This window comes from Phocaeicola sp. HCN-6420, from assembly GCF_037890145.1.
GTDB lineage: Bacteria > Bacteroidota > Bacteroidia > Bacteroidales > Bacteroidaceae > Phocaeicola.
Genome location: NZ_JBBKBJ010000017.1, coordinates 1 through 57,671 on the forward strand (window position 1 = coordinate 1; position 57,671 = coordinate 57,671).

Annotated in this window: 51 protein-coding genes and 3 tRNA genes (1 of these 54 running past the window's edge); 45 read left to right on the forward strand and 9 right to left on the reverse strand. The window is 40.8% G+C overall.

Going from position 1 to position 57,671, the window contains the following annotated elements; all coding sequences use genetic code 11:
* Positions 1-185: 185 nt before the first annotated feature.
* Both nagA (WKT12_RS10695) and nagA (WKT12_RS10700) read right to left on the reverse strand, forming a co-directional pair.
* Positions 186-1,355, reverse strand: coding sequence for an N-acetylglucosamine-6-phosphate deacetylase (gene nagA, locus WKT12_RS10695; protein WP_340319673.1), 1,170 nt, complete (start codon positions 1,353-1,355; stop codon positions 186-188).
* Positions 1,356-1,379: 24 nt separating this feature from the next.
* Positions 1,380-2,546, reverse strand: coding sequence for an N-acetylglucosamine-6-phosphate deacetylase (gene nagA, locus WKT12_RS10700; RefSeq protein ID WP_340319674.1), 1,167 nt, complete (start codon positions 2,544-2,546; stop codon positions 1,380-1,382).
* Between the two features lie 352 nt (positions 2,547-2,898).
* Here nagA (WKT12_RS10700) and WKT12_RS10705 point away from each other — a divergent pair, with 352 nt between their 5' ends.
* From WKT12_RS10705 to WKT12_RS10730, 6 genes are all read left to right on the forward strand, one after another.
* Entirely contained in the window at positions 2,899-3,426 is a 528-nt protein-coding gene (locus WKT12_RS10705; RefSeq protein WP_021971498.1) for a YceD family protein, read from the forward strand.
* 16 nt (positions 3,427-3,442) lie between these two features.
* Entirely contained in the window at positions 3,443-3,628 is a 186-nt protein-coding gene (gene rpmF, locus WKT12_RS10710; RefSeq protein WP_007565939.1) for a 50S ribosomal protein L32, read from the forward strand.
* Between the two features lie 112 nt (positions 3,629-3,740).
* On the forward strand, positions 3,741-4,742 hold the full coding sequence (locus tag WKT12_RS10715; protein WP_340319675.1) for a beta-ketoacyl-ACP synthase III: 1,002 nt from the start codon (positions 3,741-3,743) through the stop codon (positions 4,740-4,742).
* A 79-nt stretch (positions 4,743-4,821) separates the two neighbouring features.
* Complete coding sequence (era, locus tag WKT12_RS10720; protein WP_340319676.1) at positions 4,822-5,703, forward strand: GTPase Era; 882 nt, start codon at positions 4,822-4,824, stop codon at positions 5,701-5,703.
* A gap of 38 nt (positions 5,704-5,741) precedes the next feature.
* Positions 5,742-7,055, forward strand: coding sequence for a ribosome biogenesis GTPase Der (gene der, locus WKT12_RS10725; protein ID WP_340319677.1), 1,314 nt, complete (start codon positions 5,742-5,744; stop codon positions 7,053-7,055).
* Between the two features lie 201 nt (positions 7,056-7,256).
* The gene (locus tag WKT12_RS10730; protein WP_340319678.1) at positions 7,257-7,955 is read left to right on the forward strand and encodes a TapB family protein; all 699 of its coding nucleotides are present in this window, start codon (positions 7,257-7,259) and stop codon (positions 7,953-7,955) included.
* 100 nt (positions 7,956-8,055) lie between these two features.
* On the opposite strand, the gene WKT12_RS10735 is transcribed toward WKT12_RS10730, so the two are convergent.
* Together WKT12_RS10735 and WKT12_RS10740 are read right to left on the reverse strand one after the other, a co-directional pair.
* Positions 8,056-8,823 (reverse strand): ABC transporter ATP-binding protein, encoded by a 768-nt coding sequence (locus WKT12_RS10735; RefSeq protein WP_021971955.1) that lies wholly within the window; start codon positions 8,821-8,823, stop codon positions 8,056-8,058.
* A gap of 3 nt (positions 8,824-8,826) precedes the next feature.
* Positions 8,827-9,567, reverse strand: coding sequence for an MlaE family ABC transporter permease (locus WKT12_RS10740; protein WP_021971954.1), 741 nt, complete (start codon positions 9,565-9,567; stop codon positions 8,827-8,829).
* Positions 9,568-9,733: 166 nt separating this feature from the next.
* Here WKT12_RS10740 and lptB point away from each other — a divergent pair, with 166 nt between their 5' ends.
* The 5 genes from lptB to recQ all read left to right on the forward strand — a co-directional run bounded on the left by lptB (position 9,734) and on the right by recQ (position 16,570).
* Complete coding sequence (lptB, locus tag WKT12_RS10745; protein ID WP_021971953.1) at positions 9,734-10,555, forward strand: LPS export ABC transporter ATP-binding protein; 822 nt, start codon at positions 9,734-9,736, stop codon at positions 10,553-10,555.
* Positions 10,556-10,774: 219 nt separating this feature from the next.
* A complete protein-coding gene (gene tig, locus WKT12_RS10750) occupies positions 10,775-12,121 on the forward strand; it encodes a trigger factor (protein ID WP_021971952.1) in 1,347 nt (448 codons plus the stop codon).
* A gap of 171 nt (positions 12,122-12,292) precedes the next feature.
* Entirely contained in the window at positions 12,293-12,964 is a 672-nt protein-coding gene (clpP, locus tag WKT12_RS10755; protein ID WP_340319679.1) for an ATP-dependent Clp endopeptidase proteolytic subunit ClpP, read from the forward strand.
* A 26-nt stretch (positions 12,965-12,990) separates the two neighbouring features.
* On the forward strand, positions 12,991-14,235 hold the full coding sequence (clpX, locus tag WKT12_RS10760; RefSeq protein WP_340319680.1) for an ATP-dependent Clp protease ATP-binding subunit ClpX: 1,245 nt from the start codon (positions 12,991-12,993) through the stop codon (positions 14,233-14,235).
* Positions 14,236-14,386: 151 nt separating this feature from the next.
* Positions 14,387-16,570 carry a DNA helicase RecQ gene (recQ, locus tag WKT12_RS10765; protein ID WP_340319681.1) on the forward strand — a complete coding sequence of 728 codons (2,184 nt, stop codon included), beginning with the start codon at positions 14,387-14,389 and terminating at the stop codon, positions 16,568-16,570.
* Between the two features lie 89 nt (positions 16,571-16,659).
* Here the strand turns inward: recQ and WKT12_RS10770 are convergent, their stop codons facing one another.
* Positions 16,660-17,793, reverse strand: coding sequence for an acyltransferase family protein (locus WKT12_RS10770; protein ID WP_340319682.1), 1,134 nt, complete (start codon positions 17,791-17,793; stop codon positions 16,660-16,662).
* 373 nt (positions 17,794-18,166) lie between these two features.
* On the opposite strand from WKT12_RS10770, the gene guaB reads away from it, so the two are divergent.
* From guaB to mutL, 7 genes are all read left to right on the forward strand, one after another.
* A complete protein-coding gene (gene guaB, locus WKT12_RS10775) occupies positions 18,167-19,642 on the forward strand; it encodes an IMP dehydrogenase (protein ID WP_340319683.1) in 1,476 nt (491 codons plus the stop codon).
* Positions 19,643-19,799: 157 nt separating this feature from the next.
* Positions 19,800-21,161, forward strand: a complete 1,362-nt coding sequence (locus tag WKT12_RS10780) for a peptidylprolyl isomerase (RefSeq protein ID WP_340319684.1) — start codon at positions 19,800-19,802, stop codon at positions 21,159-21,161.
* 43 nt (positions 21,162-21,204) lie between these two features.
* Positions 21,205-22,053, forward strand: a complete 849-nt coding sequence (locus WKT12_RS10785) for a peptidyl-prolyl cis-trans isomerase (RefSeq protein WP_021970838.1) — start codon at positions 21,205-21,207, stop codon at positions 22,051-22,053.
* A gap of 10 nt (positions 22,054-22,063) precedes the next feature.
* The gene (locus WKT12_RS10790; protein WP_340319685.1) at positions 22,064-23,437 is read left to right on the forward strand and encodes a peptidylprolyl isomerase; all 1,374 of its coding nucleotides are present in this window, start codon (positions 22,064-22,066) and stop codon (positions 23,435-23,437) included.
* Positions 23,438-23,452: 15 nt separating this feature from the next.
* Positions 23,453-25,168: an OstA-like protein gene (locus WKT12_RS10795; protein WP_021970836.1), complete on the forward strand. Its 1,716-nt coding sequence runs from the start codon at positions 23,453-23,455 to the stop codon at positions 25,166-25,168.
* A gap of 4 nt (positions 25,169-25,172) precedes the next feature.
* A complete protein-coding gene (locus tag WKT12_RS10800) occupies positions 25,173-25,469 on the forward strand; it encodes a hypothetical protein (protein ID WP_021970835.1) in 297 nt (98 codons plus the stop codon).
* Between the two features lie 13 nt (positions 25,470-25,482).
* Entirely contained in the window at positions 25,483-27,375 is a 1,893-nt protein-coding gene (gene mutL, locus WKT12_RS10805) for a DNA mismatch repair endonuclease MutL (RefSeq protein ID WP_340319686.1), read from the forward strand.
* 108 nt (positions 27,376-27,483) lie between these two features.
* Here mutL and WKT12_RS10810 read toward each other — a convergent pair whose 3' ends face one another.
* Positions 27,484-28,365 carry an AraC family transcriptional regulator gene (locus WKT12_RS10810; RefSeq protein WP_021970979.1) on the reverse strand — a complete coding sequence of 294 codons (882 nt, stop codon included), beginning with the start codon at positions 28,363-28,365 and terminating at the stop codon, positions 27,484-27,486.
* A gap of 169 nt (positions 28,366-28,534) precedes the next feature.
* Between WKT12_RS10810 and WKT12_RS10815 the strand changes: the two genes are divergently transcribed.
* Positions 28,535-29,926: a sugar porter family MFS transporter gene (locus WKT12_RS10815; RefSeq protein WP_340319687.1), complete on the forward strand. Its 1,392-nt coding sequence runs from the start codon at positions 28,535-28,537 to the stop codon at positions 29,924-29,926.
* A gap of 75 nt (positions 29,927-30,001) precedes the next feature.
* Positions 30,002-33,367: a DUF5107 domain-containing protein gene (locus WKT12_RS10820; RefSeq protein ID WP_340319688.1), complete on the forward strand. Its 3,366-nt coding sequence runs from the start codon at positions 30,002-30,004 to the stop codon at positions 33,365-33,367.
* Between the two features lie 203 nt (positions 33,368-33,570).
* On the opposite strand, the gene yaaA is transcribed toward WKT12_RS10820, so the two are convergent.
* Entirely contained in the window at positions 33,571-34,335 is a 765-nt protein-coding gene (yaaA, locus tag WKT12_RS10825) for a peroxide stress protein YaaA (RefSeq protein WP_340319689.1), read from the reverse strand.
* 125 nt (positions 34,336-34,460) lie between these two features.
* Between yaaA and WKT12_RS10830 the strand changes: the two genes are divergently transcribed.
* The gene (locus tag WKT12_RS10830; RefSeq protein ID WP_340319698.1) at positions 34,461-34,976 is read left to right on the forward strand and encodes a TlpA family protein disulfide reductase; all 516 of its coding nucleotides are present in this window, start codon (positions 34,461-34,463) and stop codon (positions 34,974-34,976) included.
* 22 nt (positions 34,977-34,998) lie between these two features.
* Positions 34,999-35,574 carry a sugar O-acetyltransferase gene (locus WKT12_RS10835; protein ID WP_021971723.1) on the forward strand — a complete coding sequence of 192 codons (576 nt, stop codon included), beginning with the start codon at positions 34,999-35,001 and terminating at the stop codon, positions 35,572-35,574.
* A 109-nt stretch (positions 35,575-35,683) separates the two neighbouring features.
* On the opposite strand, the gene WKT12_RS10840 is transcribed toward WKT12_RS10835, so the two are convergent.
* On the reverse strand, positions 35,684-37,231 hold the full coding sequence (locus WKT12_RS10840) for a transglutaminase domain-containing protein (RefSeq protein ID WP_340319690.1): 1,548 nt from the start codon (positions 37,229-37,231) through the stop codon (positions 35,684-35,686).
* Between the two features lie 174 nt (positions 37,232-37,405).
* On the reverse strand, positions 37,406-40,630 hold the full coding sequence (gene carB / locus WKT12_RS10845) for a carbamoyl-phosphate synthase (glutamine-hydrolyzing) large subunit (protein WP_340319691.1): 3,225 nt from the start codon (positions 40,628-40,630) through the stop codon (positions 37,406-37,408).
* Between the two features lie 130 nt (positions 40,631-40,760).
* Between carB and trpS the strand changes: the two genes are divergently transcribed.
* From trpS to WKT12_RS10960, 23 genes are all read left to right on the forward strand, one after another.
* On the forward strand, positions 40,761-41,855 hold the full coding sequence (gene trpS / locus WKT12_RS10850) for a tryptophan--tRNA ligase (protein WP_340319692.1): 1,095 nt from the start codon (positions 40,761-40,763) through the stop codon (positions 41,853-41,855).
* A gap of 165 nt (positions 41,856-42,020) precedes the next feature.
* Positions 42,021-42,431, forward strand: a complete 411-nt coding sequence (gene uraH, locus WKT12_RS10855; protein ID WP_340319693.1) for a hydroxyisourate hydrolase — start codon at positions 42,021-42,023, stop codon at positions 42,429-42,431.
* 148 nt (positions 42,432-42,579) lie between these two features.
* A tRNA-Val gene (locus tag WKT12_RS10860) sits at positions 42,580-42,657 on the forward strand.
* A gap of 33 nt (positions 42,658-42,690) precedes the next feature.
* Positions 42,691-42,765: transfer RNA gene (locus WKT12_RS10865), tRNA-Val, on the forward strand.
* A gap of 37 nt (positions 42,766-42,802) precedes the next feature.
* Positions 42,803-42,877: transfer RNA gene (locus WKT12_RS10870), tRNA-Val, on the forward strand.
* A 195-nt stretch (positions 42,878-43,072) separates the two neighbouring features.
* The gene (locus WKT12_RS10875; protein ID WP_224262919.1) at positions 43,073-44,350 is read left to right on the forward strand and encodes a phage integrase SAM-like domain-containing protein; all 1,278 of its coding nucleotides are present in this window, start codon (positions 43,073-43,075) and stop codon (positions 44,348-44,350) included.
* Positions 44,351-44,531: 181 nt separating this feature from the next.
* Positions 44,532-45,650, forward strand: a complete 1,119-nt coding sequence (dnaN, locus tag WKT12_RS10880) for a DNA polymerase III subunit beta (protein WP_224262920.1) — start codon at positions 44,532-44,534, stop codon at positions 45,648-45,650.
* Positions 45,651-45,654: 4 nt separating this feature from the next.
* On the forward strand, positions 45,655-46,047 hold the full coding sequence (locus WKT12_RS10885) for a PcfK-like family protein (RefSeq protein ID WP_224262921.1): 393 nt from the start codon (positions 45,655-45,657) through the stop codon (positions 46,045-46,047).
* Positions 46,044-47,333, forward strand: coding sequence for a PcfJ domain-containing protein (locus WKT12_RS10890; protein ID WP_309569344.1), 1,290 nt, complete (start codon positions 46,044-46,046; stop codon positions 47,331-47,333). Before WKT12_RS10885 ends, WKT12_RS10890 begins: the two co-directional genes overlap by 4 nt.
* Positions 47,334-47,348: 15 nt before the next feature.
* On the forward strand, positions 47,349-48,209 hold the full coding sequence (locus tag WKT12_RS10895; protein ID WP_007558061.1) for a hypothetical protein: 861 nt from the start codon (positions 47,349-47,351) through the stop codon (positions 48,207-48,209).
* On the forward strand, positions 48,160-48,669 hold the full coding sequence (locus tag WKT12_RS10900; RefSeq protein ID WP_224262923.1) for a DUF6633 family protein: 510 nt from the start codon (positions 48,160-48,162) through the stop codon (positions 48,667-48,669). Before WKT12_RS10895 ends, WKT12_RS10900 begins: the two co-directional genes overlap by 50 nt.
* A 102-nt stretch (positions 48,670-48,771) precedes the next feature.
* Positions 48,772-49,068: a hypothetical protein gene (locus tag WKT12_RS10905; protein WP_224262924.1), complete on the forward strand. Its 297-nt coding sequence runs from the start codon at positions 48,772-48,774 to the stop codon at positions 49,066-49,068.
* An 84-nt stretch (positions 49,069-49,152) separates the two neighbouring features.
* Positions 49,153-49,716, forward strand: a complete 564-nt coding sequence (locus WKT12_RS10910; protein ID WP_008781986.1) for a hypothetical protein — start codon at positions 49,153-49,155, stop codon at positions 49,714-49,716.
* An 18-nt stretch (positions 49,717-49,734) separates the two neighbouring features.
* On the forward strand, positions 49,735-50,223 hold the full coding sequence (locus WKT12_RS10915) for a hypothetical protein (protein ID WP_122134322.1): 489 nt from the start codon (positions 49,735-49,737) through the stop codon (positions 50,221-50,223).
* Positions 50,220-50,963 (forward strand): hypothetical protein, encoded by a 744-nt coding sequence (locus WKT12_RS10920; RefSeq protein ID WP_007558049.1) that lies wholly within the window; start codon positions 50,220-50,222, stop codon positions 50,961-50,963. The genes WKT12_RS10915 and WKT12_RS10920 overlap by 4 nt, the downstream gene beginning before the upstream one ends.
* On the forward strand, positions 50,944-51,645 hold the full coding sequence (locus WKT12_RS10925) for a 7-cyano-7-deazaguanine synthase (RefSeq protein WP_122134321.1): 702 nt from the start codon (positions 50,944-50,946) through the stop codon (positions 51,643-51,645). Before WKT12_RS10920 ends, WKT12_RS10925 begins: the two co-directional genes overlap by 20 nt.
* A 5-nt stretch (positions 51,646-51,650) precedes the next feature.
* Positions 51,651-51,986 (forward strand): 6-carboxytetrahydropterin synthase QueD, encoded by a 336-nt coding sequence (gene queD, locus WKT12_RS10930; protein ID WP_007558046.1) that lies wholly within the window; start codon positions 51,651-51,653, stop codon positions 51,984-51,986.
* A complete protein-coding gene (locus WKT12_RS10935; RefSeq protein WP_122134320.1) occupies positions 51,970-52,515 on the forward strand; it encodes a 7-carboxy-7-deazaguanine synthase QueE in 546 nt (181 codons plus the stop codon). The genes queD and WKT12_RS10935 overlap by 17 nt, the downstream gene beginning before the upstream one ends.
* Positions 52,470-53,063 (forward strand): GTP cyclohydrolase I, encoded by a 594-nt coding sequence (folE, locus tag WKT12_RS10940; protein ID WP_122134319.1) that lies wholly within the window; start codon positions 52,470-52,472, stop codon positions 53,061-53,063. The genes WKT12_RS10935 and folE overlap by 46 nt, the downstream gene beginning before the upstream one ends.
* A gap of 9 nt (positions 53,064-53,072) precedes the next feature.
* On the forward strand, positions 53,073-53,564 hold the full coding sequence (locus WKT12_RS10945) for a helix-turn-helix domain-containing protein (protein WP_007558041.1): 492 nt from the start codon (positions 53,073-53,075) through the stop codon (positions 53,562-53,564).
* Positions 53,548-54,996: a phage terminase large subunit gene (terL, locus tag WKT12_RS10950; RefSeq protein ID WP_224262926.1), complete on the forward strand. Its 1,449-nt coding sequence runs from the start codon at positions 53,548-53,550 to the stop codon at positions 54,994-54,996. Before WKT12_RS10945 ends, terL begins: the two co-directional genes overlap by 17 nt.
* A 284-nt stretch (positions 54,997-55,280) precedes the next feature.
* Positions 55,281-56,798, forward strand: coding sequence for a phage portal protein (locus tag WKT12_RS10955; protein WP_224262927.1), 1,518 nt, complete (start codon positions 55,281-55,283; stop codon positions 56,796-56,798).
* Positions 56,795-57,671, forward strand: the 5' portion of a protein-coding gene (locus WKT12_RS10960) for a hypothetical protein (protein ID WP_340319694.1). 764 nt of this gene lie beyond the right edge of the window; the window shows 877 of its 1,641 coding nt (coding positions 1-877); its start codon is at positions 56,795-56,797; its stop codon lies off the right edge, out of view. The genes WKT12_RS10955 and WKT12_RS10960 overlap by 4 nt, the downstream gene beginning before the upstream one ends.

The following is a 57,671-nucleotide window of genomic DNA, read 5'->3' on the forward strand; positions in this document are numbered from 1 at the left end:
TCCCCTCCCGCATGGGCTTTCTCCGGCTGCTCATGGTACGAAGGAAATGGAAGTGAAGATTTCCCTCTGCCCCGGCGGAGGCACGGTATAGAGAAGTTTCCTTACTATGGAAGAAATGATAATATGTAGAAACAATAAGCCCACCATTACACCGGCATTTAGGAAGTTTAATGGTGGGCTATCTTTTAATGAATTAATGTATTTATTCCTTCTACGATTTCTCCATTAGAGAATACACATCTAATGTTAATATCTTTATCCAGAATAACAATATCGGCATCTTTCCCTTTTTGGAGTGTTCCCTTGTGGGTGTCAATTCCGATGAGTTTAGCAGGGGTTTCCGAAGCCATACGAACAGCATCTGCCAAAGGTATAGCAGCCTTTTTAACCATCGTTTGTACCAATGTATCCATAGTGGCCAAACTACCGGCTAACGCTGAGTGATCGGCTAATTTACATACACCATTTTCTATAATGTATTTGGGGTCGACGATTGGTTCGCCATCGTATGCTGCATATTTTAAGGCATCGGTTACAAGGCAAGTTTGTTCAACTCCTTTTAATTTGTAGACGAGTTTCAATATAGTTGCTGGCAGGTGAATACCGTCTGCAATTACCTCAACACTCATTCCATCAGTCAGGTATACGCTTTCTACCGTTCCTTCATATTTGTATTCACGGCGTTTGTGGAATCCTGGCATTGCATTATAAAAATGAGCAGCGTGTGTAAAGCCTGCTTCAAAAGCTGCCTTTATCTCGGGATACTCTGCTTCTGTATGTGTAATAGCTGTGAGTATGCCTCTTGCATGTGTATACCGAGCAAAATCGTGTGCCCCTGGCAACTCTGGGCTAATGTCCCAACGTTTGATACACTGCGTACTTTCCAAAAGTGGAATATATTCATTGGGATCAGGATCTTTTAAGAATTCTTCCCATTGTGGGCCTGCCATTTTTTTGTTCAGGTAGGGTCCTTCAATATGCAAACCTTGTATTGTGCTTTGGGGAGTCTTCATCAACTCTTCACAAGTGTGAACCGCTTTTTTTATATTTTCGAAACTGGTGGAAGATAGAGTTGGGAAAATAGATGTTGCTCCATGCTTCAGATGGGCCAGAACTGCTTGTTGGAATGCTTCGTGTGTTCCTTCTGTAAAATCATGTCCTCCTCCTCCGTGTGCATGCATACTGATGAATCCCGGTACAATATACATGCCTTTGGCATCGATAACTTTTGCACCGATGACAGCCAGGTCACTATTGGTTACTTCTAATATTTTTCCGTCGCTGATGAGGACAGAACCATCCTTCAACCATCCTTGTGGAGTCAGGATATGACCGTTTATGATTTGTGTCAACATAAATGCCGAATGTTTAAATGGTGATTAAAATAATTTGTTGGTGCCTTCTACCAGTTTACCCATTGCCCATACGGCACGTACATTCAAGTCGCGGTCGAGAGCTATGATATCTGCATCTTTTCCTTTTTCCAGAGTACCTTTTCTATCGCTTACTCCCATGATACGTGCTGGAGTTTCGGAAGCCATTCTTACGGCGTCTTCCAATGGAATTTCTGCTTTCTGTACCATTGTACGGATCAGGCGGTCCATTGTGGCAATACTTCCGGCCAAAGCAGAACGGTCGGCCAGCTTACATACTCCATCTTCGATGATGACGCGTGGGTCGAACGCTTCTTTGCTGTCACTTGCAGCACAGGCCAATGCATCGGTAATCAAGGCTGTCTTTTCCACTCCTTTGATTTTGTGTACCAGACGAAGGATAGTTGGAGGTACATGTATTCCATCGGCAACAACTTCTACTGTCATATCATCCATCAAATAAATACTTTCTACCGTGCCTTCGTATTTATATTCACGACGTTTGTGGAATCCAGGCATGGCATTGTAGAAATGAGTAGCATGAGTATATCCAGCTTGAAATGCAGTATAGATATCTTCAAATTCAGCTTGGGTATGTCCTACAGCTGCCAAAACTCCTTTCGAAGTAATGTATTTACCAAATTGCATAGCTCCAGGAAGTTCGGGAGCTGCATCCCAGCGCTTGATACAATGGGTTTCTTCCAGCAAAGGAATATATTCTTCAGGGTCGGGGTTCTTGATATTTTCAGGCATTTGTCCGCCGGCCATTTTCATATTGAAGTAATGTCCCTCCAAATGGAGTCCGAGTACAGGGCTATCAGGTTCGCTCATTAATTTTTCGGTAGTTGCTGCTGCCGCGCGAATCATTGGAATAGTGGAAGAGGAAAGTGTTGGGAAAATACTTGTCGTACCATGTTGCATATGAGCTTTAATTGCAGTACGAAAAGCATCTTCAGACCCTTCCATAAAATCGCGTCCTCCTCCTCCATGTACATGGATTTCAACTCCTCCTGGTACGATGTACATTCCTTTTGCGTCTATGAGTGTAGCACCGACAATTGCCAGATCGCAGTTGGTTACTTCCAGTATTTTGTTGTCCCTAATCAGGACGGAACCGTCTTTTAACCACCCTTGAGGAGTTAAAATACGCGCATTAATTATTTGAGTTAACATAGGAATAAGGTTTTGTTTCTATTATATCTGCTGCAAATTTAATTAATTGTACGATAGATATTATATTTATTTATAATTATAGGGTTAATTATTTTAAAAGTGCGCCTATTTATTATGTGAAAAGGCATTTATTGAATATGATAGTCGTGTTGAAAAGAGGGTTACTCCCTTAGTAAAAAATTACAATCAATTGCCAATCGAAAAATGTAGCAAACGTTAAGTTATCATTTTTATTGAATAAAAAAAGAGGAAAGACTATATAAAATGAATTATTATTTGTATCTTTGTCGCCCGATTTATATAGTATTGCGAATTGGGAAAGCTTAGTACATACAAGGTAGAATTGAAAAATATGTTGGAGGATGTGCGTCGTTATGAATATGTCCTCGACAATGATTTTTTCGTTAGTATCGATGCTCCGGAAATACAGAAAGGAAAACTTCATGTTGACCTGACTGTTAAAAAGAGCATGGGCGTTTTTGTCTTGACATTCCATACCGAAGGTTCTGTTGTAGTACCTTGCGATCGTTGTTTGGATGATATGGACATACTTGTCAATACAGATGATGAGCTTAAAGTAAAGTTAGGAGCTGCATTTTCCGATGAAGATGACATTGTAGTTGTGCCTGAAGAAGATGGTTACATAAATGTAGCTTGGTTTATGTATGAGTTTATCGCATTAAGTCTGCCAATGAAGCATGTGCATGCTCCGGGTAAATGCAATAAGGCAATGATGGGAGCATTAAGCAAACATTTACGGACTTCGGCTGATGAAGAAAGTTATGTAAGTGAACTTGAAGAGGAAGAAGCCGATACCGATGTGGAACGTGAGATTGATCCACGTTGGAATGAATTGAAAAAAATATTAGATAATAATTAAATAAAGTTTTAGAAAAATGGCACATCCTAAAAGAAGACAATCAAAAACGAGAACTGCGAAGAGAAGAACTCATGATAAGGCAGTTGCTCCTACTTTGGCCATCTGCCCGAACTGTGGTGCATGGCATGTTTATCACACTGTATGTGGCGCTTGCGGTTATTACAGAGGTAAGTTAGCTATCGAAAAAGAAGCTGCTCTTTAATAAACGCTTTGTAGAACACGTTTGTGTGGTTCACTGAAAGAATAAAGCCGGAGAGCTTTCGGCTCTTCCGGCTGTTTTTTTATTAGGAATATGCAAACTAAAAACTGAAATGATGGAAAAGATTAATGCTGTAATTACAGGAGTCGGAGGCTATGTACCTGACTATGTTTTGACCAACGAAGAATTGTCAAGAATGGTCGATACCAACGATGAGTGGATTATGACCCGTATTGGAGTTAAAGAAAGACGCATTCTGAATGAAGAAGGATTGGGTACTTCTTATATGGCACGTAAGGCTGCAAAGCAGTTGATGCAGAAAACTAATTCGGATCCAGATTCAATTGATTGTGTAATAGTCGCAACAACTACTCCTGACTATCATTTCCCTTCTACTGCTTCAATTTTGTGTGATAAATTGGGTTTGAAGAATGCTTATGCATTTGATTTGCAGGCTGCATGTAGTGGTTTCCTTTATGCAATGGAAACTGCGGCTAGTATGATTCAGTCTGGTAGACATAAAAAAGTTATCATCGTAGGCGCTGATAAGATGTCATCGATGGTAAATTATTCAGATCGCGCAACATGTCCTATTTTCGGTGATGGCGCTGCTGCTTGTATGGTAGAAGCAACTACTGAAGATTATGGTATCATGGATTCAATTTTGAGAACAGATGGTAAGGGACTACCTTTCTTGCATATGAAAGCTGGTGGTTCTGTATGTCCGCCTTCTTATTTTACAGTAGATAATAAAATGCACTATTTGTATCAGGAAGGAAGAACGGTATTCAAATATGCTGTTTCTAACATGTCGGACGTTACAGCCCAGATTGCAGAAAAAAATGGTTTGAATAAGGATAATATCGACTGGATTGTTCCGCATCAGGCTAACTTGCGTATCATTGATGCTGTTGCTTCTCGTCTGGAAGTACCTTTGGACAAAGTCATGATTAACATTCAGCGCTATGGTAATACTAGTGCCGGAACATTACCGCTTTGTTTGTGGGATTATGAAAAGCAGTTGAGAAAAGGCGACAATATAATTTTCACTGCATTCGGCGCCGGATTTACTTGGGGAGCTACGTATGTGAAGTGGGGTTATGATGGTAACAAATAAGAAATAGATTTTAATCAACACATACAAAAGAACGCATCCCAATCCGATGCGTTTTTTTGTATGTTTCTAAAAACTGATTATGCACAAAGCCGGATTTGTAAATATAGTAGGTAATCCGAATGTCGGAAAATCTACTTTGATGAACTTGCTGGTAGGAGAACGTATCTCTATTGCCACATTTAAGGCGCAGACAACCCGTCACCGTATTATGGGTATCCTGAATACGGATGATATGCAGATTGTCTTCTCTGATACTCCGGGGGTATTGAAGCCTAATTATAAACTTCAGGAGTCTATGTTGAACTTCTCTGAATCGGCATTGGTAGACGCAGATGTCTTGCTTTATGTGACAGATACTATAGAGAAGCCGGATAAAAATGCTGACTTTATGGAGAAAGTTCGTCATATAAAGGTTCCGGTTTTGCTGTTGATTAATAAAATAGATTTGACTAATCAGGATGATTTGGTTAAATTGGTTGAGGAGTGGCATGAAATGTTACCCGATGCTGAAATTATACCTGTATCGGCAAAGGCAAAATTTAATATCGATGCAGTAATGAAACGCATCAAGGAGCTGATACCTGACTCACCTCCCTATTTTGGAAAAGATCAGTTGACAGATAAGCCTGCACGTTTCTTCGTTACCGAAATTATTCGTGAGAAGATTCTTTTGTATTATGATAAAGAAATACCTTACGCCGTAGAAGTAGTGGTGGAGCAGTTTAAGGAAGATGCCAAGAGTATTCATATCAATGCAGTGATTTATGTGGAACGTGATTCACAAAAAGGCATTATCATTGGTCATCAGGGGAAGGCTTTGAAGAAAGTGGCCACTGAAGCGCGTAAGACATTGGAACACTTCTTCCAGAAGTCAATTTATCTGGAAACTTTTGTGAAAGTAGATAAGGATTGGAGAAGTTCGGATAAAGAACTAAAGAATTTTGGTTATCAATTAGATTAATATATCGGCTGTGACAGCCGTAAATCAATAAGAAAAGTATGGGAAATTTAGTAGCAATCGTAGGACGTCCCAATGTGGGAAAGTCGACGCTGTTTAATCGTCTGACTAAAACGCGTCAGGCTATTGTAAATGAACAGGCCGGAACAACCCGCGACCGCCAGTACGGTAAGTCGGAATGGCTGGGAAAAGAGTTTTCGGTGGTAGATACCGGAGGCTGGGTAGTTAATTCGGATGATGTTTTTGAAGGAGAAATCCGTAAGCAGGTAGTTTTGGCTATGGATGAAGCCGATGTTATTTTGTTTGTGGTTGATGTAACCAACGGAGTAACCGATCTGGATATGCAAGTGGCTTCTATATTGCGCCGTTCCAAGACTCCGGTCATAATGGTTGCAAATAAGACAGACAATAACGATTTGCAATACAATGCGGCAGAATTCTATTCTTTAGGTTTGGGAGATCCTTATTGTATTTCTGCATTGAGCGGAAGTGGAACAGGGGATTTGCTGGATTTGATTGTAAGTAAATTCAAGAAAGATTCTGATGAAATACTGGACGAAGAAATTCCACGTTTTGCTGTTGTGGGACGGCCTAATGCAGGAAAGTCTTCTATCATTAATGCTTTCATCGGAGAAGAACGTAATATTGTGACTGATATAGCTGGGACAACTCGTGATTCTATTTATACACGTTACGATAAGTTTGGATTTGATTTCTATTTAGTCGATACAGCAGGTATCCGTAAAAAAAATAAAGTCAGCGAAGATCTGGAATATTATTCGGTCGTTCGTTCTATTCGGTCTATAGAAAATTCAGATGTTTGTATTCTGATGCTGGATGCAACGAGAGGTATAGAAGGGCAGGACTTGAATATCTTTTCGCTGATACAGCGGAATCAGAAAGGACTGGTTGTTGTGGTAAATAAATGGGATTTGGTGGAAGAAAAGACTACGAAGGTAATGAAAAACTATGAAGAAGCCATTCGTAACCGTTTTGCTCCGTTTACTGATTTCCCGATTATTTTTGCTTCTGCATTGACCAAACAGCGAATTTTTAAGGTGTTGGAAGCTGCGAAAGAAGTTTATCATGCACGTACTACCAAAATACCAACTGCTCGTTTGAATGAAGAGTTGCTTCCTTTGATAGAGGCTTATCCGCCACCTTCGAACAAGGGAAAATATATCAAAATCAAATATATTACCCAGTTACCGAATACGCAGGTTCCGTCGTTTGTGTTCTTTGCAAACTTACCTCAGTATGTGAAGGAACCATATAAGCGTTTCCTTGAAAATCAGATACGCGAACGTTGGAAACTTTCGGGTACTCCTATAAATATTTTCATTCGTCAGAAATAATTGGGTATTTCTGGGCGTTTGTGGAAAATCTTCTTTTTAGTTGTTTAAAACTGGAAAGAAGATTTTTTTATATGTAGATGGTATATTCGTACCTAATTATCTTATACATAATTGTTGGTTGCCTAAAAAATATATATCTTTACTTATATCATTATTACATTTCTTGAAAGGCGGGAGAACTACAATTAAATCTAATATTTTATGAGAAGCTATGTTTTAATAATTGTTTGTATGCTATGTTCGACGACTGCATTTGCCCAATATTGTAGTCTTCAGAAAGGACAGAAACTTTATTATGAAGTTCTTACAGGTGAAAAGAAAATCGAAACCTATACTTCAGTAGTGGGTGTGGAAACTAAGAATGATTCTACTTTTATTACTTTGGGAGATTTTGCTCCAAAGATGAATGAAAAAATGAAGGATACCTTGTTTTACCGCAAAGTGGCTTATGCAAATGGCAATACGCTGGTTTATTTACAGGATGGAGAATCTATGAAGAATAATATGCTTGGTATGATGGCAGCAGCTTTGAATAGAAACGATATGACTGCGGCAAAGGAGAAGTTTGACGTAAGCGGACAGATTTGTTTGCTTTTAAATGAAAGGCAGAGAAAAGGAGATAAAATTAAGGCTAATGAAATGAGTATCCGGATAAAGCCTGTAACGATGACTGTTTCGATGAAAGGTGAATATGAGGGAACAGAAACCATTTCTACCCCAGCAGGTCAGTTTGATTGCGTAAAAGTGACTTATTCCATGAAGATGAAGTTTTTTATGTTCTCCGATGAAAGTCAGATTACCGAATGGTATGCCAAAGGTGTAGGGTTGGTGAAACAAGAAGAAAAGAGTCGGAAGCTTGGGCAGAAGATGGTAAAAACACTAACGAAAATAGCGGAGTAGCCTTTATCCAGAAAGAGGCTTAAATGAAAAAACGGATACTCATTCATGATTAAATGGAAAGAGTATCCGTTTTTTTTGTTGAAAGATGAAGGGGAATTAATTATCGTATTTCTTTTTCTCCTTCCGACTTGACTTTTTTAAGCAAATCAGATGCAAAGATAAAGTCGTTCAAACGTTGATTGGTAGCACTGAATACTTCATTCTTTGTTCCTTCCCATTCTTTATGCCCCTGATAAATATATAATATGCTGTCACCTATCCCCAATACCGAATTCATGTCGTGAGTATTGATTACAGTAGTCATGTTGTATTCGGTTGTGATATCATGAATCAGCTCATCGATCACCAGAGAAGTCTTAGGGTCCAATCCGGAGTTTGGTTCGTCGCAGAACAAGTATTGTGGTTGGAGAGCGATAGCACGAGCTATAGCTACACGTTTCTGCATACCGCCACTTATTTCCCCTGGATATTTATTTTTAGCATCTATCAGATTCACACGGTCCAGACAAAATTCTGCACGTTTGATTCGTTCACGGTAAGTCATATTCGAAAACATGTCAAGTGGAAACATGACATTCTCTAATACTGAAAGAGAATCGAATAAAGCAGCGCTTTGAAATATCATACCCATTTCCCGGCGTAGGGCTTTTTTCTCTTTTTTCCCCATGGTGATCAGGTTACGTCCGTCGTATAACACTTCTCCTTTTTCAGGAGTGAGCAATCCCACCAGGCATTTCATGAGTACCGTTTTTCCTGATCCACTTTGTCCGATAATCAGGTTGGTCTTGCCATTTTCGAAGATGAAATTGATGTCGTTCAGTACGGTACGGTCTTCGAATGATTTATAAAGTGATTTTATTTGTATCATTGTTTAGCTGAGTAATTGAGTAAGTATTAAGTCGGAGAACAGAATAAGCACACTGCTGCATACTACTGAATCTGTACTTGCCTTTCCTACTGCGATGGAGCCTCCTTCTACGGTGTATCCAAAGTAAGCAGATACACTGGCTATGATAAATGCAAATACTAACGATTTAATGAAGCTGCACCATACATACCATTCGACGAAGCTGTATTGAAAACCATACTCCAGGTCGGTAGCATTGGTAATGCCTGCAAACCAAGCTGTGCAGAAGGCACCTATGATTCCTGCAAAGATACTGAATATTACCAGTAAAGGAATCATTGTCATCAGTCCTAAAATTTTAGGGAGAATCAAGTATGAAGCCGAGTTTACTCCCATTATTTCGAGTGCGTCAATCTGTTGGGTGACGCGCATTGTTCCGATTTCGGAAGCAATGTTTGAGCCGACTTTACCTGCCAGAATCAAACACATGATGGAAGACGAAAATTCCAATAATAGAATTTCACGTGTAGTATATCCTACTACGAAACGTGGCATCCATGGGCTTTCTATGTTCAATTTTATTTGTATACAGATAACTGCACCTATGAAAAATGAAATCAGCAGTACAATGCCGATAGAATTAATGCCCAGTTGCGCCATTTCGTTACGATACTGCTTAAGGTACATCCGGAATCGCTCTGGACGAGCAAATACTCTTCCCATCAGCATGAGGTATTTGCCTAAAGTCGTAATTGGTCTTACCATATTTATTGAGTCTAATTTTATGCAAAAGTACTGTTTTTTAGCTATATTATAATAAAAGCATAGACGAAAATGGGTGGAAGTACCACAGAACCCAAGATTTTTACTACTTTTGCTGCTGCAATGAAGGCCTTGATTCTTCATACTTAATTCTTTATTAAACAGCTTTATGGCAGAACAGGAAAATCAACAACATAATGCGGAAGAAACATTTGAGCTTCCAGCAGACGGACGCATGGTTCTTCGTACGGAGAATTTGGTAAAGAAATATGGCAAACGTACGGTGGTTAGCCATGTTTCCATCAATGTGAAACAGGGAGAAATAGTCGGATTGTTAGGACCGAATGGGGCTGGAAAGACTACTTCTTTTTACATGACGACCGGATTGATTGTTCCTAATGAGGGGCATATTTATCTGAATAATCAGGATATAACTGATTATCCTGTATATAAACGTGCGCAGAATGGCATCGGATATTTGGCACAGGAAGCTTCTGTTTTCCGTAAAATGAGTGTAGAGGATAATATAGCTTCCGTACTGGAGCTAACCAAGACTTCAAAGGAATATCAGAAAGAAAAGCTTGAAAGCCTGATTGCTGAGTTTCGCTTACAGAAAGTTCGCAAGAATTTGGGCGACCAGTTGTCGGGTGGTGAGCGTCGTCGTACAGAAATAGCACGTTGTCTGGCTATAGACCCGAAATTTATTATGCTTGATGAACCTTTTGCCGGTGTCGATCCTATTGCCGTGGAAGATATCCAGCATATTGTGTGGAAACTGAAAGATAAGAATATCGGTATTTTGATTACTGACCATAATGTGCAGGAAACATTGAGTATTACAGATCGTGCTTACTTGTTGTTTGAGGGTAAGATTCTTTTCCAGGGTACTCCTGAAGAACTTGCCGAGAATAAAATTGTACGTGAAAAATATTTGAGTAATAGTTTCGTACTCCGTAGAAAAGATTTCCAGATGAAGGAAATACGTGAGTAGACTGTTCGTGTCTTGCGGACTTGCGGAGTGATCAGTTCTTTCCCGAAGAGAATGAAAAAGTTGCGGACTTGCAATTCGTGACATAAAATCGTAAAACACTCCGTATGTGTTTTTTGTAAATTTTACTTAGACATTTTGGTTTTTGCAAGATTAAACACTATTTTTGCAAACTCTTTGAATAGACTGGAATATAGTAATAATTAAATAAATAAGTCGGAAATGAATATTTCATTGCAAAACGTAGACAAGGTAAGCGCAGTGCTTACTGTTCAGATTGAAAAGGCTGACTATCAGGAAAAAGTTGAAAAATCGCTGAAAACTCTCCGTCAGAGAGTAAATATGCCCGGATTCCGTAGAGGTATGGTTCCTATGGCTTTGATTAAAAAGCAGTATGGTACTTCTGTATTGATTGAAGAAGTTGATAAATTGATGCAGGAAAAGGTTGGCGAATACATTCGTGAAAATAAGGTAAATATGCTGGGTACTCCGCTGCCAAAGGAAAACAATGTAAATTTCGAAACTGATGAAAACTTTGAATTCTCATTCGATATCGCATTGGCTCCTGAATTCAATGTAGAATTGTCTAACAATGATACGATTGACTACTATGATATCAACGTAACAGATGAAATGGTAGATCAGCAGGTTAAGATGTATACTCAGCGTACAGCTAAATATGATAAAGTTGAGGAATATCAGGACAATGATATGCTGAAAGGTCTGTTGGCAGAACTGGATGAAAACGGTAATACCAAAGAAGGTGGTCTTCAGGTAGAAGGTGCTGTAATGATGCCTACATACATGAAGAACGATGACCAGAAAGCTATCTTCAATGGTGCTAAAACTAATACAGTTTTGGTATTCAATCCGGCAACGGCATTCGATAATAACGAAGCTGAGTTGGCTTCATTGTTGAAGATTAAGAAAGAAGAAGTTGCAAATTATAAAGGTAACTTCAGCTTCCAGATTGAAGAAATTACTCGTATGATTCCGGGTGACCTGAATCAGGAATTGTTCGATCAGGTTCTGGGCGAAGGAAAAGCTCACAGCGAAGAAGAATTCCGTGCACAGATTAAAGAAACAATCGCTAAACAGTTTGAAGCTGACAGCGACTACAAGTTCTTGATTGATGTTCGTAACTATGTTGTTAACAAGATCGGTAAATTGGAATTTGCTGATGAACTGATGAAACGCATCATGTTGGAAAACAACAAGGAAAAAGGCGAAGAATTCGTTGCTGAACATTACGAAAAGAGCCTCGAAGAGTTGACATGGCACCTGATCAAGGAAAAACTGGTTGCAGCAAACGATATTAAAGTTGAACAGGCTGATATCACTAATATGGCAAAAGAAGCAACACGTGCTCAGTTTGCTCAGTATGGTATGATTAATGTACCTGATGAATTGTTGGAAAACTACTCTAAGGAAATGCTGAAGAAACGTGAAAGCGTAGAAGCACTGGTTAACCGAGTTATTGAAACTAAGTTGTCAGATATCCTGAAAGGTCAGGTTACATTGAACCATAAAGCTGTTTCAGCAGAAGAATTCAATAAAATGTTTCAGTAATTTCCCTGCGGTAAGCTGAGGCGAATTGCTAAAACTTGCTAAAAGAGGGGCTTTTGGTCTGGCTTTCGTCCGATTGAACAGCAGTTTTTGTACTTTTGTTCTATATGGGAAGAAGCGGTCAAAAGCTTCTCTTTTATTATTTTATTATTTACAATTATATAGATTTGACTAATGGACGATTTTAGAAAATATGCCACCAAGCATTTGGGTATGAGTAGTATGGTGCTTGACGACGTAATTAAGTCGCAGGCAGGGTATCTTAATCCTTATATCCTGGAAGAGCGTCAGTTGAATGTTACTCAGCTTGACGTGTTCTCTCGTCTGATGATGGATCGTATCATTTTCCTCGGAACACAGATAGACGATTATACAGCCAATACCCTGCAAGCTCAGTTATTGTATCTGGATTCTGTAGATTCAGGAAAGGATATCTCTATTTACATCAACTCTCCGGGCGGATCGGTTTATGCCGGACTGGGTATTTATGATACAATGCAGTTTATTTCCAGCGATGTTGCTACTATCTGTACAGGTATGGCCGCTTCTATGGCTGCTGTATTGCTGGTTGCCGGAACAGAAGGAAAACGTTCGGCTCTGACTCATTCACGTGTCATGATTCATCAGCCGATGGGGGGAGCACAAGGACAGGCTTCCGATATCGAGATTACAGCTCGTGAAATCCAGAAACTGAAGAAGGAACTGTATACAATTATAGCCGACCATTCTCATACTGATTTTGATAAGGTATGGGCCGATTCCGACCGTGATTACTGGATGACTGCTCAAGAGGCTAAAGAATATGGCATGATTGATGAAGTGCTTTCTCGTAAGCCGACATTGTAATTTAATTAATAAAAAGCTATATAATTTTGGAAGATAAATCAACTAAGAAGAGCAAAAGACGCTGTAGCTTTTGTGGACGTTCGGAAGATGAAGTCGGTTTCCTCATAACAGGTGTCAACGGATGTATTTGTGACAGTTGTTCGGAGCAGGCACACGAAATTGTCCAGGAGGCTATGCGTCAGAAAGGAAGTAACACCGATTTGAACTTGGCAGAACTTCCGAAGCCGAAAGATATAAAAGACTTCCTCGACCAGTATGTGATTGGACAAGATGATGCTAAGCGTTATCTTTCAGTTGCTGTTTACAACCATTATAAGCGTTTGTTACAGCCTTCATCAAAGGATGATGTGGAAATTGAAAAGTCCAACATTATTATGGTCGGAAGTACAGGTACGGGGAAAACATTACTGGCACGTACCATTGCCAAATTATTGCATGTTCCCTTTACCATTGTTGATGCTACAGTACTGACCGAAGCAGGTTATGTAGGTGAAGACATAGAAAGTATTTTGACTCGTCTGCTGCAAGTTGCCGATTATAACGTAGCTGAGGCTGAACGTGGTATTGTCTTTATTGATGAAATAGACAAGATTGCCCGTAAGGGAGATAATCCTTCCATTACTCGTGATGTAAGTGGAGAAGGTGTTCAGCAAGGGTTGTTGAAACTTTTGGAGGGCTCTATTGTTAACGTACCTCCACAGGGCGGGCGCAAGCATCCCGAACAGAAACTGATTCCTGTCAATACGAAGAATATTCTGTTTATTTGCGGAGGAGCATTCGATGGTATTGAGCGTAAGATTGCTCAGCGTTTAAATACGAATGTTGTGGGATACGGCGCTGCTAAGGAAAAGGTAAAGATAGACCGCGCAAACCTGATGCAGTACATTGCTCCGCAGGACTTAAAGTCTTTTGGTCTCATTCCGGAAATAATCGGACGTTTGCCTATTCTTACTTATTTGAATCCGCTGGATCGTACAGCGTTGCGTAATATTCTGACTGAACCTAAGAACTCTATCATTAAGCAATATATTAAGTTGTTCGAAATGGACGGAGTCAAGTTGGAGTTTCAGCCGGAAGTGTTCGATTATATAGTTGACAAGGCTATTGAGTACAAACTGGGTGCCCGAGGCTTAAGATCGATTGTGGAAACAATCGTGATGGACGCAATGTTCGAAATTCCGTCGCACAAGGTTGATACGTTTGTTATCACCCTGGATTATGCGAAGGAACAAATGAATAAAGCCAATTTGTCTCGTCTGCAAATGGCCTGAAAAATTAGAAAAGTGATGGGAAAATAAAGTTCTTCAGCAAAATAATTACTCAATTATTTGTATAATATCAAAAGTTGTTTATAACTTTGTTACATACGTAAAGCGAGGTTTATATCTTGAAGAATTAAAAAATCACTAAAATAAAAGGACAATGGCGGAAAAGATTAATTTAGCGGAACAGTTAAAAAAGTATTTTGGTTTCGATACATTCAAGGGAAATCAAGAAGCTATAATTAGTAACTTGCTGGCCGGGAAGGATACTTTTGTTTTGATGCCTACCGGTGGTGGTAAGTCATTATGTTATCAGTTACCTTCACTATTGATGGAAGGTACGGCTATAGTTATATCTCCGCTCATTGCTCTTATGAAGAATCAGGTTGATGCTATGCGAAACTTCAGCGAAGAAGATGGAGTAGCGCATTTTATTAACTCATCACTTACTAAGTCGGCGATAGACCAGGTTAAATCTGATATCCTGGCCGGGAAGACAAAACTGCTTTATGTAGCTCCCGAATCGCTGACAAAAGAAGAAAATGTAGATTTTCTGAAACATGTGAAGATCTCTTTTTATGCAGTCGACGAAGCACATTGTATCTCGGAATGGGGACACGACTTCCGACCGGAATATCGCCGTATACGTCCTATAATCAATGAAATCGGTAAGGCACCGGTCATTGCATTGACTGCTACGGCTACTCCCAAGGTGAAAATGGATATTCAGAAAAACCTGGGAATGGTAGGAGCTACGGAGTTCAAATCCTCGTTCAACCGTCCGAATCTGTATTACGAAGTACGGCCTAAAACCAATAATGTAGATAAAGATATTATTCGTTTCATCAAACAGAATCCGGAAAAGTCGGGTATTATTTACTGTTTGAGCCGCAAGAAAGTAGAAGAACTGGCCGAAATTCTTCAGGCAAACGGCATCAAGGCGCGTCCGTATCATGCCGGAATGGATTCGGCTACTCGTAATGCTAATCAAGATGCTTTCCTGAAAGAAGACATCGATGTTATTGTGGCAACGATTGCTTTTGGTATGGGAATCGATAAGCCAGACGTACGTTTCGTTATTCATTACGATATACCGAAGAGTCTGGAGGGATATTACCAGGAGACAGGACGTGCCGGACGTGACGGTGGAGAAGGAGTGTGCATTACCTTCTATTCGAATAAGGACTTGCAGAAGCTGGAGAAGTTTATGCAGGGAAAGCCTATTTCGGAACAGGAAATCGGAAAACAACTGCTGCTGGAAACAGCTGCATATGCTGAGTCGTCGTTGTGTCGTAGAAAGATTCTGTTGCATTATTTCGGAGAAGAATATACAGAAGATAATTGTGGTAATTGTGATAACTGTTTAAATCCGAAAAAACAAGTGGAGGCTCAGGATTCGTTGTGTGCAGTGATTGAAACAATCATTGCGGTAAAAGAAAATTTTAAACAAGATTATATAGTTGATATCCTTTTGGGAAAAGAAACGTCGGAAGTACTGGCGCATAAACATGAAGATTTGGAAGTGTTTGGTTCTGGTATGGGCGAAGAAGAGCGTTTGTGGAACGCGGTCATTCGTCAGGCGTTGATAGCTGGTTATCTGAGTAAGGACGTAGAAAATTACGGCTTGCTGAAGGTTACTCCGGAAGGACATAAGTTCTTGAAAAAGCCAAAATCATTCAAGATTGTCGAAGATGCTGATTTCGATGATGAGGAAGTTGAAGAAGTACCGATGCGAAGTGGTGCATCGTGTGCGGTAGACCCGGTACTTTTCTCTATGTTGAAAGATTTGCGTAAGAAGATGTCGAAGAAACTCGATGTTCCTCCTTACGTCATCTTCCAGGATCCTTCACTGGAGGCTATGGCTACTATTTATCCAGTAACACTGGAAGAGCTGCAAAATATCCCGGGCGTGGGAGCAGGAAAAGCTAAGCGTTACGGTCAGGAGTTCTGCGAATTGATCAAGAAACATTGCGATGAAAATGAAATTGACCGTCCGGAAGATTTGCGTGTCCGTACTGTTGCCAACAAATCGAAACTGAAAGTTTCAATTATTCAGAGCATCGACCGTAAGGTGGCATTGGATGATATAGCAGTTGCAAAGGGTATCGATTTCAATGAATTGCTTGATGAAATAGAAGCAATTGTATATTCGGGTACCAAACTGAATATCGACTATTTCCTGAATGATGTGATGGATGAAGACCATATGCTCGACATCTATGATTATTTTAAGGAATCTACAACCGACAAGATAGACGATGCGATGGATGAACTGGGTGCAGATTACACCGAAGAAGAAATTCGTTTGGTTCGTATCAAGTTTATCTCGGAGATGGCTAACTGATAAAACAAGTACTTTAATAATATTGTGGCAGCAAGTATCCGGCATATGCCGTTACATGCTGCCATAGTTTTTTTATGCGGCTCTCCTCTTTATCTGCTTTTTTTCAGAAAGCGTTCTGTCAGTCGGCGGCGGACTGGTTCATCGTACAACTTCAGACAAGCATAAGCCAGAGCAATCGCTCCTACGAAAACAAGTATCATATAGGGAATTCCCTCCGTGATAGTTGCATGGGTGTTGCATACCCACGCTGTATAAATATATATCAGCGGATAGTGAGTAATGTAAATGGGGTATGAAATATCTCCTAAAAACTTGCAGATACGGCTGGAGTACTTGCCGGTTACTTTACCACCGGCTCCCATGGAAACAATGACGGGGAAAATAAAAATAATGCAGAACGATTCATAAAGTCCGTTTATCCAAAAATGCTCTTCACCGCCAATGCGAGGAATGGAAAGTATGACCACAATAATCAATGCACAGTACCAGAAAGCCCTTTTCTTGAGGCGTATCAGCCACCCCAGGCGCGACAGTAGCAGTCCGCCGAAAAAAGGATACATTAATCGTACGAAACCCACATATTGCTGTTCCCAGTTCAACGCCCATCCGCCTACCATGTCGCCCATCGGCGCAGTCTGGCTACGATAAACGGTAAAGCAAGCTGCTATGACAACTAAGATGGTCAAGGCTTTTTTGCTGAAACGGCGGATAAAAAGCGCATAAAGGATGTTGGCTATGTACTCGTAATACAGCGACCATGCCGGACCGTTCAGTGGATGCATTTCCGTCCATCCCCGTACGTCCCATTTCAATGGAAGCGGGAGTAGCGTGCATCCCAGCAGCATGATGAGCAACAATGCCCCTACGGAGGTATGTTCTATCTGTGGAAAGCAGGACGATTCCTGGAAATAAAAAAGCGCGGCTCCTACGATACTTCCCATAATAACCATCGGATGCAGACGGATGATACGACGTTTGAAGAAGGTTCCCAGTGTCATCCTGTTCCAGCGGTCGTCGTAAGCATAGCCTATTACGAATCCTGAAAGCATGAAAAAGAAATCGACAGCAAGGTAGCCGTGGTTGATGATTTGGATCAGATGATTTCCCTGCGAGTGTGTTTCAAACAGATGAAAGATAATAACCATCAGTGCTGCAACTCCGCGAAGTCCGTCGAGTATTTCATAATGTGGTTTCGAGGCGAGATAAGTGCTTTGTGTGTTCATAGTCGTTTTTTTGCGTTATAAAAGATTTTTATTCAACAGCGGGCAAAGATAGCCAACATATTATGAATAATACAAAAAAGAGCGGTCAAAGTCGGTTCTTATTCTCTTAACCGTTTGCCGGCAGGAAAAAGAATCGGAAAACAGATGAAGCAGGCTATGGGATGACTCGGTGTACAGAGAAATTTGTCTTGACGTTTTTTTATTTTTTTGTACAAATTCTGAAAGTTTTTGTACAAATTATTTTGACTGTTTCTGCAGGACTTTCCTGAAAGCCGGAGGGGTGTCACCAAATAAAAAAAGATGTTAAGCATTCTTCTTAATTTGAATAAAATTTGTATATTTGCACGCAATAAAATCTAAAGCATAAAGCCCTATGTCATTTATTGCAGATAAAGTTGTAATGGACGGATTGACTTACGATGATGTATTGTTAATCCCGGCCTATTCTGAGGTATTACCCAAAGCTGTCGAACTCACGACAAAGTTTTCACGTAACATTGAATTAAAAGTTCCATTTGTAACTGCTGCCATGGATACAGTTACCGAAGCGCAGATGGCCATTGCCATTGCCCGCGAAGGAGGTATCGGTGTTATCCACAAGAACATGTCTATCGAAGAGCAGGCTCGTCAGGTTGCTATTGTAAAGCGTGCTGAAAATGGTATGATTTACGATCCTGTAACAATCAAGAGAGGTTCTACTGTAAAAGATGCTCTCGACCTGATGGCTGAATATAAAATCGGTGGTATTCCGGTGGTAGATGATGAAAAATATTTGGTAGGTATTGTTACAAACCGTGACCTTCGTTTTGAAAGAGACCTGACAAAGCGTATCGACGAAGTCATGACGAAGGAAAATATCGTAACTACAGAACCGGGAACAGATATGGAAACTGCTTCCAGAATTCTGCAAGAAAATAAAATTGAAAAATTGCCGGTTGTCGATAAAGACGGCAAGCTGATAGGTCTGATTACCTATAAAGATATTACAAAGGCAAAAGATAAACCGATGGCTTGTAAAGATGCCAAAGGACGTTTGCGTGTTGCTGCCGGAGTAGGTGTTACTGCCGATACATTGCAGCGCATGGAAGCTCTGGTAAATGCCGGTGCAGATGCTATCGTTATCGATACAGCACACGGACACTCTCTGTCGGTTATCGAAAAACTGAAAGAAGCGAAGAAGGCTTTCCCGAATATTGATATTGTTGTAGGAAATATTGCTACCGGCGAAGCTGCCAAGATGTTGGTTGAGGCTGGAGCAGATGCAGTAAAGGTTGGTATCGGTCCGGGTTCTATTTGTACCACACGTGTGGTAGCCGGAGTAGGCGTGCCGCAGTTGACAGCCGTATACGATGTAGCAAAAGCATTGGAAGGTACAGGTGTTCCTTTGATTGCCGATGGTGGTTTGCGCTATTCGGGCGATGTAGTGAAGGCACTGGCTGCCGGAGGTTACAGCGTAATGATCGGTTCACTGGTTGCCGGAACAGAAGAATCACCGGGCGACACGATTATCTTCAACGGCCGTAAGTTTAAGTCATATCGTGGTATGGGTTCACTGGAAGCCATGGAAAACGGCTCGAAAGACCGCTACTTCCAGTCGGGTACTACCGATGTGAAGAAACTGGTTCCGGAAGGTATTTCTGGCCGTGTTCCTTACAAAGGTACATTGTACGAGGTAATCTACCAGTTGGTCGGTGGTCTGCGTGCCGGTATGGGATATTGCGGTGCACACAATATCACAGAGTTGCACAACGCTAAGTTCACCCGTATCACAAATGCCGGTGTACTGGAAAGCCATCCGCACGATGTCGCAATTACCAGCGAGGCTCCTAACTACAGCCGTCCTCAGTAAGACAGGATGATTCCTATCGCATAAGGATATAGTTTTTCACCACAGACTTCGGTTCTATTGCCAGGATAACTTCATTGATGTATGCCGGCAGATTGAAGTCTGTGGTGAATTTTGTTATAAATGTATTTTTTTATTTCTTTCCAACCCTTATCGAACAATGACGAGTTTTGTAAAACAATTCTTTTTGCTCTCTTGTTTTTGTCTTCCCTGCAGCCTGTTTGCCGTTGGCAATGCCGACGTGCTGTTGCGTGTCGGTGGAAAAGATGTGACAAAGCAGGAGTTTGAACTTTATTGCAAGCATCATCTTGCAGGAAACTGCCGTACAGAATCGGTACAGAATGCTTTCGATGATTTTCTCTTCCAGAAATTGAAATCGGCCGATATGCGAAGGACGGGATGCGATACTCTCCCGGCTTTTCGTCAATATTGCAAAGTGATGCAGGGGGAATTGCTTAAGACTGTGATGCTGGATAAGGAACAGGAAGAGCGTGCCTGCCGCGATTTATACCGGCAGAGTGTAGAGCGGCTTTCAAAAAGCGGATGGGTAAAGATGGAACAGATTACCTGTCTGCTGGCTCAGGATGCTACCAGACAGGAAGAGAACGCAGCCCGTAACCGTATGGATTCCATCTACACGGCACTGAAGCAGGGTGCCTCGTTTTCAGCATTTTCTCATCAGGAGGAAGGCGGCACATGGATGCCGGTTGTAGAACTGCTTCAGGAGTTTACCGATCAGTTGGCATCACTTGCAAAAGGTGCTTTTTCGAAACCGTTTTTTTCTCCGTTGGGAATTCATATCGTCAAGCTGACCGACAGTAAGCCTTGCATCAGCTATGAAGAGGCCCGGCCTTATCTTATCGCTTACATGGATCGCTTGGGGGCTGAACATCCTGCCTTGAAACGGGATGTCTTTGCACGTTGGACTGAAGGGGTGCTCGATGACAAGAACATACAGATGCGTCTGGAAACGGAAGAAGATGCTTTGCTCGCATCTTTTTGGGACAAGCTGCATGGGGAGTCTTCTCCTCATGAGGCTACTTCCGGCGAGCTGGATAACTATTTCAAGCAGCATAAGGAACGTTATGCTTGGGAACTTCCACACTTCAAGGGAGCTGTAATCCGCTGTTCCAACAAGAAGATGGCTTCGCGCATTAAGAAGTATCTGAAAAAATCTCCTTCCAGCCAGTGGGCAGAGAGATTGCATAAACTGGCCGAATCTGATTCTACCATCAATACCTCAATCGAAGTAGGACTTTTTCAGATCGGGAAAAATGCCTGTGTCGACAAGCTGGCGTTCAAATGCGGACATCTTCCGGAAGACAAGGAACGACCTTATGCTTTTCTGATGGGAAAAAAAATGAAAAAAGGTCCCGAGGCGTATACCGATGTGCTTGATGCTGTAAAGGCCGACTATCGGAGAGAGCAGGAAAAAGAGCAGCTTGCTTCGTTAATGCAACATTTTGGCGTAGAAATAGAACAAGACGTTTTAAAAACCGTTAATTGTTGCGGAAGTAATTAATTAATACTGTATCTTCGTTCACTGATTCAGAGTAATAAGGCGAATGGGCAAATTTAGTATCTTCATTATTGCAGGGCTGATAGCTTTGTCAGGTTGTGGCAAGACGGTAGACCATAAGGGAAAAACTCCCTTGGTGGAAGTCGGTCATGAATTTCTGTATAAGGAGGACTTGCAGGCAGCCATGCCAGTGGGGATGCGCGGAGAAGACAGTGTCCGGTTTGCCGATGAATATATCCATAACTGGATAACAGATGTCTTGTTATACAAGAAAGCAGAAGGAAACATTCCCGATAATGTGAAAATAGATGAGCTGGTAGCCTCGTACCGTCGTGCGCTGATTATGCATACCTATCAGGAGGAACTGGTCAACCAGAAGCTGGGCAGTGAAATCTCGGATGCAGAGATTGAACAATATTATAACCAGAATGCCGGAATGTTTCGTGCCAACCAGCCTTATGTGCAGGGATTGTTTATGAAAGTACCGGTAAGTGCCCGTCATTTGAACAATGTACGTGCATGGTACAAGAAGAATACACAGGAAGCTATCGACAAGCTGGAGAAATTCAGTATCGGCAATGCCGTGAGTTACGATTACTTTTACGACCGGTGGATTCCGGTGTCGGATATTGCAGCCAAGCTTCCGCTGAAAGCAGTCGATACAGATACTGACTATTTAAACCGCAACCGCAATGTAGAGGTGCGTGATACGGCGTATTGTTATTTCCTCCATGTAGAACATTTTCTGCCTGCCGGACAACAGTTGCCGCTGGAATATGCCAAGAGTGAAATAAAAGAAATATTAATCAATCTGAAGCGTGTGGAGTTCATTAATCGAATGAAGGATGATTTGTATAAAAAGGCTTCAGAGGATAAGGACATTATTTATTATTAGAATCCGAACAATGAATAAGATTAAGTTTATCAAGGCTTATGCTTGTATGCTTTTGTTGCTTGCCGGAGTGTCGGCTTATGCGCAAAATAATGTGATAGACGAAGTAGTCTGGGTCGTAGGTGATGAGGCTATTTTGAAATCGGACGTGGAGAATGAACGTCTGAACGCTCAGTATGAGAACCGGCATTTCGACGGTGACCCGTATTGTGTGATTCCGGAAGAACTTGCCATTCAGAAACTTTTCCTGCATCAGGCGGAGATAGATAGTGTGATGGTTTCCGATCAGGAAGTGATTCAGGACGTTGAGCAGCGTATCGCATGGCTTACCGACCAGATCGGATCGAAAGAAAAGATGGAGGAATATTACAACAAGTCGTATACTCAGATTCGTGAAATGTTGCGCGAAAATGTAAAGAGTCAGAAAACTGTGCAGCAGATGCAGCAGAAGATTGTAGGCGATATCAAGCTGACTCCTGCCGAAGTTCGTAACTACTTCAGTCAGTTGCCTCAGGATAGTATTCCGTTTATTCCGACTCAGGTAGAGGTACAGATTATTACGCAGGAACCGAAAGTTTCGGAAAAAGAAATAGAACGTGTAAAGGCTCAGTTACGTGAGTATGCCGACCGTGTAAATAAGGGTGAAACTTCTTTCTCTACGCTGGCTCGTTTTTATTCGGAAGATCCGGGTACTGCGCGGCGTGGTGGTGAAGGTGGATTTACCGGAAGAGGTGAGCTGGTACCTGAATTTGCAAATGTTGTGTTCAACTTGACGGATACCAAGAAAGTATCGAAGGTGTTCGAAACAGAGTTCGGTTATCACATTGCTCAGTTGATTGAAAAACGAGGCGACCGAGTAAACTACCGTCATATTTTGTTGCGCCCGAAAGTAGACCAGAAAGACATTGATGCAGCTCTTGCCCGTCTGGATTCTATTGCAGACGATATCCGGAAAAATAAATTTACTTTTGATGAAGCTGCTACCTGGATTTCGCAGGATAAAGATACCCGTAACAATCATGGATTGCTGGCTAACCCGCAGACCAGTACTTCTCGTTTCGAAATGCAGCAGTTGGCCGGTCTGATTTCGCAGGATGTGGCAAAGGTTGTAGAGAACATGCAGATAGGTGAAATATCAAAACCTTTTACAATGATCAATTCAAAAGGTAAGCAGGTCTGTGCAATCGTCAAGCTGAAAAACCGTATTGATGGTCATAAGGCAACCATTACCGAGGACTATCAGCGTCTGAAAGCGATGGTAATGGCTAAACGAAGCGAGGAAAAGCTTCAGAAATGGATTGTAGAAAAACAGAAGAATACATATGTACGTATCAATCCCGACTGGAGAAACTGTGATTTCAAATATCCGGGATGGATCAAGAACTGATACTTAAACTCATATATGCAGAAACAGAAGAACAAGAAAAATATATTTGGCGGGCATAGGGTGCTGTTAGCAGGCGTCCTATGCCTGTTCGGCTTTTGTCTGCTGGCACAGAAGCCGGTTCAGAACCGGAAACCGAAGGCGCAGACCGATACGGCAAAGGTACAGAAGACTCAGGCTGCTCCCAAAAAACAGCCGGCCAAGAGTAAGGTGTATCTGATCCATTCCGATTTGTTGCGCAAAGATTCACGTCATCCGGACGCGCAAGTCGTAGTAGGAAATGTAGTCTTTCGTCACGATAGTGTGTATATGTACTGCGATAGTGCTTACTATTACGACAAGATTAGTTCGTTCGAAGCTTTCAGTAATGTGAAGATGAATCAGGGGGATACACTTTTTCTGTATGGCGACCGGTTGTATTACGATGGAAACACCCAGATAGCCGAAGCGCGTATGAATGTACGTATGGAGAACCGTAATACAACACTGCTGACCGATAGCCTGAACTACGACCGTGTGTATAATCTGGGATATTTCTTCGATGGAGGTACGCTGATGGATGAACAGAACGTACTGACTTCGGAATGGGGGCAATATAACCCCAGTACCAAACAGTCGGTCTTCAACTATAATGTGAAACTGGTGAATCCGCAGTTTACCCTAACTTCCGATACACTGGAATACAATACGGCAAGTAAGATTGCCAATATTGTCGGTCCTTCGGATATCCTGAGCGACAATAATCATATCTATTCGGAACGGGGAACCTATAATACGATGACCGGAAAGGCATACTTGCTTGATCGTTCTGTCCTGACTAACGAAGGCAAACAACTGACAGGTGACTCTTTGTTCTACGATCGGAATGAAGGTTTGGGCAAGGCTTTCCGCAATATGGTATTGACCGATACCATCAACAAAAATATGATGACGGGAGAATACGGATATTATAACGAAAAGAAGAAATATGCGTTTGCTACCGACAAGGCTGTTGCCATCGACTATTCTCAAGGCGATAGCCTGTTCCTGCATGGAGATACATTGCTGATGGAAACTTTCCATCTGGATACAGACTCGATGTTCCGTGAGATGCGTGCATTTCATAAGGTGCGTTTCTACCGGACAGATGTGCAGGGAGTGGCCGATTCGCTGGTCTTTTCTACAAAAGACAGTTGCCTGACCATGTATCACGATCCTATTTTGTGGAACAAGAACCAGCAACTGGTAGGAGAAAAGATTTGTATGTATATGAACGACAGTACGATAGACTGGGCACATATCATCAATCAGGCGTTGTCGGTAGAGCAGATAGATACAACGATGTATAATCAGGTGACGGGAAAGGAAATGAAAGCATACTTCCGCGATAAGCAGATGTACAAGACGGAAGTTATCGGTTCGGTACGTCTGGTTTACTATCCGATGGATGCCGATAGTACGTTGATTGGAATGAATGTTTCGGAAACCAGTAAGCTGGATATTTATCTGGAAAACCAAAAACTGGAGAAAATGGTGATGAGTCCTAAGTCGAACGGTACACTTTATCCGATGACACAGATTCCTTCCGGAACCAGTAAATTGCAGAATTTTGTATGGTTCGACTATATACGTCCGCAGAACAAGCAAGATATATTCAACTGGCGCAGCAAGAAAGTTGAAGACCAGTTGAAGAAGAATGTACGCGGCCCGGTAGAACTGCCGAACCAGCATTTGTTTGAAACTAAAAAGGAGTAAGAGTATGGGAATGTTTACGATGAGAAAGCCACGTGCATATCACCATGAGTATATTTACGTGGATGAGCGAAAGGAAAAGTTGGAGAAGATAGAAGAAAACGCAAAGCGTGATCTGGGGATGCTTCCTCCTAAGGAATTTTCTCCCGAAGACATCCGGGGAAAGTTTGTTGAAGGCACAACTTACCTGAAACGGCGTAAAGAAAGTGGCCGCAAGCCCTTGAGTTACGCTACTATATTCATAGCCATAGCTGTACTTGCATATATCTTACACTATTTGGTGACTGGAGAACTTACTTTCTAAATTTTTTCATGTTATGAGCGATGTAATCCGTTTGTTGCCCGATTCCGTAGCCAACCAGATTGCGGCGGGCGAAGTTATACAGCGTCCGGCTTCTGTGGTGAAGGAGTTGGTAGAAAATGCCATCGACGCCGGAGCACATCACGTAGACGTTTTGGTGACTGATGCGGGCAAGACTTGTATTCAGGTCATAGACGATGGAAAAGGTATGTCGGAAACTGATGCGCGTCTGGCTTTCGAACGTCATGCGACATCGAAAATTCGTCAGGCTGCCGATTTGTTTTCTCTTCATACGATGGGTTTCCGTGGCGAGGCGCTTGCTTCGATTGCTGCGGTGGCTCAGGTAGACCTGCGTACTTGTCAGGAAGGAGAACAGCTTGGAACTCATATTTGTATTTCGGGCTCCAAGGTAGAAAGTCAGGAGGCTATAGCGTGTTCACAGGGAAGTAATTTTTCTGTTAAGAACCTTTTCTTCAATATTCCAGCGCGGCGTAAGTTCTTGAAATCGAATCAGACGGAGCTGAGTAATATTCTGGCAGAATTTGAACGTATTGCCCTGGTCAATCCTGATGTATCGTTTACACTGCATCATAATGATACGGAAATGCTGAATCTTCCGGCTATCCAGTTGCGTCAGCGTATTATGGGAGTATTCGGAAAGAAACTGAACCAAGATTTGCTGTCGCTCGATATTGAAACCAGTATGGTAAAAATACATGGTTTTATTGGAAAGCCCGAAACGGCCCGCAAGAAAGGGGCTCGTCAGTTCTTTTTTGCCAACGGGCGTTATATGCGACACCCATATTTTCACAAGGCGGTGGTCGATGCTTACGAAAACCTCATTCCGGCTGGTGAACAGGTTTCTTACTTTATTTATTTTGATGTCGATCCGGCAAATATTGATGTGAATATTCATCCTACGAAGACAGAAATAAAATTTGAGAACGAGCAGCCTATCTGGCAGATCCTGTCGGCAGCAGTAAAAGAAACGTTGGGACGCTTCAATGCTGTTCCTTCCATTGACTTTGATACGGAAGGTATGCCTGATATTCCAGCTTTTGATGCGGCTCCTACTTCGGGCGTTCGTCCTCCTTCTACTTCGTACGATCCTTCGTATAATCCGTTTAATGTGTCGTCGGTGCCTCCATCGCAGTATTCTCCTTCTTCGTACAATAAGAAGCAGCACACGGAATGGGAACCTTTGTTTCAGGGGCTGGAAAAGAACAGTATGCCTGCGTGGAATATGCCTTCTTCGCCTGTTCCTGAAGAATCGTGGAGTGAGCCTGAACAAGAACCGTCGGAACCGACATTGTATGATGAGCATCCGGATGAAAATGTAGCAGAAAAGTCGGCACAACATTATCAGTATAAAGGAAGCTATATTCTGACTTCTGTCAAGTCGGGATTGATGATTATTGATCAGCAGCGTGCTCATGTACGTATTTTGTACGATAAGTATATGAGTCAGATAGCCAATCGGAGAAATGTTTCTCAGCGTATGCTGTTTCCTGATATGGTGCATTTCTCTCCAGCCGAAGTTCCTGTGCTGGAGGAAATCATGGACGACCTGACAGCCTTGGGCTTTGAACTCAGTAATCTGGGGGGAGGCTCTTATGCCATCAATGGCATACCGGCAGGTATTGAAGGTTTAAATCCAGAAACGCTGGTGACGAATATGGTGCAGACTGCTATCGAAAAGGGCTGTAAGGTAAAAGAGGAAGTACAGAGTATGCTGGCTCTTTCGCTGGCAAAAGCTGCTGCTATTGTACCTGGACAGGTACTTACGAATGAAGAAATGAATAATCTGGTAGATGAGCTTTTTGCTGTTTCTACTCCCAATTATACTCCCGACGGCAAGGTCGTGCTTTCAGTCTTGAAAGAAGACGATTTGGAGAAGCTTTTCAAGTAAGACGGAATCAGTTGACTTGTCAAAATTGGAGTTGCATAAAATCTCTCTGTTTTTATCTTGTATTGTGATGATATAGGATAAAAATAGAGAGATTTTGTATTTCATAACTTATCCTTTGTTCCTTTTCTTGTAACTGCTGGGGCTTTCTCCTAATATTTTGATAAATACTTTTGTGAAATGATATTGGTCATAGAAACTTAGTTTGTCGGCTATTTCTTTAATCTTCATGTCTGAAAAGTCAAGAAGCTGACAGGCTTTTTGTATTTTCATGTGAGTAAAATAATTGAGAGGTGTATGTCCGGTCTTCTTTAAAAAAAGTTGTCCGAAATGTGATGGAGAGTATCGTACGCTTTCTGCAATTTCTTCCAAGGACAATTTTTTGTTGATGTTTTTTTGCATGAAACAAATGGCCTCCTGTATAATGTTACCTTTTGACGCTTTATTGACTTCTCTAAATTGAGATATAAAACGGAATGAGGCTATAAAATGCCATAGGCACAATGAAGTATACTCCAGATTTTCGATGCTATATCCTTTTTCCAGATTTTGATAGATTTCTTCAAAGAGAATAAGTCTGTCTTTGAATCGAGCATCGGGAGCATCGTCAATGTTGAATACTTTATTGTATATTGATTTGAATAGGTGGCTTTTTTCTCCGGTGAAATGAATCCAGTAAATAGACCATGGATTGCGTTCGGAGGCTGCATACGTGTGTGGTAGTCCTGCTTCGATGATGAAAAACTGTTCTTTTTCTATATCATGATGTACTCCATTCACATTGAACCATCCTTTTCCTTCTGTACAATATATAAGAATATGTTGGCTTGCTCCTTCGGGACGTGTTCTGTAGTGCCCTGAAGCTTTAGGATAGAAACCAATGTCTGTAACGTATAACAGATTGGTTATTTCATTGTTTTGTAATAGCTCAATAATTGCTGGAGGGAGTACAATAGCTCTCTGGCCTGTAAATCCATCTTTTTTGTGCTTCATAGATTGTATTTTACTTTTGCAAAAGTAATTTTTTCTGTTTGCTTTTCAAATCTCCTTTTTTCTTTTTGACGAAAAAACAAGATATTTTACATGATAACCGATGTTTCCTACATTTTTTGCCTCATGGATTCTCTGTTATTTTGTATTCGTTTAATATTAATAACTAGCTATGAATACATATAATTGTCTTTTTGTCTATTTTATTTGTTTGGTTTCAGCAATGGGAGGGCTTCTTTTCGGGTACGATTGGGTTGTCATAGGTGGAGCGAAACCTTTTTATGAAATTTATTTTGGAATATCCGAGAATGCTGGTATGCAGGCTTTAGCAATGAGTATTGCTTTGGCTGGCTGCTTGTTAGGAGCTACGATGGCGGGATTTTTGGCCGATCGTTATGGAAGAAAAAAACTATTGCAGTTTGCAGCCTTGGTCTTTTTGGTGTCTTCTTGGGCTACTGGTGCAAGTTCTGCTTTGATGACTTTTATTTTAGCCCGATTGGTAGGAGGAATAGCCATTGGCTTGGCTGCTGATTTATCTCCGATGTACATTGCCGAAGTTGCTCCGACACGGATACGTGGTAAACTGGTTACTTTAAATCAGTTGACAATTGTTCTTGGAATTTTGAGTGCACAGATTGTGAATATGCTTTTGGCCGATCCTGTATCGGAAACTGCAACTTCAAGTGATATTTTTCTGTCGTGGAACGGACAAGCAGGATGGAGATGGATGTTTTGGGCAGTGTGTATACCGTCTGGCCTTTTCTTTTTACTTTCTTTGTTTATTCCGGAAAGCCCTCGTTGGCTGGCTGCCAATAATCGGAGAGAAGCTGCTGCAAAGGTTTTGCGAACTATCGGAGGAGAAGAATATGCAAAAGTAGAACTTTTAAATTATTCTGCAGCTTCCTTTTCTTCAAGTAATCAACATCAAGGCGCGTTGTCTTTATTATTTTCTGCTAAAATGCGTAAAGTCTTAATTGTTGGTATTGTATTGGCTATGTTTCAGCAGTGGAGTGGGACTAATATTATATTCAATTATGCTCAAGAAGTATTTCAGGCAGCAGGGTATGGCATATCTGAAATGCTGATGAATATTGTAGTAACTGGCATTGCTAATTTAGTCTTTACATTTATCGCTATTTATACAGTCGAACGTTTGGGGCGTAAAACATTGATGTTAATAGGGGCAGGCGGACTGGCGGGCATTTATACATTGCTTGGCATAAGTTACTTTCTTGAGTTTAAGGGAGTGATTATGATTGTGTTTATTGTGCTTGCAATTGGACTTTATGCGATGTCCTTAGGACCGATAACTTGGGTATTGTTGTCGGAAATATTTCCTAATAAGGTACGTGGAATTGCAATGGCTGTATGTACAGCCTGTTTGTGGATAGCATCTTTCTTGTTGACTTATACTTTCCCGTTTCTAAATGCAGGTCTGGGTACAGGAGGAGCCTTTATTCTTTATATGATAATCTGTTTGGCAGGTTTCCTATTCGTTTTACGTTATGTGCCGGAAACCAAAGGGAAATCGTTGGAAGAGTTAGAAAAGGAGTTGGTAAAGTGATTATGATTTGATACTTGAAGAGCAAGATATTATACATTATTTTATGAGGTGAAACTTGTTTAGCTATTATTGCTTATGGAAAAAATAACAGAGTATTTAGTTCAAAGCACAATTAATACTTCCGAAGTAAAAGCTTGGGAGGAGATTGTAATGCTACCCACTTATGGTATAGGTAAAGAAGAAAAAAATCCTATTTTTTTGGAGAAACGTGTCTATCAGGGTAGTTCTGGTTCAGTTTATCCTTATCCGGTAATTGAAAAGATTGAAGATGAAAAACATGATTGTCCTTGGAGGGCTTTTTTTATAGAGAATGAGTATATCAAGGTGATGATTTTGCCTGAATTGGGAGGACGTATTCAGATGGCTTATGATAAGGTAAAGAAACGCCATTTCGTTTATTATAATCAGGTAATCAAACCGGCTTTGGTTGGTCTTACCGGCCCATGGATTTCTGGAGGTATTGAGTTTAACTGGCCACAGCATCATCGTCCGAGTACTTATTTGCCTACAGATTGCATGATAGAAGAATTTCCGGATGGAAGTAAAACAGTGTGGTGTAGTGAAGTAGAACGTATGTTCCGTACTAAAGGTATGGTTGGATTTACGCTTTATCCGGGCAAAGCTTATATTGAAATAAAAGCTAAGGTTTATAATCGCACTCCCTTTCCGCAGACTTTTTTGTGGTGGGCAAATCCGGCTGTTGCTGTCAATAAAGATTATTATTCTGTATTTCCGCCTGATGTGAACGCCGTGTTTGATCATGGAAAGCGTGCAGTTTCAAGTTTTCCTATTGCAACTGGGGAATATTATAAAGTAGACTATTCTGCAGGTGTGGATATATCTCGTTATAAAAATATTCCTGTACCTACTTCTTATATGGCCATTAATTCTAAATATGATTTTGTTGGCGGTTACAATGAGGATGTAGAGGCTGGACTTCTCCATGTGGCGGATCATCATATTAATGCAGGAAAAAAACAATGGACATGGGGATGTGGTGATTTTGGTCAGGCCTGGGATCGCAATCTTACAGACGAAGATGGACCGTATATTGAGCTTATGACGGGTATGTATTGTGATAATCAGCCCGATTTTACTTGGTTGCAACCTTATGAAGAAAAATCTTGGGTACAATATTTCATGCCTTATCAGAAAGTAGGTATGGTGAAGAATGCAACGCGCGATGCGCTTATCAATATTCTTCCGGAGCAAGAGGGGAGGATGAAAGTTATGCTTTATACAACAGCAGTACATCGCGAAGTGCGTATCATGCTTGTTAATGTGGAAAATGGTAAGATTTATCTTGATACCCTTACAGCTGTAGCTCCGGATAATGCCTATGAAAATACTGTAGTGTGTGATACTGTTAAACTGGAAGAACTGAAACTTACTGTTTTCGATGAAAATGGTAAAGTGCTTGTTAGTTACCAGGCTGATAAACCGGAAATTAAGCCTGTTCCGGAGCCGGCAAAAGCAGCACTTGATCCGAAGAAAATAGCCAATATGGAGCAATTGTTTCTGACCGGACAGCATTTGGAACAGTATCGTCATGCCACTTATCTTCCAATGGATTATTATATGGAAGCTCTCAGGCGTGATGAAAGTGATATTCGTTGCAATAATGCAGTGGGTCTGTTATTGTTGCGCCGGGGACGTTTTGCTGAAGCTCAGAAATATTTTGAACGGGCTGTTAAAACTCAGACGGAGCGTAATCCCAATCCATACGATGGTGAACCTCGCTATAACCTCGGGTGGAGTAAAAAAATGCAAGGCGATATAGATGGAGCTTATGATGCATTCTTTAAAGCTACTTGGAATGCAGCCTGGCAGGATGCCGGTTATATGGGATTGGCGCAGATTGACATGATTCGGGGAGATTATACAGATGGACTTGACCATATTAACCGTTCTTTGTATCGTAACTGGTTAAATCATAAAGGACGTCAGCTTAAAGTATCTTTCTTGCGCAAGATGGGCTGCTATGCTAAAGCAGAAGCACTGATTGACGAATCTCTTGTTATGGATAAATTCAATATGGGATGCCGCTTTGAATCTTATCTTCTCAATGTTTTACAGGGGAATCCTCAAAAGGCAGATGCTGTTAAGGCTGAAATGAAAACTCTTATGCGTGGGGCTGTTCATAGTTATATGGAATATGCTATCGATTATGCTTCTGCCGGTATGTATGATGAGGCTGTTCAGTTACTTTCGTTTGTGACAGAGGAAACAGAGATTACTTATCCTATGGTTTACTATGCCTTGGGTTACTTCTATTCCATGATGGGAAAGAAAGATGAGGCTGCTTTACTCTATAAGAAAGCTGAAACAATGTGTCCAGATTATTGCTTCCCGAATAAACTTGAAGAAGTTCTAATGCTTCAGGATGCAATGAAACTTAACCCTGAAGGTGCAAAGGCTCCCTATTATCTTGGAAATTTCCATTACGCAGCCCGTGTTTATGATGAAGCAATTGCTTGCTGGGAAAAATCGGCTTCTATTGATGATACCTATCCAACCGTATTGCGTAATCTGTCTTTAGCTTATTATAATAAGCAGAAGAATCCTCAGAAAGCTCTTGCAGCCCTTGAAAAGGCTTATAAACTTGATGAGTCGGACGCTCGTATTCTTATGGAGCTTGATCAATTATATAAAAAACTTCGTTATTCTCATCGTCAACGTCTTGATTTCCTTAATGCACATGCGGAGGTTGTTGAACAACGTGATGATTTATGTATCGAACGTATTACGCTTTATAATCAGCTTGGCGAATACCGGACAGCATACAATCTTATTAATGCCCGTAAATTTCATCCATGGGAAGGTGGAGAAGGTAAGGTTACAAGTCAGTATGTTTTCTGCCGGGTCGAATTGGCTAAAAAAGCTTTGGAGGAGAAGCGTTATGCAGATGCTGTCAGCTTGCTTAAAGAAACGGAGAAGTATCCAGATAATTTGGGTGAAGGTAAACTTTCTATGGCTGAGGAAAATGATATTCATTATTGGTTGGGATGTGCCTATGAAGGTCTTGGTGAAACCGAATTAGCCAAGAAATATTTTGAATGGGCGACCAAGGGTTCTGCAGAACCAGCTATTGCTTTCTTCTATAATGACCAACAGCCAGATAAGATTTTTTATCAGGGACTTGCATGGCGTAAACTAGGTGATGAAAATAGAGCTCGCAGTTGTTTTAATAAGCTTATAAAACACGGTGAACAGCATTTGTTTGATAAGGTCAAGATTGATTATTTTGCGGTGTCGCTTCCTGATTTGCTTATTTGGGATGACGATTTAAATGTTCGCAATCTTATTCATTGCAATCTTGTTATGGGACTTGGATATCTTGGTCTTGGGAATAAAGAGCAAGCACGTAAATTCCTTTCGAAAGTTGTCAATCTTGACATTAATCATCAAATTGGTGCACGGCTCCTTGCTATGTGTGGTTAATTATCGTGTAAGGTTAATGTTCTAATGGAAAGTGATGGAGATTATCTTTTCCTTTTCTATATTTTATGTAGAAAATTAATTGTTGCTTGTTGAAAATATAGAAGTTTAGATAACGTTTTATTGTTTAGAATAATAGGCTTTGAAAATTCGATTAATTAATAGAAATGAGGGTATAAATAGACTTTATATCCTCATTTTCTCTTTTATTGTAAGGTGAAAACCATATGGTCTTTTTGACTTAACGTTTCGTTGAACGTGAACCCTTCCCATTCGAAAGTTTTCAGTGCTTCTACATCCTCGATACAGTTTTTCAGGATGAAGCGTGTCATTTCTCCTCTGCACATTTTGGCATAGACAACTACTGTTGTGGGCTTACCATTCTTGTATACCATAAATTCGGGAGTGATAACCCTTACGGCTTGAGTAATTTTTTCCCAGTGAAATAGACCTTTCATTTCGGCACTTGCCAGATTGACCAAAACTCCGCCTTGCTTTTTAATTTCTGTGATGAAATAATCTGTCAGCAGGGAACGCCAGTATTCGAACATTGTTGCATCTCCATGTTCTGGCATGCGTACATCGCCCTCTAGACGATAACTTTTTATCAAATCGAGCGGGCGCAGTAGTCCGTAAAGGAAAGAGGTAATGAACAGATGGTCTTGGGCATATTTCCAGTCTTCGTCGGTAAAATCTTTCGGATTAAGACGCTTGAATACGATACCTGTATATGCAAGTAAGGCTGGAAGAGAGTGGCTTTCTGGTGAGAAGAACTCGTGATACCTGAGAACGTTTTCGGCTGCTAACTTATTGTTTATTCGTAACAGACTTGACAAATCTTTAGCACTGAACTGTGCCATGTTCATGGCATTTTCACGGGCCTCTTTTTCAAAATGGGGTATTGTTGTAAAAGGAACCTGCTGGCGGCTGCGTGCAGTCATTGTCTTAGCGCACGAAATATAAATCATCATAAGCGGTAGCTGTTTTTGTTAAAACTCATTACAAAGATACGTCCTGTAAGGGATTTTTGTTCAGAAAAAACATATATTTGTTGATGATAGCGTGAATCGTTTTATTTAAATTCTGATAATATATGATGAAATCGTTGAAAATCGGCGGCCTGATAATGGTTTTAATGCTGTTTTTTATGGGAGCGAATGCTCAGACAAGTACAGAGAAAGTGAAAATAGGTGATACAATGCCTCAGTTTACACTGAATTCGGAAGTGTATGGAACCGTTACTCCTGCCGACTTGAAGGGTAAGGTAGTTTTGGTTAGTCTGTTTGCTACGTGGTGTGGACCGTGCCAAAAGGAACTTGCCGAGGTACAGAGTACGCTTTATCCAAAGTATAAAGATAATGAGAATTTCCGTTTGCTGGTGATTGGTCGTGAGCATACTGATGCTGAACTGACTAAATATAACATTCGTAAGAAGTTTACTTTCCCGCTTTATCCGGATCCTAAGCGTGAAGTCTTTTCATTGTTTGCCGACCAGAGTATTCCACGTGCTTATTTGTTTGGCAAGGATGGAAAGTTGATATATACATCTACGGGATATACTCCCGAAGAGTTTCAGAAACTGATGAGTACTATTGAAGAAGCTTTGAAGTAATTAACTCTGGTATCGGAATGCTATGAATGAAATTGAGAAAATGAGGAACGGCTTACTTGCTGATTTCAGCTCTCCTGAAATACAGAGCAGCTTTTATCATTGTAAGAAACTGTTGGCTAAGTTTCGGGCAATGACTCTTTACGATGACGATTACCGTAAGGTACTGGAAGATCTGGTGCCGGGAATACCTGCGACATCGGTTATTCAGCCACCTTTCTTCTGCGATCACGGACATGGCATACGGTTGGGAGAACATGTGTTTGTCAATGCCGGATGTACTTTTCTTGACGGGGCTTACATTACGATAGGTGATTATACCCTGATTGCTCCAAATGTACAGATTTATACTCCTCATCATCCTATCGATTACCGTGAGCGTCGTGCTTCTAAGGAATATTCATATCCGGTGACTATTGGTAAGGATTGCTGGATTGGAGGAGGAGCTATTATTCTTCCGGGAGTGACGATTGGCGACCGGTGTATTATCGGTGCTGGAAGCGTGGTTACGAAAGATATTCCTTCCGATAGTCTGGCTGTAGGTAATCCGGCTGTTGTCAAACGGAAATTGAATACTCCGGAAAAGGAATCTGTGGATTAACTACTGTTTTTTTAGATGAAATAAAACGTGAGCTTGATATAAAACTTTCTTGCTGTGGCAAGGTGGGGGTTATATCGGACTCACGTTTATGTTATTGTAGGAAAACTATTCAACGTTTTACAGAGATTGGCAGATTATATGCTTTGCGCTTGGATTTGATTTCTTTTGCAAGTATATTGGCTTGTGTATCATCTATATGTTGATTTTTCAGCATGATTTCTATATCTTTTATCGAGTTTTCCAGTACTTGAGCTTGAGGCTGGGACAAATGGAAGTAATCATCGTCGCCATGGAAATACAGAAGTCTCAATTTTGCCAGCATCAGCTCTGACTTCAGGGCCACTATTCCCCTGAAATCATGAACAGGCAGGCTCTTGTCTTGGCTTAATTTCAGCTCTGTGCTGGAGGCTTCGATAAATGAAATTCTCTTTTCCTGCCTGAAATCATTTCCATCATAGTCGATTGAGCAGATATTGTATTTACCGTCAATGATGTCCAGAAAGAAAATCCGGTCTTTGGTATATTGTACTTTGTCTACATTGCCTATTGTTGATGCTATATTTTGTTGTCTGAGCTCCTTTATATGCTGTCCGTTGAAATCACTTTTTATGATTTTCATTTTTTCGTTTTTCGTAGATAAGTAATGCCAGTATCCGTTGGCATATATGGCTTCGGTCTTAATTATTTCTCCTTGTGTATCGAATCTTCTGATTACACATTTTTCACTGTCGAACTTGTTTCCGGAGGTTGTGTAGATTTGCTCCTGTAAATTTAAATAAGGTTTTGTATGCTCGAATGTTGTATAAAATAGTTCGTCCGAACACAGAAAATATTTATTGATGCTCGATATTGTGGTAAGATTATAGCTGCTGGCGTCATCGAATGTTGCATCTGCATTATACCAGTTGCCATCTATGTAAATTCTGTTCCATGCGTGTCCTGAGGTTCCGGGTATGGGACCTGTTACATACTCGGTTTGAATGCCTAATCCGTTTAACAATAGTGAGAGTGAAAGGCTATATCCCTGACATACGGCTTTATGAGTGATGAATGCTCCCAATGCAGAAAATGAACTATATGCCAGATTGGGATATTCTTCATTCCTTTCTCCGTAAATAATTTCTTTACACAGTTTCTGATAAAGTGTATAGGCTATTTCTGCCGGTGTCATCCGATAGTCCAACTCCATGTAGAATGTTTCGATGGCTTCTTCCATAGCTGGATAGATATCATGGATAATGGCAGGTAATACTGCGTATTGAGGAATAAAGGTTGCCAGGTACTCTGGGTGTTGTAAATCGACTCTGTAGCCGATATTTCCACTGACTTTCAGATGAAACAGGAGAGGGTTGTTTCTTATAAAACAATTGTATAGGCTATCTGCCCTATCGGAAGAAATATTGAATTCTCTGACGTCTATTTCTTTCTCTCCCTGTAGTACTCCGTTGGTTAGTCTTTGAAATAATTTTAATGCATCGGTTGGAGAGTCATTCTCTTCTTTTTCGTCTGTTCCGTCAGAATTTTCTGTGTCATCGGTAGAACCGGTTGGTACGTTGCTGGGTTCTTTAGCCTTTTCTTCCAGTTTTTCTTTTTTGCATCCGGTAAAAAACAGGCTGAACATCAGAAAAAAGAAGGCGATTGGAGTCAGTAGTTTCATAAGAATAGTATATTAATTGTGGTAATATAGTCTGTCAGGTATAATTTTATGTAACAATTTTGATTGCTTAAATGTTCTGGACTATAAATAAAAATTCCCTGTCTCCGAATTCAGGTTAATCATAATCTGAGATTCGGAAACAGGGAATATTATTTTATGAGCTTGTATTGTCGGTTATTTATATTCCTGCCAGCTCTTTATCTGTATATCTTCCTGTTTCATGCTACAGAAAGCTTCAATGAATGCTTTTGCCAGACGGGCGTTGGTCATTAATGGAATATTATGATCTATTGCTCCACGACGGATACGATATCCGTTTGTCAGCTCACGTTTGGAGTGGTTTTTCGGAATGTTGACTATCAAATCGAACTTATGCTCGGCAATCATCTTCATCACATTGTTTTCGGCATGTGGGCGTTCGTCGGGCCAGAATACAGGAGTCGTCGGTATTCCATGTGAGTTGAGGAAGGTTGCCGTACCTGCTGTTGCATAAATGTGGTAACCGTTTTTGCTCAGCATGTGACTGGCATCCAGTAAATCAACTTTCGATTTGGTAGCTCCAGAAGAGAGAAGTATCGATTGTTTCGGAATCTTATAACCTGTTGCAATCAGGGCATTGAGCAAAGCTTCGTTAAAGTCGTCACCTAAACAGCCGACTTCTCCGGTTGATGACATGTCGACGCCTAATACAGGGTCGGCATTCTGAAGGCGTGCAAACGAGAATTGTGAAGCTTTTACCCCGATACGGTCGATGTCGAATGCTGACTTATCTGGGCGGGTATATGGAGCATCGAGCATGATACGTGTTGCTGTTTCGATAAAATTGCGTTTCAAGACCTTGGAAACAAACGGGAAACTACGTGAAGCACGCAAATTACATTCTATAACTTTCACTTCGTTTTTGCGGGCAAGATACTGAATGTTGAACGGACCGGAGATATTTAATTCCTGTGCAATCCGGCGACTGATTTTCTTGATTTGTCGCGCTGTGGAGAAATAAATTTGTTGAGCAGGGAATACGAGTGTTGCATCTCCCGAGTGTACTCCTGCATATTCAATATGCTCTGAAATAGCATATTCTACTATTTCACCATTTTGTGCTACAGCATCGAATTCTATTTCTTTGGTTTCTTGCATGAACTGTGAAACAACTACCGGATATTCTTTCGAAACCTCACTTGCCATTTGCAAGAAGCGGGTAAGCTCTTCTTCGTCGTAGCATACGTTCATGGCGGCGCCGCTTAATACATACGACGGACGGACCAGTACCGGATAACCTACTTTAGCAACAAAGGCTTTTACGTCGTCCAGACTTGTCAGTTCCTGCCATGCGGGCTGGTCTATTCCTAACTGGTCGAGCATAGCCGAGAACTTGTTTCTGTTTTCGGCACGGTCGATAGATATAGGAGATGTTCCTAAAATAGGAACCGACTGGCGATAAAGTTTCATGGCAAGATTATTTGGAATTTGTCCACCTACAGATACGATTACTCCACGTGGCTGTTCCAAATCGATGACATCGAGTACGCGTTCGAATGACAATTCATCGAAGTACAGGCGGTCGCACATATCGTAATCGGTAGAAACTGTTTCTGGATTATAGTTGATCATGATTGACTTATATCCCAGCTTGCGTGCTGTCTGAATGGCATTGACTGAGCACCAGTCAAATTCTACTGATGAACCGATACGGTAGGCACCCGAACCAAGTACAACTACAGATTTTTCGTTCTTGTAGTAATTGACGTCATACCCTTCGGCACCGTACGTCATATAGAGGTAATTTGTCAGTTCCGGATGCTCGGATGCAACTGTATTGATACGTTTTACGGCTGGCAGTATGCCCAATTTCTTACGATAAGCACGTACGGCAAGATTCTCTTTTTCCATATTGCCGGTAGTTGGTTTCAAAACGAAGCGTGCAATCTGGAAATCCGAGAACCCCAATACTTTTGCTTCGCGTAGAACGTCGGCAGGAAGTTCTTCCAGTGAGTTATACGATTGCAGTTTGGCCTTATAGTCAACAATATTTTTTAGTTTACCTATGAACCATGGGTCTATTTTAGTTAAGTCGTAAATACGCTGGATATCATATCCTTCTTCCAAAGCCTGTGCAATGGCAAATATTCGTAAGTCTGTAGGGTTGGCAAGCTCGTCGTCCAGATTGTCGAAGCGTGTGTGGTCATTACCAACAAAACCATGCATGCCTTGTCCGATCATACGGAGTCCTTTCTGGATGATTTCCTCAAACGAACGTCCGATAGACATGATTTCACCAACCGATTTCATGCTGGAACCGATACGGCGTGATACACCGACAAATTTGGTTAAATCCCAGCGTGGAATCTTGCAAATTAAATAGTCGAGTGAAGGAGCTACATATGCCGAGTTCGGAGTGCCCATTTCACCGATTTCATCAAGTGTATATCCTAATGCGATTTTGGCAGCAACGAATGCCAGAGGATATCCTGTTGCTTTTGATGCTAAAGCAGAAGAACGGCTGAGGCGGGCATTTACTTCAATTACACGATAGTCATTTGTGTCGGCGTTGAAAGCATATTGGATATTACATTCTCCTACAATGCCTAAATGGCGGATGCATTGTTTTGATAAGTCTTGCAGCATGGTGACCTGATCTTGTGTCAGAGAACAAGTAGGAGCAACAACGATGGATTCACCTGTATGAATACCCAGTGGGTCGAAGTTTTCCATACTTGCAACGGTAAAGCAATGGTCGTTTGCATCACGGATTACCTCAAATTCTATTTCTTTCCATCCTTTAAGTGATTCTTCTACTAATATCTGTGGAGAGAATGTAAAGGCACTTTCTGCCAGTTCAATGAATTTTTCTTCATTGGGACAGATTCCGCTTCCCAGTCCACCAAGAGCATATGCCGAGCGAATCATGACCGGATAGCCTATACGACGTGCAGCAGTCAGTGCGTCTTTCATGTTTTCTACGGCTTGGCTGACTGGGGTCTTCATTTCTATTTCATTCAACTTCTTGACGAACAGATCACGGTCTTCCGTATACATGATTGCATCTACCGATGTACCCAGAACTTTTACACCATATTCTTTCAGTACTCCTGTCTGATACAATTCAGTGCCACAGTTCAGCGCAGTTTGTCCTCCAAATGCAAGCAAGATTCCGTCGGGACGTTCTTTCTTAATAATTTCGGTTACGAAATAAGGAGTTACAGGAAGAAAATATACTCGGTCGGCAATACCCTCCGAGGTTTGAATAGTAGCGATATTAGGATTGACTAATACAGAACTGATACCTTCTTCACGCAAGGCTTTCAGCGCCTGAGAGCCTGAATAGTCGAATTCTCCGGCTTGTCCGATCTTGAGTGCACCTGAGCCGAGCACCAGGACTTTCTTTAATTCTTTCTTCATGGTGTTTTATTAATATAGATTTATTGGTTGTCATTCATTATCTTATACATGCAAAGAAACAATTAATTTTGAAGAAAACAAAGGATTTGCTTATCTTTGCTGCTAATTAATAACTATCAAAGATATAATGATGAAAAAGGAGAAAATTATACTTACCGGCGACCGTCCTACCGGAAAATTGCATATCGGACATTATGTTGGTTCGTTGCGTCGTCGTGTAGAACTTCAAAATTCGGGACTCTACGATAAGATATTTGTGTTCGAGGCCGATGGACAGGCATTGACTGATAATATAGACAATCCGGAGAAGGTTCGTCAGAATGTGATCGAAGTAGCCCTTGATTATCTGGCTGCCGGTTTGGATCCAGCTAAATCTACTATCTTCATCCAGTCACAGATTCCGGAACTTTATGAATTGAGCTTCTATTTTATGGACTTGGTGACTGTTTCTCGTTTGCAGCGTAATCCTACTGTGAAGACAGAAATCCAGATGCGTAACTTTGAAACGAGCATTCCTGTAGGATTCTTTACTTATCCTATCAGCCAGGCTGCTGATATTGCTGCTTTCAAAGCTACTACAGTGCCAGTAGGTGAAGATCAGGAACCGATGATTGAGCAGACCAGAGAAATTGTACGTCGTTTCAATTATATTTATGGTGAAACGTTGGTAGAACCAGAAATTCTGTTGCCGGATAATGCCGCTTGTATGCGTTTGCCGGGAACGGATGGAAAGGCAAAAATGAGTAAGTCATTGGGAAACTGCATTTATTTGTCTGATTCAGCCGATGAAGTTGAAAAGAAGGTAAAGAGTATGTATACCGATCCAACTCATATTAGGGTCAGCGATCCAGGAAAACTGGAGGGTAATTGTGTCTTTACTTATCTGGATGCATTCTGTCGTCCGGAACATTTCGAGCGTTATTTGCCTGATTATCCGAACCTGGATGAACTGAAGGCTCACTATACTCGTGGTGGACTGGGAGATATGAAGGTAAAGAAATTCTTGGCAGCTATCATGCAGGAGGAACTTGCTCCGATACGTGACCGTCGTAAAATGTTCGAAAAGGATATTCCGGCAGTATACGATATGTTGAAGAAAGGTTGTGAAGTAGCTCGTGAAACAGCTGCCCAGACAATGTCTGAAGTACGTAGCGCTATGAAAATTAATTATTTCGATGATGCAGCACTTATAGCCGAACAGGCAAAACGTTTTGGTCAGGAATAATATTCAGGCTTTATAATTGAGTATAGCAGATAAGTCGCCATCCGGATATATACAGATTCTTGTATTAACCGGTTGGTGATTTTTGTTTGTATAGGATGAACAAAAAAGGCAATGAGCTGTTCCTTATTATATATGCTTATTTGTTTATCTTAAAAAACATTACTTATGAAGAAGATTGCGCTGAGTTGTATACTCTTGTTTTTGTCTTTGGGCTTTGGACTGGCTCAGGAAAATTCATATCAATTATCAAGTCATATTCTGGATATTACTCAGGGAAAACCTGCTCCTAATGTGAAAATCAGTCTGTATAAACAACAGACTGACGGAAAATGGAAAATAGTAGAAGAAAAACTGACCGATGAAAATGGACGTGTTAAGGATTTCTTAAAAGAAGATGGTACAGAGCATGATGGGGTATATAAACTTATTTATCATGTAAAACCTTATTTTGACTTGATGGGAGAAGATACATTTTATCCATTTGTAGAAGTTGCTTTCGAAATAAAGGGGAAGAGTCACTATCACGTGCCTATAACTTTATCTCCTTATGGCTATTCTACATACCGTGGAAATTGATATTAAAGGTTGGTTGCAAAGGTATCGAAGCCCTAAAAAATACTTTTTTGCTTGCTTTACGGCTGTTTTTGTAAAAAAAATGAAGCAAATATTTGCATATTCAAAATAAAGCCGTACCTTTGCAACCGCAATTGAGAACGAGAGATTGGGGCGTTTAGCTCAGCTGGTTCAGAGCATCTGCCTTACAAGCAGAGGGTCGGCGGTTCGAATCCGTCAACGCCCACCACTAAACCTACTCTTGTTTTTCAATTTACTTTTGGGGCGTTTAGCTCAGCTGGTTCAGAGCATCTGCCTTACAAGCAGAGGGTCGGCGGTTCGAATCCGTCAACGCCCACTCCCAAAAAGTATAAATGGTCAAATTTTCCCCTTTGGGGCGTTTAGCTCAGCTGGTTCAGAGCATCTGCCTTACAAGCAGAGGGTCGGCGGTTCGAATCCGTCAACGCCCACACGAGCAAAAGTCTCCTATGAGGCTGATTACTAAGGAAATAATTATTGGTTACGAGCTGATGCGTTTTGCGTCGGCTCGTCCTTTTTTGTCAAACGGCTCTTATTTGAGCCTGTTTAAATGCAAATAAGGGTGGGTTTTCTTATAACTATCTTATAACATTTCGATGCAATGCTGCCAATTTTGGAAATGAAGTATGGCAACATTTAAAGCAGTGGTGTTTCAAGGTGGCCGTCATCTGAAAAAAGATGGCACTACCAATGTTAAAATAAGGGTCTATCATAACAGTTCGGCCCAGTATATTCCTACAGAATATTTCATAGAGCCTGATTTAATGAATGAGGACGGTTCAATATCTTCATTATCAGCCAATAGCGAGAATTTGAACTATGAAATAACCAATCTGGTACAAAAGTATCGTGGCGCATATATAAAGCTTGGCAGTACCCGAACGGCAAAAATGAGCTGTTCGGAGTTAAAAGAAGAAGTATTGAAAATAGCTTCTCCTGAAAGTGAATTTATTGATTTTGTGGAATTTGCAAGAGGAATTATAACAAAAACAGTTAAAAGAAAGACTGCCAACTGGTATGAGTCATCCCTTAATGCTTTTATTGCTTTCTATGGTTCTGAGCGTATTGATGCCAAGGATATAAAATCGAAAACCTTGGAAAGTTTTAAAGAATACCTTGGGAATCGGGTAATCATAGTTAGGAGCAAAGCTGATGGAGTTGCTGATATGCAGCGGAGAATGGAGCCGGGTACAGTCAATAATTACCTTCGCGGTATCCGTTCTTTGTATAATAAAGCAAGGAAGCATTTCAATAATGAAGATTATGATATAATACGTATCCCGAACAATCCTTTTTCCCGTGTTGTGATACCGGAGTATATACGGAAACGGAAAAGCCTGCCGATAGATGCCATTAAAAGGATTAGGGATGCCCGGTTTGATAATCCACGTACAGCCATGGCACGTGATGTCTTTATGATGTTGTTCTACCTGATGGGTATTAACATGAAAGATTTTTTCTCTTTGGCCAACGAGACTTACGGCAGGGTTGAATATAGGCGCTCAAAAGAGACGACGATAGACAACAAGAGTTATGTACCTTTATCTGTAAGGGTGGAACCGGAGTTGCGCCCTCTGCTTGATTATTATAGCAATGGTACATTCTTGTCTTATTTCCGTATGAGATATACCGACTATAATAATTTCCTGAAAGCGGTCAATAAGGAGCTGAAGCTGGTTTCCAAGCAGCTTGGATTAGGGGTACAACTATCTACCAACTGGGCCCGCCATAGTTGGGCAAGTATAGCAAGAAATAAAGCCGGGATAGCCAAAGCGGATGTTGATTTTTGCCTTGGGCACGTGAACAATGATTTTAAAATGGCAGATATCTATATTGATATTGATTATTCCATTTGCGACAAGGCAAATAGGGCTGTTTTGGACCTTTTGAAGAAAAATGAATAAAAAAAGTCTGAAAAAGTTTGTTGTGAAATAAACTCTTTCTATATTTGCACCGAGCAATTGGTTACGAGCTGGATAAAATACTATATTTATCCGGCTTTTGTTGTTTATAACATATTGAAAACAGCATTTTTCACTTCTAACACATTCTTCTCTTTGCTATGTGCCATAAAACAAATGACACATGGAAATACTTGTTTCAAAAACAGCATTATTAGACAAACTGAAATCAGTAGGCAGAATCATTCAGCCAAAGAACACATTGCCGGCTTATGACAATTTTTTGTTTGTCATTGACGAATCAGGCTTTATTCAAGTAACGGCCGGTGAGGAAGGTGGCCGCATATCTACCAATGTGGATGGCAAGGCGGATTTCGTAAACCGTTCTTTTCTGGCAAGTGCCAAGACATTATTGGATGGTTTAAAAGAAATGTCCGAACAGCCTTTAACCATTTCTATTTATGAAAAGGAAATGGTAGTCAAGTACGCAAACGGAAAATTCACCATGCCTATTGAGGATGGCAAGCAATATCCGGAAATGAATATTGATGATAGTAGTCATTCGTTTCTGTTATCAGGTAATGATTTGCTGTATGGGGTTCGCCAAGTTCAGTTCTGCAGTGCAAATGACGAACTTCGTCCTACGATGAACGGAGTCTATTTTGACATAGATTTGGAAAAGACTTCTTATGTAGGTACAGATGGCAGTCGGTTGGCAATGGTTGAACTGCCGGCTTCATATACACGTAAGGAACGCGCCGGATTTATTCTTCCGAGCAAGTTTGCAAAATTGCTTTCCAATCTGGTTCCGGAAGATTGCTTGGAATTGGAAGTAAAAGTGAATAGAACTAATGTTCAGTTTGATTTTGACTCTTATCGGCTTGTGTGCCGAATGATAGAAGGACGATATCCCAATTACCGAGCGGTCATTCCTCAAAATCAGTCCAAGAGAGTAGTTCTAAAAAGAAATGACTTATTGGCGGCTTTAAAGCGTGTTTCGGTATTCTGCAATATCTCTTCCTCTTTGGTTGTCCTAAAATTCGATAAGAGCTCTCTGCTTATAACTGCCCATGATTTCGATTTTTCCAAGTCTGCGGAAGAAACTGTGATTTTGCAGGATGGGTGTGAAGCCATTGAGATAGGGTTTAAGAGCGGTTTCTTGATAGAACTTGTGAATAGTATTCCCTCAGAAGACATTTCTATATCCATGACGGACCCGTCAAGAGCGGCTGTTTTATCTCGCTGCGATGAAGAAGAACGCAGCCTTACTTACTTATTAATGCCGATGTCTATAAATAATTAATGCTATGGAAAAAACTAAAACACCCAAACAGATCATCCAATCGTATTTGGAAGAACGGGCGAAGAATGACCCTCTTTTCGCTAGTGTATATGCGAAACCTAATAAGAATATAAACGAATGTCTTGATTATATTCTTAGTGAGGCAAAGAAACGCGGTAATGCCGTATGTATGTCTGACGATGAGGTTTTCGGTCTTGCAGTACATTACTATGATGAAGACGACATTAAAGTTAGTAAGCAGACCAATTACAAAGCAGCCACTTCTCAGGCACCTAAAAGTGATGTGGGTGCTGCACCTCAAAAAGAAACCGGTTGTCCGGAAAAAATGAATAGCAGGCGTAAAGGAAAGAAAAACGAATCATCTTCTTTGCAATTCTCATTATTTGAAGGATTATGAAACCGAGAACGAAATTACAATTTAGGGTAGTTGGTTTGAGTAGCCAGCTACCCGATATAAAAAGTATGATGACTGAGTGGGCTAATAATGATTGTCTGAACCATATAGGATATGCTACCAAGTCCCGTGTCGTATGTATGGAGTGTGGAGAACGTTTTTCTACAGAACTTGTAAATCGCAAGCGTGCCGTTTGTCCTCATTGCGGTGCATCCTTAAAAATAGAATGGTCGAGGAAACGTACTAATCAGCAATTTATAAGTATAGGAAAGGCAGATATATGTGAAGAGTTCCAGGTTATCCGATGCTTTGAACTATATGCTTATTATCGTGAAGGCAGGGAGCCTCATTATTTTATTCGGGAAGTGCTTCAACATTGGATTAAAGACGATGGAAAACGGGAAGTGATGGCTCTTGCAAGAAATACAGGCTGTAGTGGTTGGTGTGGAAATCTTGAAATTCGTAGCAAGACTGTGGGATCGTATTATTATATCGAAGATAATGATGTTTGCTGTGATAAATACCATCCGGATTCTGTATTCAAACCGCAATACACAAGGATGGGAATAGATTACAGACTTCATGGACTGTCATTTCTTGATGCAATTAATGCCATTCCTGTTAATCCTAAACTCGAAACGCTTCTTAAAGCAAAGCGGTATGATTTATTGAGCCATTGGTACAGTCTTAGTTATAAAGTGAGCAGCTATTGGCCTTCTATAAAAATCTGTCTTCGGAACAAGTATAAGATAAAGGATGCTTCGATGTGGTTTGATTATTTGGACTTGCTGACACGTTATCATAAAGACTTGCATAACGCTTACTATGTTTGCCCTACGAATCTGAAAAGAGCCCATGACTTATATGTGGCAAAGAAAAAGCGTGATGATGAAAAGGCACGCAAGGCACGTGATATGCAGCGTTTGCTTAAACTTAAGAAATATGCCGAAGACTACATTAAGGAGAAATCGAAATTCTTTGATTTGAAACTGTCGGATGGTAAGATTGTGGTGATACCGTTGAAAAGCCTTGAGGAATTTAAGAAAGAAGGAGAAATTATGCACCATTGTGTCTTCTCAAATGAATATTTCAAGAAGAAGGATTCTCTTATCCTTTCTGCCCGGATAGGCAAGAAGCATATTGAAACGGTTGAGGTTAATTTAAAGACATTCAGTATCGTCCAATCTCGTGGTGTCTGCAATAAAGACACAGAATACCATGATAGCATAGTAAAGCTGGTGAATAATAATATGAATTTGATACAGAAGTGCCTAAAGAAGGTTGCATAATTAGATAGTGTAATAATGCCAAGAATTAGAACTATAGTTCCGGAATTTTGGGAAGATGAAAGATTTTCGAATGTATCTCTTCCTGCTTGGCTGCTTTATATCGGCATGAAGAACTTTGCTGATGATAGCGGCGTCATTCTTGCGAATGAGGTTATCATTAAGTCGAAAGTTTTTCCTGCCCGCGAAGACATTCGTAAGCAGCAGGTTTCTGGGTGGCTGAAAGAGCTGATTGAGAACTCCGTCCTTGTACCTTTTACATACGAGAACAAAAGCTACTACGTGATGGACTTTTCCAGCGAACGCATCGACAAACCGCAAAAGTCAAAAATTCCGGAAGAAGTTATAGAAAAGGCTCTTCTTTCCGCCCAAACAGGAAATTCGGGAACATTCGAGAATATTCCCGAAGAATCGGGAACGGTAGAGAATATTCCTGCTGGAAAGGATAGGAAAGGAAAGGAGAGTAAAGGAGAGGATGGGAGTATTACGCGCACGCGCGAGGAGCCCCCACCCCCCGAGAGTGAGAATTTTAAAAAGTTCAAGGCTTGGATTGATGCAAACGCTCCTAATGTGGGTAAATTGAAGGAGCCGTTTACAGAAGCCCAGTTTGAACGGATAAAACAAGATTTCCCCATTGAGGTAATCGAGAATACTTTGCGCTCCATGCACAATTACCGTGAGCTGTTGAAGAAATACGTCAGCGCAAATTTGACATTCCGAAAATGGGCAAAAAAGGATATGGAAGATGGAAAATACAGAAAGACAAATGGTGGTGGTACGGCAGCCGGGGGAAACTCGAATGTTAGCGACGATTACAAAAGAAACATTCTTGAGAGAATTCTCGGTTCCGGCGGTACAGGTGGCATGCAGGGCGGTTAATTCTTACCCGGCTGTATTTAGTGCCAATACACCTGCGTTGATTGAGATAGAGCAAGCATACGGTTATGATTGCCTTCAAGCATACTTGGAGGGATGGCTTGTTAATCTGCGTGAGTTTGTGAATGTAGGCAAGAAGATGACGGATGCCCAAACTTTTGAAACTGCCATGATAATCTTACAGGATTATAAGTTTCTGACTATAGCAGATATAAATTTGCTCTTTAAGCGCGCCAAAAGCGGCTATTACGGCAATTTATATGACCGATTGGACGGGCAGATAATACTTGGGTGGTTTCGCAGGTATTTTTCCGAACGCTGTGGTGCAGCCGAGGAAGAATCTATAAATGAAGCTTCCAGATATAAATCAGACCCTTATGATAGGACCTGTGAACGGTTATCGGAACGTGAGCATGAATTTAAGAAATGGAGAATGAAACACTTTACAGATGGAAGAAGATAAAAGATACAGGCTGTTAGCATTTTGGATTATGGCTACTGTGATTGTTTGTACGGTGTTTTACTTTGGATTGTATTGGTATTTAAATTATCTAATAGCAAAATTATGAAAGCGATATTAAAAGCGACCGGAGAAACAGTGGAGGTTAATTCTTCAGGTACGATGAGTATTTCATGTGGAGCATACTGTACGAATGACGGTCGGACGCTACCGGCTACAGCACTCGAATTTGAAAAGGTTATAGACTGGGAACAACGCAGGTATGAACTCATAAAGGAGCTGTTCCTGAAATGGACGGGTATTGATGACATTAAGAGGGAAGTTATCATAAAAGAACATATCAGGATATGCGTACAAACAGCGGACGCTTTTCTTGCGGAATTGAAGAAAGATAAGGCATAAAAAAAGCGGCCGATACACCACTACCGACCGCCAGTAAGCTATAAAGCTTTCTTAGAACACACAAAGATAACAACTTTATAGCTTATGGCAAGTGCATTAGTAGAAAAATATATAGGACGGAGATATGAACGCTGGTTGGACTATGCGGTCTATCATTGTGGCTTGGCCGGTATTCCGGATGAGGCTAACGATGTGTTGAATGAGGTGCTTTGTTCTTTGCTGCAAAAGGATGATGCTAAACTGCAGCAACTTCTTTCCGCAAAGAAAAACGGCTGTACGGAATTGGATTTCTTTGTGTTGAAGATGATAAAACTGAATGTAACTTCAGACACTTCACCTTATCGGAGCAAATATCGTCCAATGCCGGTGGATCAGAACGTGGACTATTCGCGGTTGGAAATTGAGGATGTGAAAGAAGAATCAGTCGATAAGAACGAACTTCTTCTTAGTCGTTTCCATCAGGTACGCGATGTATTGCAGGATTTGGACTTGAGTCCTTTGGCGCGAAGGGTCTTTGAATATCGTTTTTTTGAAGATGCAAATTTTTCGGACTGGCCGGGAAAGGAATCTTTAAAGCAGCTTTATGAAATCTATAACAAAGTACAGGAACTGATTCGAAAGAAAATTGCAGGGGAGTCTATATTTTAATCGAAAAACGAAATTGCTATGTCTAAAGTAAGTGAGATTAAGTTAGACCCCCGCAATTATCGTATTCATGGAGAAGAAAACAAACGTCTTATTCGTAAGAGCCTTACAGAGTGTGGGGCCGGACGTTCTATTCTTGTGGATAAAAACGATATTGTCATTGCCGGAAATGGTGTCTATGAACAAGCCCAGGAACTTGGGTTAAAAGTGCGTGTTATCGAGTCTGACGGTACGGAATTAATCGCTATTAAGAGAACCGACCTATCAACAAAAGATGAAAAGAGGAAGCTGTTGGCATTGGCTGACAATCGTGCTTCCGATTCCTCCCAATTCAATTTTGCCGCTATTGTAGAAGATTTCTGCTTGGAAGAACTCAATGATTGGAATATGGACTTACCATTTGATGAAATTCCTACCGATATTGAGGGCTTCTTTGAAGGTGCTGATAAGGTAGAGCATAAAAAGAAAGTATTGGTTTGTCCATATTGTAACAAAGAGATAGAGGTATGATTCTTTATCTTGCTGGGTATAAGCCATGTGCCAGAAGATGGTGCATGGATACATCGGATATATATCTTCTTAGTTCCTTTTGGGAACACAAATCCGGCAGATATGGCAGCTATGTGCTCCAAGAAAAGCATATTCTTGATAGTGGCGCTTTTTCTGCCTTTTCTGGAAAGAATAATGGATTTGACTGGGATAGTTATGTAAGGAAGTATGCTGATTTTATTCTCAAAAATAATATCCAAAAGTTTTTTGAGCTTGATATTGATGTTGTTGTCGGGTTGCGTAAGGTTGAATATTACCGTCGTTACTTGGAAGACAAGACAGGGCGGAAACCTATTCCCGTGTGGCATGCTTCAAGAAAAAGGGATTATTTTCTACGTATGTGTGAAGAATATCCTTATGTGGCTATCGGTACGACTTCCGCAATGGAAGAAGGTAGAAGAATCAGACAGAATCCTATGATTCTGAAATGGTTTATAGACCAGGCTCATAGTGCCGGTATCCGTATTCATGGGCTTGGCTTTACAAGTTCCAAGTATCTTCCATACCTTAAGTTTGATAGTGTTGATAGTACGACATGGCTATCCGGTGCCCGATATGGACAGATATATAAGTTTGATAACGGTCAGATGCAATGCTACGATCCGCCAAAAGGGATGAGAGCCAGGCATCATGATTTGGTGAATAGACATAATTTTAATGAATGGATAAAATTTCAAAAGTATGCAGAAGAGTTCTTATGAAAAGAAAGTCCTCCTATATTCAGGGGGCATGGATAGCTGGCTTATAGACAAGATTTGGAAGCCTGATGTGAAATTATACGTGGATATGGGCACAAAGTATTCACAAGAGGAAATAAAGCGCCTTCCTGCTGATGTTGTAGTGGAGAAACTAGACCTTTCCAAGTGGGAACGGGAAGATAAGATAATTCCGTTGCGGAATATGTACCTTATCGGGATTGCCACTAATTATGGGAATGAAATTTGTTTAGGTGCTACGGCCGGGGACCGGGTGCTTGACAAATCTCCGGTATTTGCTGATATCTATGAGCAGTTATTGAACTATCTTTATCAGAAACAGCATTGGACGGAAGAAAGGAAAATCAAAATAAATCTGGATTTCAAGCGATACACAAAGGCTGAACTCGTTAGGGCTTTTATTGCGCAAGGTGGCGATATGGATGAGGCCTTTTCTTCATCGTTCAGTTGTTATACTCCGGAGCATGGGAAAGAATGTTGGAGTTGTAAACCGTGTTTCCGCAAGTTTATAGCCTTTGCCCTGAATGGCTATCCTTTTACTGAAGATATTATAGATAGGAATGTATCTTACATCAGAAAAGAAATTCTTCCTTTGATAGCATCCGGAACTTATGGTCGGAAACAAGAAGAAGATGAAATAATGCAGGTATTGTCATTTTATAAATAGTTATTATGTACACAGTTAGAAAACGTATTGAAATATCAGCTTCACATAGTTTGAAGTTGTCTTATGAGAGCAAATGTGAGAATTTACATGGACATAATTGGATAATCGTGGTTTGGTGTCGGGCTAAACAGTTGAATGATGATGGTATGGTTGTAGATTTTACTCACATAAAACAAAAGATTCAGGAGCAGTTGGACCACCGTAACTTAAATGAAGTGCTTTCATTTAATACGACAGCGGAGAATATGGCAAGATGGATTTGTGAACAAGTTCCGGCTTGTTTTAAAGTAATGGTGCAGGAATCGGAAAACAATATAGCATGGTATGAAAAAGGTAAATGAAATATTCTACAGCATACAGGGGGAAGGTTATCATACCGGAACCCCGGCTGTTTTTGTCCGTTTCTCCGGATGTAATTTGAAATGTCCTTTCTGTGATACGCAGCATGAAGACGGTATTTTGATGTCCGATGAGGAAATCTTGTCGGAAGTAGGGAAATATCCGGCAGTGATGGTCATACTGACGGGCGGAGAACCTTCGCTTTGGATTGATAGGGAGTTTGTAGACTGTCTACATCGGATAGGTAAATATGTCTGTATAGAAACTAACGGGACGCGCTCCTTACCGAATAATATAGATTGGGTAACTTGCTCACCGAAAGAAGGAAGTAATGCTATTGTTGTTAATCCTCATGAAATAAAAGTAGTCTATACTGGGCAGGATTTATCAACCTATGAAGAAATGACAGCAGCCGTGTATTATTTACAGCCATGCTCTTGTCAAAATACAGAAGAAGTTATTGATTATATTAAAAAGCATCCCAAATGGAAACTAAGCTTGCAGACCCAAAAGATATTGAATGTGCGATAAGAAATATCCTTTCGTACATTGGTGAGAATCCTAATCGAGAAGGACTTGTTGGCACTCCAGATCGTATTTTAAGGATGTGGCAAGAGATATTTCGCGGATATGACCCTGAACAAAAGCCAAAGATTACTGTATTCCCGAATGGCAAGGATGGTTTATCTTGTGGTAGTGTTGTGTCTGATTCCGGTACATATTATTCTATGTGCGAGCATCACATGATGCCTTTCTTTGGTAAGTATTGGTTTGCATATATCCCTAATCCTAAAGGAAAGATTCTTGGCATTTCCAAAGTGGGCCGTGTGGTAGATTACTGCGCTGCCCGCTTACAGATACAAGAAAGATTGGCGCAAGATATTGTTGATATGATAAGGAATGCACTTGGTGATGAATATCCACCTTTAGCTATAGGTGTAGTATTGGAGGGAGAACACTTGTGTAAAACCATGCGTGGGGTAAAAAAACAGGGAAAAATGCGTTCTTCTTTCTATTTTGATAATGGAGGCTTACCCGAATTAAAGGATGAGTTGTCTCAATTTGTCAGTTTTGGTTAGTTATTGGTTATGACAGAAAAGAAGAATTCAGCAGAAAAAAAGAAAAGAGGACGTAAATCGGATTACAAAGAAGAGTATTCCGACCAAGTTCTTAAACTCTGTCTGCTTGGTGCGACAGATAAAGAAATTGCTGAATTCTTCTCGGTTTCAGAACAGACAATCAATAGTTGGAAAAAGAAATACCCTGAATTTCTTGAGTCCTTAAAAAAAGGAAAGAATTTGGCTGATGCCAATGTAGCTTCTCGCTTGTATAATCGTGCTATTGGTTACTCATGCAAAGCAACTAAATTCGCTACATCTGATGGGCGTATAACTGACCAAAAGGAGTATATAGAACATTATCCACCGGACACAACGGCTGCAATATTTTGGTTGAAGAACCGACAGCCGGAAAAATGGCGCGACCGTAAAGAAGTTGATACCAATGTGAATTTAGGTGATGAACTTGAAAGTATGACCGATGAACAGTTAATAGCTATAATACGTGGCGAACAAGAGTAAAAGCAACCGGGAAATTCTTATAAAGCGTGCGAAGGCAGTAACAATTCTTCGCAAGCGGGAAGCTCAGAAAGATTTCTGGGCTTTCTGTTTATACTATGACCCGAAGTTTTTTGCAAAGCGTTTATTCCTGAAGAAAGTTGCAGAAGCTTTTATGCGTGTATATGAGTCATACTCTGCCGGCATAATCTATCGTCTTGCAGTAAGTATGCCGCCACGTGCAGGAAAGTCTTATATTTCATCTTTGTTTATCGCATGGATGCTCGGGCATTTTCCGGAAGAATCAGTTATGCGTAATTGCTGTTCTGATACATTGTACAATAAACTTTCCTATGATGCCCGTGATATTGTGAAGTCCAAACGTTTTCATGAGATATTTCCGGATATTTATCTTAAAGGTGATAAACAGAATGTGAAGAGCTGGAATGTTGAGGGAGCCCGTCAGGTTTCTTATTTTGGCGGTGGTGTTGGTGGAACTGTTATCGGTTTCGGTGCATCCATGCTCGCCATGACGGACGACTTGTACAAGAGCTTGGAAGATGCCTTATCCGATAATAATAATGAAAAAGTATGGTCATGGAAACAAGGTACGCATGATTCTCGTATAGAGGGTAACTGTTGTCTTATTGACATTGGTACACGCTGGTCTGCCAATGATGTACTTGGGCGTTTGGAAGAAGCAGGGAAATATAATGAAATCATCCGTATTGCTGCTCTTGATGAAAACGAACGGTCCTTCTGTGAAGATGTACACACGACCGAATATTACCTTGAATTGCGCTCGGAGACAGACGAAAGTATTTGGATGGCCGAGTATATGCAGGAGCCATTCGAAGCAAAAGGTTTACTATTTCCGAAGTCTTCCCTTATGCGCTTTAAACTCGCCGATATTGCAGGTAAAAGACCTGATGGCACTATTGGCGCTTGTGATACTGCGGATAAAGGTGATGATGATTTCTGTGCACCATTCGCAAAGGTATTCGGACCGAAATACTTTATCACAGATGTATTATTTACCAAAGACCCGGTTGAGGTTACGGAGCCACGCTTGGCACAAATGGTAATAGATACCGAATGCGACCAGTTACGTATCGAGTCAAACAATGGTGGGCGTATATTCGCTATCAATGTGCGTAAACTTGTTACCACTAAAAGAAAGTCCTGTCTTATCCAAGCGCGTCCTACTACTCAGCATAAAGAAACTCGTATTCTGATGAAAGCCGGCTGGATAAAAAAGCATTGCGCATTTCTTGATGAAACAGAATACACTAAAGGCTCTGACTACGGACGCTTTATGAAAGCTCTTACAAACTATAAGCGTGAGGGGGATAATGCCCATGATGATGCACCGGATGGATGTACCATTCTTGCAGAGTTTGCCGAGTCAATCGGGTTGAATTTCAAAAAATCATCTCGTAAGGTGGGGCGTGGATAATTTTTTATAATTTTGCAATGCTGAGACATGATCTCACAAGAGATAACACCATTATAAGATTCGGATTTGTCACGAACTACCGTGTCACGTCAAACAAAGACTAAAAAATAATGATGATGGAGGTTCTTTATATTCTTTCCAGCATCTGTACAGTTATTCAATTCGTGCACTGGCTGTATGGGCAACTAAAGAGATCTAAGTAAATAAGTAGATTTTTCAGCGGGGATCATGTCCCCGCTTTTTTCGTAAAATAAAGCTAATGCTATATTTTAAGAGAAAAGTATATGCCAGGAATATTCGAAATATTGAGTAATGATGACTTTTCTCGAATAGTCAGTGATTTATGTGTAGATACCATAGAAGATAGAGACCCAAAAGAATATTTGGAGGAATATAACGGAGAACGCCGCCGTCGTAAAACTTCAGTAGGTTTCCGTGAACCTAAAAAAGTGGCTGTATATTCAGATACAGAGTTTGAAACAGACCCAAATACTGGCGAAGAAAAACCAAAACGTTTGGAAGATAAGACTGTGCCGGTTGCTAAGATTGTAACTAATATCCCAAAGAAGATAGTACGTACAGCAGCAGCTTTTTTGTTCGGTGGGGATATGATTGTATCGGCAGATAATATGGATGATGATAGCTTGCAAGACTTCAAGCAGGTATTTGTCCGTAAGCTTAAGATGAAATCAGTCTTTATGAGATTTGCTCGTATTGTACTATCTGAAACCAAAGGGGCGATTGTCTTTTATCCTGTAACGAAAAGCAATATTAAGGGAACGGATAAGGATGGAAATCCTATCTTAAAAAAAGAAGTCGTATTAAAAGCCAAAATATTATCAACACCAAAGGATGATAATGTAACCAATGAATTTTACCCGCATTTTGACGATGATGATGATATGGATGGCTTCATTCATAAATACACAGCTATGGTTAATGGCAGAAGTTGTGAATGCGTGAAGATTTATACCGCTAATGAGATTATAACCGGAATCAATGATGGGCAGTGGGTTATAACAAAGGATAAGAATCTATTCGGGAAAATTCCAGTTGTCTATGCAGAGGTAGACCAACCGGACTGGGAAGATATAGCAGTTCTTATGGATGCGTATGAAATGCGCCTTTCTCGAATGTCAGATACTAATGACTATTTTGGAGACCCTATGCTAAAGACTTACGGCCAGACCAATTTACCTTCAAAAGAAACGGTGGGAAAGGAATTGAATTTCTCCATGGAAGTGGACCCGGATACCGGAACTGCTTATCATGGTGATGCAGAATATTTATCTTGGCAGCAGTCTATTGATTCTCAGAAAGAGGAAATCGCAAACGAAAGGCATGAGATATTTTCCGGTGCTTCTTGCCCTGACCTCTCCTTTGATAACCTTATCGGTATAGGTGATTTATCCGGAGTGGCTCGTGAGTTTATGACTATTGACGCAAAGATAAAAGCTACGGAACAGATGGAAATATTCGGTCCGGTGGTACAGCGTTGTGTGGCAATCGTGCAGGCTGGTATGGCCCGTATTTCCCATATCAAAAACGCTGGCGCAATAGAGGGAAATTATTTCGAGGTGAAGTTTGGTTCAATCTTGCCCAAGAACCTTACGGAAATTTTGCAGAACTTGGCTATTGCAAACGGTAATAAGCCTATCAATTCGCAAGAGACCATTACTGCAGAATCTCCTTATACAAAGAATGCCAAACAAGAGATTGCAACCATGAAGAAAGAAGAAAAAGAAATGGCACAAAACAGCAATCCTTTTGGTGCTACATTTCCTGCTAATCCAGATGAATGATGAAACGTAAAGGGCTTTCCTTTTATGATAGTCAGCATTTGCAAAAAATGTTGGTGCAGCAAAATGATATAACAGCTATCTTTAATCGTTTTATTGCTGCTATTTCCCCTTATCTTCAACAATGGGCAGATAAGGGGAAAGATAGTGTATGGGTAAGAAACCAGTCAATAGAAAAACGTATTGATAGGGAGTTGGTAAAGTTACAATCTGACCTACTTGCCAATATTACTCAATTCCAAATGGACGCATGGAAACGTTCTGAACTAAAGAATGATGATTTTATTTTAAGGTATATTGAGGGATTGGCTATCAGTACAGCTATAAAAGAAGGGGTGTTTGCTCATAATGCCAAAGCTATGTTGCAGCTAAAAAAAGGTATGGATATTAGGGGAAATGCCTTATCTGATCGTGTGTGGAATATTGCGGAGCTGGCAAAAGAGCAACTGGAGTATTATCTTGCATCCGGAGTATCGGTAGGCCGTAATGCCGGGCAGATAGGCCGGGATGTGCGCCAACTTCTTAAAGAGCCGGACAAGCGTTTTAGGCGTGTGCGTGATGCAAATGGGAAACTGATTTTATCTCAGCCTATGAAAAATTATCATCCTGGCCAAGGTGTGTACCGTAGTGCAAGTATGAACGCATTGCGATTATCCTCTACGACAACCAATATGGCTTATCGTGCAGCAGATTATGAACGATGGAATGGTCAGGACTTTGTTTTGGGCATAGAGATAAGACGGTCTGATAGTAATCGAGGACCATGTGCACTTTGTGATTCGATGGTTGGCAAATATCCGAAAACATTTAAATTTACAGGGTTTCATCCATTTTGCATTTGTTATGCGATTCCAATAGTTATGGAACCGGAAGATT

Bases quoted from the DNA above. Each gene is read 5' to 3' on its own strand.
- WKT12_RS10920 (WP_007558049.1), top strand. From the start codon at position 50,220: ATGATTCTTTATCTTGCTGGGTATAAGCCATGTGCCAGAAGATGGTGC.
- WKT12_RS10875 (WP_224262919.1), top strand. From the start codon at position 43,073: ATGGCAACATTTAAAGCAGTGGTGTTTCAAGGTGGCCGTCATCTGAAA.
- folE (WP_122134319.1), top strand. From the start codon at position 52,470: ATGGAAACTAAGCTTGCAGACCCAAAAGATATTGAATGTGCGATAAGA.
- clpP (WP_340319679.1), top strand. From the start codon at position 12,293: ATGGACGATTTTAGAAAATATGCCACCAAGCATTTGGGTATGAGTAGT.
- uraH (WP_340319693.1), top strand. From the start codon at position 42,021: ATGAAGAAGATTGCGCTGAGTTGTATACTCTTGTTTTTGTCTTTGGGC.
- WKT12_RS10715 (WP_340319675.1), top strand. From the start codon at position 3,741: ATGGAAAAGATTAATGCTGTAATTACAGGAGTCGGAGGCTATGTACCT.
- carB (WP_340319691.1), bottom strand. From the start codon at position 40,630: ATGAAGAAAGAATTAAAGAAAGTCCTGGTGCTCGGCTCAGGTGCACTC.
- WKT12_RS10945 (WP_007558041.1), top strand. From the start codon at position 53,073: ATGACAGAAAAGAAGAATTCAGCAGAAAAAAAGAAAAGAGGACGTAAA.
- WKT12_RS10795 (WP_021970836.1), top strand. From the start codon at position 23,453: ATGCAGAAACAGAAGAACAAGAAAAATATATTTGGCGGGCATAGGGTG.
- era (WP_340319676.1), top strand. From the start codon at position 4,822: ATGCACAAAGCCGGATTTGTAAATATAGTAGGTAATCCGAATGTCGGA.
- WKT12_RS10740 (WP_021971954.1), bottom strand. From the start codon at position 9,567: ATGGTAAGACCAATTACGACTTTAGGCAAATACCTCATGCTGATGGGA.
- nagA (WP_340319673.1), bottom strand. From the start codon at position 1,355: ATGTTGACACAAATCATAAACGGTCATATCCTGACTCCACAAGGATGG.
- WKT12_RS10790 (WP_340319685.1), top strand. From the start codon at position 22,064: ATGAATAAGATTAAGTTTATCAAGGCTTATGCTTGTATGCTTTTGTTG.
- WKT12_RS10840 (WP_340319690.1), bottom strand. From the start codon at position 37,231: ATGAAACTACTGACTCCAATCGCCTTCTTTTTTCTGATGTTCAGCCTG.
- guaB (WP_340319683.1), top strand. From the start codon at position 18,167: ATGTCATTTATTGCAGATAAAGTTGTAATGGACGGATTGACTTACGAT.
- WKT12_RS10830 (WP_340319698.1), top strand. From the start codon at position 34,461: ATGAAATCGTTGAAAATCGGCGGCCTGATAATGGTTTTAATGCTGTTT.
- tig (WP_021971952.1), top strand. From the start codon at position 10,775: ATGAATATTTCATTGCAAAACGTAGACAAGGTAAGCGCAGTGCTTACT.
- mutL (WP_340319686.1), top strand. From the start codon at position 25,483: ATGAGCGATGTAATCCGTTTGTTGCCCGATTCCGTAGCCAACCAGATT.
- lptB (WP_021971953.1), top strand. From the start codon at position 9,734: ATGGCAGAACAGGAAAATCAACAACATAATGCGGAAGAAACATTTGAG.
- recQ (WP_340319681.1), top strand. From the start codon at position 14,387: ATGGCGGAAAAGATTAATTTAGCGGAACAGTTAAAAAAGTATTTTGGT.
- WKT12_RS10915 (WP_122134322.1), top strand. From the start codon at position 49,735: ATGTCTAAAGTAAGTGAGATTAAGTTAGACCCCCGCAATTATCGTATT.
- rpmF (WP_007565939.1), top strand. From the start codon at position 3,443: ATGGCACATCCTAAAAGAAGACAATCAAAAACGAGAACTGCGAAGAGA.
- der (WP_340319677.1), top strand. From the start codon at position 5,742: ATGGGAAATTTAGTAGCAATCGTAGGACGTCCCAATGTGGGAAAGTCG.
- trpS (WP_340319692.1), top strand. From the start codon at position 40,761: ATGAAAAAGGAGAAAATTATACTTACCGGCGACCGTCCTACCGGAAAA.
- WKT12_RS10705 (WP_021971498.1), top strand. From the start codon at position 2,899: ATGTTGGAGGATGTGCGTCGTTATGAATATGTCCTCGACAATGATTTT.
- WKT12_RS10835 (WP_021971723.1), top strand. From the start codon at position 34,999: ATGAATGAAATTGAGAAAATGAGGAACGGCTTACTTGCTGATTTCAGC.
- WKT12_RS10895 (WP_007558061.1), top strand. From the start codon at position 47,349: ATGCCAAGAATTAGAACTATAGTTCCGGAATTTTGGGAAGATGAAAGA.
- nagA (WP_340319674.1), bottom strand. From the start codon at position 2,546: ATGTTAACTCAAATAATTAATGCGCGTATTTTAACTCCTCAAGGGTGG.
- queD (WP_007558046.1), top strand. From the start codon at position 51,651: ATGTACACAGTTAGAAAACGTATTGAAATATCAGCTTCACATAGTTTG.
- WKT12_RS10905 (WP_224262924.1), top strand. From the start codon at position 48,772: ATGAAAGCGATATTAAAAGCGACCGGAGAAACAGTGGAGGTTAATTCT.
- WKT12_RS10785 (WP_021970838.1), top strand. From the start codon at position 21,205: ATGGGCAAATTTAGTATCTTCATTATTGCAGGGCTGATAGCTTTGTCA.
- yaaA (WP_340319689.1), bottom strand. From the start codon at position 34,335: ATGATGATTTATATTTCGTGCGCTAAGACAATGACTGCACGCAGCCGC.
- WKT12_RS10800 (WP_021970835.1), top strand. From the start codon at position 25,173: ATGGGAATGTTTACGATGAGAAAGCCACGTGCATATCACCATGAGTAT.
- dnaN (WP_224262920.1), top strand. From the start codon at position 44,532: ATGGAAATACTTGTTTCAAAAACAGCATTATTAGACAAACTGAAATCA.
- WKT12_RS10780 (WP_340319684.1), top strand. From the start codon at position 19,800: ATGACGAGTTTTGTAAAACAATTCTTTTTGCTCTCTTGTTTTTGTCTT.
- WKT12_RS10890 (WP_309569344.1), top strand. From the start codon at position 46,044: ATGAAACCGAGAACGAAATTACAATTTAGGGTAGTTGGTTTGAGTAGC.
- WKT12_RS10955 (WP_224262927.1), top strand. From the start codon at position 55,281: ATGCCAGGAATATTCGAAATATTGAGTAATGATGACTTTTCTCGAATA.
- WKT12_RS10820 (WP_340319688.1), top strand. From the start codon at position 30,002: ATGGAAAAAATAACAGAGTATTTAGTTCAAAGCACAATTAATACTTCC.
- WKT12_RS10770 (WP_340319682.1), bottom strand. From the start codon at position 17,793: ATGAACACACAAAGCACTTATCTCGCCTCGAAACCACATTATGAAATA.
- WKT12_RS10935 (WP_122134320.1), top strand. From the start codon at position 51,970: ATGAAAAAGGTAAATGAAATATTCTACAGCATACAGGGGGAAGGTTAT.
- WKT12_RS10815 (WP_340319687.1), top strand. From the start codon at position 28,535: ATGAATACATATAATTGTCTTTTTGTCTATTTTATTTGTTTGGTTTCA.
- WKT12_RS10885 (WP_224262921.1), top strand. From the start codon at position 45,655: ATGGAAAAAACTAAAACACCCAAACAGATCATCCAATCGTATTTGGAA.
- WKT12_RS10925 (WP_122134321.1), top strand. From the start codon at position 50,944: ATGCAGAAGAGTTCTTATGAAAAGAAAGTCCTCCTATATTCAGGGGGC.
- WKT12_RS10735 (WP_021971955.1), bottom strand. From the start codon at position 8,823: ATGATACAAATAAAATCACTTTATAAATCATTCGAAGACCGTACCGTA.
- WKT12_RS10730 (WP_340319678.1), top strand. From the start codon at position 7,257: ATGAGAAGCTATGTTTTAATAATTGTTTGTATGCTATGTTCGACGACT.
- WKT12_RS10910 (WP_008781986.1), top strand. From the start codon at position 49,153: ATGGCAAGTGCATTAGTAGAAAAATATATAGGACGGAGATATGAACGC.
- WKT12_RS10810 (WP_021970979.1), bottom strand. From the start codon at position 28,365: ATGAAGCACAAAAAAGATGGATTTACAGGCCAGAGAGCTATTGTACTC.